Source organism: Streptomyces sp. M-16 (assembly GCF_052114405.1).
Classification (GTDB): Bacteria; Actinomycetota; Actinomycetes; order Streptomycetales; family Streptomycetaceae; genus Streptomyces.
On sequence record NZ_JBFRER010000061.1, the window covers coordinates 1 to 41,557 of the forward strand.

38 protein-coding genes are annotated in these 41,557 nt (G+C 73.9%); 19 read left to right on the plus strand and 19 right to left on the minus strand.

Annotation, left to right across the window (positions count from 1 at the left end; genetic code table 11):
- The coding region (locus AB4039_RS25320; RefSeq protein WP_442271899.1) for a DEAD/DEAH box helicase at positions 1-1,478 on the minus strand (1,478 nt) is incomplete at its 3' end.
- A 1-nt stretch (position 1,479) separates the two neighbouring features.
- Positions 1,480-2,328, minus strand: a complete 849-nt coding sequence (locus AB4039_RS25325) for a class I SAM-dependent methyltransferase (protein ID WP_266838443.1) — start codon at positions 2,326-2,328, stop codon at positions 1,480-1,482.
- 340 nt (positions 2,329-2,668) lie between these two features.
- Here AB4039_RS25325 and rpsA point away from each other — a divergent pair, with 340 nt between their 5' ends.
- The 4 genes from rpsA to AB4039_RS25345 all read left to right on the plus strand — a co-directional run bounded on the left by rpsA (position 2,669) and on the right by AB4039_RS25345 (position 6,523).
- Positions 2,669-4,189: a 30S ribosomal protein S1 gene (rpsA, locus tag AB4039_RS25330; RefSeq protein WP_266838442.1), complete on the plus strand. Its 1,521-nt coding sequence runs from the start codon at positions 2,669-2,671 to the stop codon at positions 4,187-4,189.
- Positions 4,190-4,368: 179 nt separating this feature from the next.
- Positions 4,369-5,307, plus strand: coding sequence for a PAC2 family protein (locus AB4039_RS25335; RefSeq protein WP_266838441.1), 939 nt, complete (start codon positions 4,369-4,371; stop codon positions 5,305-5,307).
- An 81-nt stretch (positions 5,308-5,388) separates the two neighbouring features.
- Positions 5,389-6,018: a dephospho-CoA kinase gene (coaE, locus tag AB4039_RS25340; protein WP_266838440.1), complete on the plus strand. Its 630-nt coding sequence runs from the start codon at positions 5,389-5,391 to the stop codon at positions 6,016-6,018.
- Between the two features lie 172 nt (positions 6,019-6,190).
- On the plus strand, positions 6,191-6,523 hold the full coding sequence (locus AB4039_RS25345; protein WP_266841566.1) for a tetratricopeptide repeat protein: 333 nt from the start codon (positions 6,191-6,193) through the stop codon (positions 6,521-6,523).
- A 1-nt stretch (position 6,524) separates the two neighbouring features.
- On the opposite strand, the gene AB4039_RS25350 is transcribed toward AB4039_RS25345, so the two are convergent.
- Positions 6,525-6,788: a DUF6343 family protein gene (locus AB4039_RS25350; RefSeq protein WP_266841564.1), complete on the minus strand. Its 264-nt coding sequence runs from the start codon at positions 6,786-6,788 to the stop codon at positions 6,525-6,527.
- A 351-nt stretch (positions 6,789-7,139) separates the two neighbouring features.
- Here AB4039_RS25350 and AB4039_RS25355 point away from each other — a divergent pair, with 351 nt between their 5' ends.
- Positions 7,140-9,980, plus strand: a complete 2,841-nt coding sequence (locus AB4039_RS25355; protein WP_266841562.1) for a DEAD/DEAH box helicase — start codon at positions 7,140-7,142, stop codon at positions 9,978-9,980.
- Positions 9,977-11,185 carry an SWIM zinc finger family protein gene (locus AB4039_RS25360; RefSeq protein ID WP_442271900.1) on the plus strand — a complete coding sequence of 403 codons (1,209 nt, stop codon included), beginning with the start codon at positions 9,977-9,979 and terminating at the stop codon, positions 11,183-11,185. Before AB4039_RS25355 ends, AB4039_RS25360 begins: the two co-directional genes overlap by 4 nt.
- On the opposite strand, the gene AB4039_RS25365 is transcribed toward AB4039_RS25360, so the two are convergent.
- Positions 11,166-11,714 (minus strand): hypothetical protein, encoded by a 549-nt coding sequence (locus AB4039_RS25365; protein ID WP_266838438.1) that lies wholly within the window; start codon positions 11,712-11,714, stop codon positions 11,166-11,168. The genes AB4039_RS25360 and AB4039_RS25365 overlap by 20 nt on opposite strands.
- Before the next feature lie 126 nt (positions 11,715-11,840).
- On the opposite strand from AB4039_RS25365, the gene AB4039_RS25370 reads away from it, so the two are divergent.
- Positions 11,841-12,539 carry a chaplin gene (locus AB4039_RS25370; protein ID WP_266838437.1) on the plus strand — a complete coding sequence of 233 codons (699 nt, stop codon included), beginning with the start codon at positions 11,841-11,843 and terminating at the stop codon, positions 12,537-12,539.
- Between the two features lie 28 nt (positions 12,540-12,567).
- Here AB4039_RS25370 and AB4039_RS25375 read toward each other — a convergent pair whose 3' ends face one another.
- Positions 12,568-13,479 (minus strand): MBL fold metallo-hydrolase, encoded by a 912-nt coding sequence (locus tag AB4039_RS25375; RefSeq protein ID WP_442271901.1) that lies wholly within the window; start codon positions 13,477-13,479, stop codon positions 12,568-12,570.
- A 131-nt stretch (positions 13,480-13,610) separates the two neighbouring features.
- Between AB4039_RS25375 and AB4039_RS25380 the strand changes: the two genes are divergently transcribed.
- A complete protein-coding gene (locus AB4039_RS25380; RefSeq protein ID WP_266838435.1) occupies positions 13,611-14,039 on the plus strand; it encodes a MarR family transcriptional regulator in 429 nt (142 codons plus the stop codon).
- 7 nt (positions 14,040-14,046) lie between these two features.
- Here the strand turns inward: AB4039_RS25380 and AB4039_RS25385 are convergent, their stop codons facing one another.
- Both AB4039_RS25385 and AB4039_RS25390 read right to left on the minus strand, forming a co-directional pair.
- The gene (locus AB4039_RS25385) at positions 14,047-14,700 is read right to left on the minus strand and encodes a DUF2293 domain-containing protein (RefSeq protein WP_266838434.1); all 654 of its coding nucleotides are present in this window, start codon (positions 14,698-14,700) and stop codon (positions 14,047-14,049) included.
- Positions 14,701-14,877: 177 nt separating this feature from the next.
- Positions 14,878-16,323, minus strand: coding sequence for a WGR domain-containing protein (locus AB4039_RS25390; RefSeq protein ID WP_266838433.1), 1,446 nt, complete (start codon positions 16,321-16,323; stop codon positions 14,878-14,880).
- Positions 16,324-16,415: 92 nt separating this feature from the next.
- On the opposite strand from AB4039_RS25390, the gene AB4039_RS25395 reads away from it, so the two are divergent.
- Complete coding sequence (locus AB4039_RS25395; RefSeq protein ID WP_442271902.1) at positions 16,416-17,087, plus strand: uridine kinase; 672 nt, start codon at positions 16,416-16,418, stop codon at positions 17,085-17,087.
- Between the two features lie 199 nt (positions 17,088-17,286).
- Here the strand turns inward: AB4039_RS25395 and AB4039_RS25400 are convergent, their stop codons facing one another.
- Positions 17,287-18,189: a carbohydrate kinase family protein gene (locus AB4039_RS25400; protein WP_442271903.1), complete on the minus strand. Its 903-nt coding sequence runs from the start codon at positions 18,187-18,189 to the stop codon at positions 17,287-17,289.
- On the minus strand, positions 18,186-19,118 hold the full coding sequence (locus AB4039_RS25405; protein ID WP_442271904.1) for a pseudouridine-5'-phosphate glycosidase: 933 nt from the start codon (positions 19,116-19,118) through the stop codon (positions 18,186-18,188). Before AB4039_RS25405 ends, AB4039_RS25400 begins: the two co-directional genes overlap by 4 nt.
- A 269-nt stretch (positions 19,119-19,387) precedes the next feature.
- On the opposite strand from AB4039_RS25405, the gene AB4039_RS25410 reads away from it, so the two are divergent.
- A complete protein-coding gene (locus AB4039_RS25410) occupies positions 19,388-19,762 on the plus strand; it encodes a cupin domain-containing protein (protein ID WP_266838429.1) in 375 nt (124 codons plus the stop codon).
- Here AB4039_RS25410 and AB4039_RS25415 read toward each other — a convergent pair.
- The 3 genes from AB4039_RS25415 to AB4039_RS25425 all read right to left on the minus strand — a co-directional run bounded on the left by AB4039_RS25415 (position 19,752) and on the right by AB4039_RS25425 (position 22,887).
- The gene (locus AB4039_RS25415; protein ID WP_442271905.1) at positions 19,752-21,128 is read right to left on the minus strand and encodes an MFS transporter; all 1,377 of its coding nucleotides are present in this window, start codon (positions 21,126-21,128) and stop codon (positions 19,752-19,754) included. The genes AB4039_RS25410 and AB4039_RS25415 overlap by 11 nt on opposite strands.
- 230 nt (positions 21,129-21,358) lie before the next feature.
- The gene (locus tag AB4039_RS25420) at positions 21,359-21,922 is read right to left on the minus strand and encodes a methylated-DNA--[protein]-cysteine S-methyltransferase (RefSeq protein WP_442271906.1); all 564 of its coding nucleotides are present in this window, start codon (positions 21,920-21,922) and stop codon (positions 21,359-21,361) included.
- Positions 21,923-21,966: 44 nt separating this feature from the next.
- The gene (locus tag AB4039_RS25425; RefSeq protein WP_266838427.1) at positions 21,967-22,887 is read right to left on the minus strand and encodes a glycerophosphodiester phosphodiesterase family protein; all 921 of its coding nucleotides are present in this window, start codon (positions 22,885-22,887) and stop codon (positions 21,967-21,969) included.
- Between the two features lie 201 nt (positions 22,888-23,088).
- Between AB4039_RS25425 and uvrB the strand changes: the two genes are divergently transcribed.
- From uvrB to AB4039_RS25445, 4 genes are all read left to right on the plus strand, one after another.
- A complete protein-coding gene (uvrB, locus tag AB4039_RS25430) occupies positions 23,089-25,263 on the plus strand; it encodes an excinuclease ABC subunit UvrB (RefSeq protein ID WP_442271907.1) in 2,175 nt (724 codons plus the stop codon).
- A gap of 88 nt (positions 25,264-25,351) precedes the next feature.
- Positions 25,352-25,930 (plus strand): TerD family protein, encoded by a 579-nt coding sequence (locus AB4039_RS25435; protein WP_266838425.1) that lies wholly within the window; start codon positions 25,352-25,354, stop codon positions 25,928-25,930.
- Positions 25,931-25,987: 57 nt separating this feature from the next.
- Positions 25,988-28,039, plus strand: coding sequence for a TerD family protein (locus tag AB4039_RS25440; RefSeq protein WP_442271908.1), 2,052 nt, complete (start codon positions 25,988-25,990; stop codon positions 28,037-28,039).
- A 261-nt stretch (positions 28,040-28,300) separates the two neighbouring features.
- Complete coding sequence (locus AB4039_RS25445) at positions 28,301-29,290, plus strand: TerC family protein (RefSeq protein ID WP_442271909.1); 990 nt, start codon at positions 28,301-28,303, stop codon at positions 29,288-29,290.
- Positions 29,291-29,314: 24 nt separating this feature from the next.
- On the opposite strand, the gene AB4039_RS25450 is transcribed toward AB4039_RS25445, so the two are convergent.
- The 3 genes from AB4039_RS25450 to AB4039_RS25460 form a co-directional block, all read right to left on the minus strand.
- Positions 29,315-30,679, minus strand: a complete 1,365-nt coding sequence (locus AB4039_RS25450) for an MFS transporter (protein ID WP_442271910.1) — start codon at positions 30,677-30,679, stop codon at positions 29,315-29,317.
- Positions 30,680-30,807: 128 nt separating this feature from the next.
- Positions 30,808-31,464 (minus strand): MBL fold metallo-hydrolase, encoded by a 657-nt coding sequence (locus AB4039_RS25455; protein ID WP_442271911.1) that lies wholly within the window; start codon positions 31,462-31,464, stop codon positions 30,808-30,810.
- A 26-nt stretch (positions 31,465-31,490) separates the two neighbouring features.
- A complete protein-coding gene (locus tag AB4039_RS25460) occupies positions 31,491-32,183 on the minus strand; it encodes a maleylpyruvate isomerase family mycothiol-dependent enzyme (RefSeq protein WP_266838421.1) in 693 nt (230 codons plus the stop codon).
- 188 nt (positions 32,184-32,371) lie between these two features.
- Here AB4039_RS25460 and uvrA point away from each other — a divergent pair, with 188 nt between their 5' ends.
- A complete protein-coding gene (gene uvrA, locus AB4039_RS25465) occupies positions 32,372-35,410 on the plus strand; it encodes an excinuclease ABC subunit UvrA (protein WP_266838420.1) in 3,039 nt (1,012 codons plus the stop codon).
- 128 nt (positions 35,411-35,538) lie between these two features.
- On the opposite strand, the gene AB4039_RS25470 is transcribed toward uvrA, so the two are convergent.
- Positions 35,539-36,189: an NAD(P)-dependent oxidoreductase gene (locus AB4039_RS25470; RefSeq protein ID WP_442271912.1), complete on the minus strand. Its 651-nt coding sequence runs from the start codon at positions 36,187-36,189 to the stop codon at positions 35,539-35,541.
- 67 nt (positions 36,190-36,256) lie between these two features.
- Here AB4039_RS25470 and AB4039_RS25475 point away from each other — a divergent pair, with 67 nt between their 5' ends.
- Positions 36,257-36,862, plus strand: coding sequence for a TetR/AcrR family transcriptional regulator (locus tag AB4039_RS25475; RefSeq protein ID WP_266838418.1), 606 nt, complete (start codon positions 36,257-36,259; stop codon positions 36,860-36,862).
- Here AB4039_RS25475 and AB4039_RS25480 read toward each other — a convergent pair.
- Complete coding sequence (locus AB4039_RS25480) at positions 36,852-37,733, minus strand: carbohydrate kinase family protein (RefSeq protein ID WP_266838417.1); 882 nt, start codon at positions 37,731-37,733, stop codon at positions 36,852-36,854. The two genes, AB4039_RS25475 and AB4039_RS25480, sit on opposite strands and share 11 nt — an antisense overlap.
- Positions 37,734-37,816: 83 nt before the next feature.
- Between AB4039_RS25480 and AB4039_RS25485 the strand changes: the two genes are divergently transcribed.
- Positions 37,817-38,248, plus strand: a complete 432-nt coding sequence (locus tag AB4039_RS25485; protein WP_266838416.1) for a Rieske (2Fe-2S) protein — start codon at positions 37,817-37,819, stop codon at positions 38,246-38,248.
- A gap of 44 nt (positions 38,249-38,292) precedes the next feature.
- On the opposite strand, the gene AB4039_RS25490 is transcribed toward AB4039_RS25485, so the two are convergent.
- Both AB4039_RS25490 and AB4039_RS25495 read right to left on the minus strand, forming a co-directional pair.
- The gene (locus tag AB4039_RS25490) at positions 38,293-38,718 is read right to left on the minus strand and encodes a hypothetical protein (protein ID WP_266838415.1); all 426 of its coding nucleotides are present in this window, start codon (positions 38,716-38,718) and stop codon (positions 38,293-38,295) included.
- A 72-nt stretch (positions 38,719-38,790) separates the two neighbouring features.
- A complete protein-coding gene (locus AB4039_RS25495; RefSeq protein WP_266841558.1) occupies positions 38,791-39,708 on the minus strand; it encodes a hypothetical protein in 918 nt (305 codons plus the stop codon).
- A gap of 406 nt (positions 39,709-40,114) precedes the next feature.
- Between AB4039_RS25495 and AB4039_RS25500 the strand changes: the two genes are divergently transcribed.
- Together AB4039_RS25500 and AB4039_RS25505 are read left to right on the plus strand one after the other, a co-directional pair.
- Positions 40,115-40,753 (plus strand): papain-like cysteine protease family protein, encoded by a 639-nt coding sequence (locus tag AB4039_RS25500; protein WP_266838414.1) that lies wholly within the window; start codon positions 40,115-40,117, stop codon positions 40,751-40,753.
- Between the two features lie 5 nt (positions 40,754-40,758).
- Complete coding sequence (locus tag AB4039_RS25505; protein WP_442271913.1) at positions 40,759-41,547, plus strand: hypothetical protein; 789 nt, start codon at positions 40,759-40,761, stop codon at positions 41,545-41,547.
- The last annotated feature ends 10 nt before the right edge of the window (positions 41,548-41,557 follow it).

The following is a 41,557-nucleotide window of genomic DNA, read 5'->3' on the forward strand; positions in this document are numbered from 1 at the left end:
CGCCAGCGCCCCGCGTAGGCGTCGCCGCCGCGCCGGGCCGACCGCCAGGCGGCGGCCAGGTCGTCCCCGTACTCCCGCGGCGGTTCCTCGCTCAGCAGCGCCACCAGCTCCGCGGCCCGCCGCGCGCCCAGTGCCTCCGTACCGTCCAGCAGCGCCCGCGCCAGCCGCGGATGCAGCCCCAGCCGGGCCATCCGCAGTCCGCGCGGGGCCGGCCGGCCCGTGGGGTCGACCGCGCCGACGACCGACAGGACCTCCCTTGCGGCGGCCATGGCCCCGGCCGGCGGCGGGTCCAGCAGGGCCAGACCGGAGGCGTCCGGATCGCCCCAGCAGGCGGCCTGGAGCGCGAACGCCGCCAGGTCCGCGGTGCGGATCTCGGGGGAGGGGAAGGAGGGCAGCCGCGCGTCCTCCGCCTCCGCCCAGCAGCGGTAGACCGTTCCCGGCGCCTCACGCCCGGCCCGCCCGGCCCGCTGCCGGCCCGCGGCGCGGGACGCCCGTACGGTGGCCAGCGAGCCCAGGCCCCGCGCGTGGTCCACGCGGGGTTCGCGGGCGAGCCCGGAGTCCACGACCACCCGTACGCCGGGCACGGTCAGGCTCGACTCCGCGACGGCGGTCGCCAGGATCACCCGGCGGTGCGCCGCCGGCGTCAGCGCCGCGTCCTGGACGGCGGCGGCCGCCCGGCCGTGCACCTGGAGCACCTCCGCCCCCACCGCGCCCAGCTGCCCGGCGACCCGGGTCAGCTCACCCACACCGGGCAGGAAGCACAGCACGTCGCCGGAACGTTCCGCCAAGGCCCGCCGGACCACCGACGCCACGTGCGTCAGCTGTGCCGGGTCCACGCGCATCCCGTGCGGGGGCCGCACCGGCCGGGCCGGCGGTGCCCACACGGTCTCCACCGGGTACGAGACACCCGCGGCCTCGACCACCGGGGCGGGGTCCCCGTCCGCGCCGCCGAGCAGCCGGGCCCAGCCCGCCGCGTCGGTGGTCGCGGAGGCCGCCACCAGCCGCAGCTCCGGACGCAGGGCCTCGCGCACGTCGAGGAGGAAGGCGGCGGCGGTGTCGGCGTCCAGGTGCCGCTCGTGGCACTCGTCCAGGACCACCACGTCCACGCCGGGCAGCTCCTGGTCCCGCTGGAGCCGCTGGAGCAGGACACCGGTGGTGACCACCTCCACGCGGGTCGAGGGGCCCACGACCCGCTCCCCGCGCACGGTGAAGCCCACCGAGGCGCCCGGCTGCTCGCCCAGCAGCCACGCCATCCGCCGCGCGGCGGCCCGGGCGGCGATCCGCCGCGGCTCGGCCACCAGCACCCGGCGCTCCGGGCCGCCCCCCACCAGCCCCGCGAGCACCAGGGGCACCAGCGTGGTCTTACCGGTACCCGGCGGGGCGCACAGCACCGCCGCGCCCCGGTCCTCCAGGGCGGAGACGAGCGCGGGCAGGGCCTCCCGTACGGGCAGGGCGTCGAGGGCGGCGCTGCGGATCATGTCAGTCGCGCTCGCAGACGAAGATCGCGGTTCCCGGGATCAGGTTGCCGCGCAGCGGGGACCAGCCGCCCCACTCCTGGGTGTTCCACGCGGGCCACTCCGGCTCCACCAGGTCGAGCAGGCGGAACCCGCCCCCGACCACGTCCCGGACCCGGTCGCCGAGGGTGCGGTGGTGCTCGACGTAGACGGCGCGCCCCTGCTCGTCCTGCTCGACGTACGGGGTCCGGTCGAAGTAGGAGGCGGCGACGGAGAGGCCCTCCGGGCCGGGCTCGTCGGGGAAGGCCCAGCGCAGCGGGTGGGTGACGGAGAAGACCCAGCGGCCGCCGGGGCGCAGTACCCGGTGGACCTCGCGCATCACGTTCACCGGGTCGGCGACGAAGGGGACGGCCCCGTAGGCCGAGCAGGCCAGGTCGAAGGATCCGTCGCGGAAGGGCAGCCGGCCGGCGTCGGCCTCGACGAGCGGGACGTCGCCGCCGATGCGCAGGGCGTGCTGGAGCTGGCGGTGGGAAAGGTCCAGGGCCACGGGCCGGGCGCCGCGGGCGGCGAGCCAGCGCGAGCACTGGGCGGCCCCGGCGCCGATCTCCAGGACGTCCTTGTCCTTGAGGGAGGCGGCGGGCCCCAGCAGGGCGGCCTGCTCCTCGTCGAGGCCCTCCGGACCCCAGACGAAGCGGTCGTCGCCGAGGAAGGCGCCGTGTTCGCTCTGGTAGTCGTCGGCGTTGCGGTCCCACCAGCCGCGGCTCGCCCGGCTGCTCTCCGCTTCCCCGGCGTCACGCCGGGTGGCCTCGGCGTCGTCCCCGTCGGCGCCTTCGGCGTCGTACGCGTCTTCGGGGGCGTAGTCCTCTTGGTTCATGGGGCCCGTCGTCGTAGTCTGCGGATGGGTTCTGGATTGCTCATCGGGGCGTCCCCGCCCACGAATTGTGCCGGTTGTGCGGCGATCTGCCCGCAGTGTGCGCCTTCGCGCATTGACCCTGTCCGGCTGCCCCCGTATGCTACAAGTTGCGCTGCGAGCCTGTGCTCCTCAGACCTAGCAGGCTGCGCTTGCTTCTGTTGATGTCCCCTCGGTTTTCGAGGCCCTGCCGCTTTGGCGGAACTGGGGCTTCCTTGGCTGTCCGGCTTCGGCAGTTGCCGATTAGGGCTCCCGGCGTAGCAGTACCTACGACTTTCTGTCCGTAACCGGAGCCCTTTCCCACATGACGAGCAGCACCGAGACCACCGCCACCACCCCTCCGCAGGTAGCGGTCAACGACATCGGCGACGCGGACGCGTTCCTCGCGGCCATCGACGAGACGATCAAGTACTTCAACGACGGCGACATCGTCGACGGCGTCATCGTCAAGGTGGACCGGGACGAGGTTCTCCTCGACATCGGTTACAAGACGGAGGGCGTGATCCCGAGCCGCGAGCTCTCGATCAAGCACGACGTCGACCCGAACGAGGTCGTCAAGGTCGGCGACGAGATCGAGGCCCTGGTTCTCCAGAAGGAGGACAAGGAAGGCCGCCTGATCCTGTCCAAGAAGCGCGCTCAGTACGAGCGTGCCTGGGGCACGATCGAGAAGATCAAGGAAGAAGACGGCATCGTCACCGGTACCGTCATCGAGGTCGTCAAGGGTGGTCTCATCCTCGACATCGGCCTCCGCGGCTTCCTGCCGGCCTCTCTCGTCGAGATGCGTCGCGTCCGCGACCTCCAGCCCTACGTGGGCAAGGAGCTCGAGGCGAAGATCATCGAGCTGGACAAGAACCGCAACAACGTGGTCCTGTCCCGCCGTGCCTGGCTCGAGCAGACCCAGTCCGAGGTTCGCCAGACGTTCCTCACCACCCTGCAGAAGGGTCAGGTCCGCTCCGGCGTCGTTTCCTCGATCGTCAACTTCGGTGCCTTCGTGGACCTGGGCGGCGTCGACGGTCTCGTGCACGTCTCCGAGCTGTCCTGGAAGCACATCGACCACCCGTCCGAGGTTGTCGAGGTCGGCCAGGAAGTCACCGTCGAGGTCCTCGACGTCGACATGGACCGCGAGCGTGTCTCCCTGTCGCTGAAGGCGACGCAGGAAGACCCGTGGCAGCAGTTCGCCCGGACCCACCAGATCGGTCAGGTCGTCCCGGGTAAGGTCACCAAGCTGGTTCCGTTCGGTGCGTTCGTCCGCGTGGACGAGGGCATCGAGGGTCTGGTCCACATCTCCGAGCTGGCCGAGCGCCACGTGGAGATCCCGGAGCAGGTCGTCCAGGTCAACGACGAGATCTTCGTCAAGGTCATCGACATCGACCTTGAGCGTCGCCGGATCTCGCTGTCGCTGAAGCAGGCCAACGAGTCCTTCGGTGCCGACCCGGCGTCGGTCGAGTTCGACCCGACCCTGTACGGCATGGCCGCGTCCTACGACGACCAGGGCAACTACATCTACCCCGAGGGCTTCGACCCCGAGACCAACGACTGGCTCGAGGGCTACGAGACCCAGCGCGAGACCTGGGAGCGCCAGTACGCCGAGGCGCAGGTCCGCTTCGAGCAGCACCAGGCGCAGGTCATCAAGAGCCGCGAGGCCGACGAGGCCGCTGCTGCCGAGGGCGCTGCCGCCCCGGCCGCCGGTGGCAGCACCGGTGGCGGCGCCAGCATCTCCGGCGGTTCGTACTCCTCCGAGGGTGCGGACGAGACCTCCGGCGCCCTGGCGTCGGACGAGGCCCTGGCCGCGCTCCGCGAGAAGCTGGCCGGCGGCCAGAGCTGATCGCAGCGCAGCACAGGCGTCGCGCCACGGCGTGAGCTGAGCTGAAAGACGAGGCCCGTCCCCTCCGGGGGGCGGGCCTCGTCGCGTTGTTCTTCCTGTGAAAGCCGCCAACTGGGGAATGGCCGGGCGTCCTTGGACGTTGGCACCGGAGAACACGGCGCGAGGGAGGAGTGGTGAGGGTGCTTGATCCACAGGGTCTGTACGAATGGGACGCCAAGGGCCTGGCGGTGGCCGACCTGGCGCTCGCCCAGGACTCGGCCGGGCTGGTCATGCTCTACCACTTCGAGGGGTACATCGACGCGGGCGAGGCCGGCGAGCAGATCGTCGAGCGGCTCCTGGAGACCCTGCCGCACCAAGTGGTGGCCCGCTTCGACGCGGACCGGCTGGTGGACTACCGGGCCCGGCGCCCGCTGCTGACCTTCAAGCGCGACCACTGGACGGATTTCGAGGAACCCCGGCTGGACGTCCGCCTCGTCCAGGACGCCACCGGCGCGCCCTTCCTGCTGCTCTCCGGCCCCGAGCCGGACGTGGAGTGGGAGCGCTTCGCCGTCGCCGTCCGCCAGATCGTCGAGCGGCTCGGAGTCCGGCTCTCGGTCAACTTCCACGGCATCCCCATGGGCGTCCCGCACACCCGTCCCGTCGGCATCACCCCGCACGGCAACCGGACCGACCTGATGCCCGGCCACCGCAGCCCCTTCGACGAGGCGCAGGTACCCGGCAGCGCCGAGTCGCTGGTGGAGTTCCGCCTCGGCCAGTCCGGGCACGACGTGCTGGGCGTCGCCGCCCACGTACCGCACTACGTCGCCCGCTCCGCGTACCCGGACGCCGCGCTCACCGCGCTGGAGGCGATCACCGCCGCGACCGGGCTGGTCCTGCCGGCCGTCGCGCACGCCCTGCGCACCGAGGCGCACCGCACGCAGACCGAGATCGACCGGCAGATCCGCGAGGGCGACGAGGAGCTGGTCAGCCTGGTCCAGGGCCTGGAGCACCAGTACGACGCCGCGGCCGGGGCCGAAACCCGGGGGAACATGATCGCCGAGCCCGCCGAGATCCCGTCGGCGGACGAGATCGGCCGCGAGTTCGAGCGCTTCCTCGCCGAGCGCGAGGGTGAGGCGTAGGCGGCCGGGTACGGCGTGGGTGGGGCGGGTGGTCCTGGGGGGCCTGGTCTTCGCGGGCCGGCGGGGCCTAGGGTGCAGAACATGCTGAAAGTGGGCCTGACAGGCGGAATCGGTGCCGGCAAGAGCGAGGTCTCGCGGCTGCTGGCGGGGTACGGGGCGGTCGTCGTGGACGCCGACCGGATCGCACGGGAGGTCGTGGAGCCCGGTACCCCCGGGCTCGCGGCCGTGGTGCGGGCCTTCGGGGACGGCGTGCTGGCCGCCGACGGGGCGCTCGACCGGCCCAGGCTGGGAGCGGTCGTCTTCGCTGACCAGGAGCGGCTCCGGACGCTGAACGCGATCGTCCACCCGCTGGTCGGGGCCCGGTCCGCCGAGCTGGAACGGGCCGCGGGGCCCGACGCGATCGTGGTGCACGACGTACCGCTGCTCGCGGAGAACGGCCTCGCCCCCCTGTACGACCTCGTCGTGGTCGTGGACGCCGCCCCCGCCACCCAGCTGGCCCGGCTCACCGCGTTGCGCGGCATGACCGAGGAGGAGGCGCGGGCCAGGATGGCGGCGCAGGCCACGCGGGAACAGCGGCTGGCGGTGGCCACGCTGGTCATCGACAACGACGGGCCGCTGGAGGCGCTGGAGCCGCAGGTGCGCGCGGTGTGGAAGGAACTCGTGGCGCGGGCGGCGGGGTCCGTGGCTCCGCAGGTCCCGGCCGGCGACTGAGGCCGCCCGGTCGGCCGGCGGTGTGGAACAGGCGCAGCGGCGGGGGGCGTTGAACGCGCCCCCGGAGGGAAGGAAAGACATCGTGTCCGATACCCCGCCCCCGCCGCCCCAGCAGCCGCCCGCCCCGGGCGCGGGCTCGGGCCCGCAGGAGACCAGCCCCGAGACCCACGTCATCGACTACCGGGCCGCCGAGCGGCTGCTCGCCGCCCGCGACCCGCGCGGCGCGCTCCGGCTCCTCGACTCCGTGATAGCCGCCCACCCCGAGAACACCGCGGCCCGGCTGCTGCGCGCCCGGGCCTTCTTCGCGTCGGCGCAGCTGCGGTCGGCGGAGCGGGAGTTCACGCTGGTGCTGGAGCGCGAGCCGGACAACGCCTTCGCCCACTTCGCGCTCGCCCGGACCCACGAGCGGTCCGGGCGGCACGAGCAGGCGCGGCGCCACTTCCGGCTCGCCGCCGCCCTCGACCCGCAGCCCGAGTACCTGGCCGCGGCCCGTTTCGAGAAGTGACTCAGAGGCGGCGGCGGGGAGGCTCGTACGGGGGCACGTCCGGGCCCGGCTGGTAGTGCGGCCCCTGGTGGATGTGCCGCACGACGACGGCCATGTCCACCGCCGCGACCAGCACGAGGACCGCGCACGCCGCCGCCCACCCGGGAAGGCCGGCCATCGAGAAGACGGCCGTCCCGGCGGCTCCCCACAGGAGCCCCCACAGACTCAGCCAGAGCCGCAGGCGCAGCGGGCTGCGGGCGGTCACCGGCTCGTTTCCGGTACGCATGGTCATCGCCTCCCGTCCATGGTCCCACCGCAGGGGGCCAGGGGGCCAGGGGGCCAGGGGGCAGGGATCAGGGGTGATGCCGTACGGGTGCACGCCCGGCCCGAAGGAACGGTGCCGGCCGCCGGCTGCCGGACGGACTCCTTCCAGTCAGACCTTTCCGGCGCCGGCGGCTGCGGATCCGGCGCCGGCCGCTCCATCCGCCCCGGCCGCTCGGGCCGCCGTCACCGGAGGGTGTCCRTGCAGGTCAGCGGCGGTTGTCAGCGGGCCCGCCTAGACTCGGCGGCAGTGGATCCGCCATGACCGGGCGGGGCCGGAGACCTGGGAGGGGGCGCCGTGAGCACGCCGCAGACCATGCCGCAGCAGTACCGGCAGGGGCCGCCGCCCGTGCCCCCGTCGCCGCTGCTCCGCCGGGCCGTCGTGTTCCTTCCCGCTGCCGTCCCCCGTGAGGGCCGGGTGGCCTTCTGGTGCCCCGAAGGGGATCCGCTGCCCGAGACCGGCACCCCCGGCCCGCTCCAGGTGGTCCGGCCGCACGGCGCGGGGGTGCGTACCCGTACCGTGCCCGCCGTGACCCTGTCCGTGGCCGAGGCCCTGCCCGTGCTCGTCGGGGCGCCCCACAGCCCCACCGCCCATCCCGCCTCCCGTGCCTGGGGCACCGCCGCCCGGCTCGCGCTGTCCCTCACCGCGCGCGGCCGCCTGCTGCCGGGGCTCACCCCCGACGGGGTCGACGCCTGGCGGGCCGGGCCCCTCGACGCCGAGGACGTCGCGTACCTGCGCGCCCTCGCGGCCGCCCTCCCCCACGAGGCGTACGCCACCCCGCTCCCCGGCCGCCGCCCGCTGACGCTGCCCGAACCGGAGGCCCTGGTCCGGGCGTTCCTCGACGCCGTGGCCGACACCCTGCCCCGTACGCCGGCCGCGCCGTTCGCCGCCGGGCGGCCGTTCGCCGCGCGGGAGCCGCAGCGGGTGCCGGGGATACGGGAGTGGGCCACGCAGGTCGCGGCCGGCGCCGATGCGGGGGTGGGCATCTCGCTGCGGCTCGACCTGTCCTCCTTCCGCCTGTTCGACGAGGCCGAGCCGGAGGACGTACGCCGTGCCGGAGCCGCCGTCGTCCAGGTGCACAGCCTCGCCGACCCGACCCTGGTGACCGATGCCGGGCTGCTGTGGGCCGGGGCGGCCGCCGCCGGATTCGGCCCCCGCGCCCGGATCGACGCCGTGCTCGCGCTGCGCCGGGCCGCCCGGGTCTGGCCGCCGCTGCTGCGCCTGCTCGACCAGCCCGTGCCCGACGCCCTGGCCCTGTCCGACCCGGAGCTCGAAGACCTGCTGGGCGCCGCCGCGCCCCGCCTCGCGGCGGCCGGAGTAACGGTCCACTGGCCGCGCGAGCTGGCCCGTACGCTCTCGGCGACCGCCGTCGTACGGTCCACCGCGCCCGGTTCCGCCACCGACGGCACCGCGTTCTTCGACGCGGCGGCGCTGTTCGCCTTCTCCTGGGAGCTGGCCCTGGGCGGGGACCGGCTCACCCCGGGCGAGATGGACGCCCTCGCGCAGGCGCACCGGCCCGTGGTCCGGCTGCGCGACCGGTGGGTGCGCGTCGATCCGGAGCTGGTGCGCAAGGCGCGCAAGCGGGAGCTGGGGCTGCTGGACCCGGTGGACGCGCTGGCCGTCGTGCTGAGCGGGTCCGCCGAGGTCGACGGGGAGAGCGTGCCGGCCGTCCCGGTCGGGGCGCTCGCCGCGCTGCGCGAGCGGCTGACCGGGGAGCCGGCGCCGGTCGCGGTGCCCGCGGGGCTGAGGGCGACGTTGCGGGACTATCAGCTGCGGGGTCTGGCCTGGCTGGACCTGATGACCTCGCTCGGGCTGGGCGGCTGTCTCGCCGATGACATGGGTCTGGGCAAGACCGTCACGCTGATCGCCCTGCACCTGCACCGTGCCCGGCCCGAGCCGACCCTGGTGGTCTGCCCGGCGTCCCTGCTGGGCAACTGGCAGCGGGAGATCGAGAAGTTCGCGCCGGGGACGCCGGTGCGCCGCTTCCACGGAGCGGGCCGCAGTCTGGACGGGCCGGGCGGCGGTTTCGTGCTCACCACCTACGGCACCATGCGCGCCGCGGCCGCCCAGCTGGCCGGGCAGAGCTGGGGCATGGTCGTCGCCGACGAGGCCCAGCACGTCAAGAACCCGCACTCGGCGACCGCGAAGGCGCTGCGGACCATCCCGGCCCCGGCCCGCGTGGCCCTGACGGGCACCCCGGTCGAGAACAACCTCTCGGAGCTGTGGGCCCTGCTCGACTGGACCACCCCGGGTCTGCTGGGTCCCCTGACCACCTTCCGGGCCCGCCACGCCCGTCCGGTGGAACACCAGCAGGAGGAGGACGGGGGCAACGAGGCGGCGGTCGCCCGGCTGGCGGCGCTGGTGCGGCCGTTCCTGCTGCGCCGCAAGAAGTCCGATCCGGGGATCGCCCCCGAGCTGCCGCCCAAGACCGAGACGGACCACCCGGTGTCCCTGACCCGGGAGCAGGCCTCGCTCTACCAGGCGGCGGTGGAGGAGGCGATGGCGGTGATCGAGTCGAGCGAGGGCATGGAACGGCGCGGCATGATCATGAAGCTGCTGGCCTCGCTCAAGCAGATCTGCAACCACCCCGCCCAGTACCTGAAGGAGGATCCGCCCCGCATCCCGCACCGCTCGGGGAAGCTCGCCCTGCTCGACGAGCTCCTCGACACGATCCTGGCCGAGGACGGCTCGGTCCTGGTCTTCACCCAGTACGTGACCATGGCCCGGATCCTGGAGAAGCACCTCACCGACCGCGGCATCCCCTGCCGGCTCCTGCACGGCGGCACCCCCGTCGCCCGCCGCGAGGAACTGGTCGACCTCTTCCAGTCCGGCGAGGTCCCCGTCTTCCTGCTCTCCCTCAAAGCCGCCGGCACCGGCCTGAACCTCACCCGCGCCGGGCACGTCGTCCACTACGACCGCTGGTGGAACCCCGCCGTCGAGGAACAGGCCACCGACCGCGCCTACCGCATCGGCCAGACCCAGCCCGTCCAGGTCCACCGGATCATCGCCGAGGGCACCGTCGAGGACCGCATCGCGGAGATGCTGGAGGCCAAGCGCGCCCTGGCCGACGCCGTGCTGGGCTCCGGCGAGTCGGCGCTGACCGAGCTGACCGACCGGGAGCTGGCCGATCTCGTCTCCCTGCGGAGGCCGGCGTGATCACCGCGCGCGACGACCGCCGCCGCACCTTCGAGACGGTGCCCGCGGGCGTGGAGGCGATCACCTGGTGGGGGCGTGCCTGGGTGGCCGCCCTGGAGGAGCGCGCACACGACGCCGCCCGGCTCGCGCGGGGCCGTGCGTACGCCGCCGAGGGCCACGTCGACGCGGTCACGGTCACCCCGGGCCGGATCGTGGCGTACGTGCGGGGCAGCCGGGCCCGCCCGTACCGGACCGAGCTGTCGCTGGACGCCTTCACCGACACCGAGTGGGCCGAGGTCCTGGAGGAGGTGGCGGCGGACCCGACAGCCCTGGGAGCCCTGCTGGAACGGGAGGTCCCGCAGTCCCTCGCGGGGACGGTCCTGCCCGGCGCGGGCGAGCTCGTCGTGCGCTGCTCCTGCCCGGACGTGGGGCGGCCGCCCTGCAAGCACGCCGCGGCCCTCTGCTACCGGGCGGCCCGGCTGCTGGACGCGGACCCCTTCGTCCTGCTGCTCCTGCGCGGCCGCGGGGAGCGCGAGCTCCTGGAGGAGCTGGCCCGGCGCAACGCGGCCCATGCCGCCCGCGAACAGCCCGACGCCGCACCGGACTTCCCCGGCGTCCCCGCCCGCGCGGCGGTGGCCCGTACCGTCCTGCCCCCGCTGCCCGCCCCGCTCGCCGCGCCCGCCGCCGTCGGCCTGCCGCCCGCCTACCCGGCGGATCCGGCCGCCCCGGACCCGCTGGCCCTGGACCAGCTCGCCACCGACGCGGCCGCCCGTGCCCTCGTCCTGCTCGGCACCGGAGCCGACCCGACCGGCGGGCTCACGCCGTGGCAGGACGCCGTCCGGCTGGCCTCCGCGCATCCCACGGCCGGCCTCACCGGCGCAGCCCGCACCCTGTACCGGGACCTGGCCCGGGCCACCGGCCGCACCAGCACCGACCTGGCCCGCGCCGCCGCGGCCTGGCGCCAGGGCGGCCTGTCCGCGCTGACCGTCCTCGACGAGCCCTGGGATCCGCCGGCCGGTCCCTTCGACCGGGCCCGGCCCGCCCTCCTCGCCGCCGGGCAGGGCTCCTTCCGCCCCGAGCGCAACCGGCTCACCTCCGGCACCCGCCAGCTCCGCCTGAGCCGCGAGGGCCTCTGGTACGGCTACGAATCCCGTCCCCACAGCGACGACTGGTGGCCCGCCCCCGCCCCCGCCTCCACGGACCCCCTCACGGCCCTGCCCCGGTGACGGCTGCGGCCCACGTCGACAGGGCCGTGAAGTCGCGGTCACGGAGGCCGTGGCGGGGGTGGACGCGCAGCAGCAGGGCCGGGGACGGATGGTGGGCGGCCACCCACGCCCGGTCCTCCGGGGTGATCATGTCGTCGACCCAGGCGAAGGGGCGGCCGGCCGCCCAGTCCAGGAGGGGCCGGGTCTTCCAGAAGAGCCCGTCGGGGTCGCGGGCGAAGAGTTCCGGCCACTCGATGACCGGAAGATCGTCGGGAAGGCCTATGCGCGGGGCGATCAGGGTGTTGGCCTGGTGCGTCCAGGCCGTGGCCCAGGCGAGGTCGAAGGGCAGGGCCAGCAGCCGGGCCCCGTGGGTGGGGTGGAGACGCACCCGCAGGCCGCGCCGGGCGCGGCGGGACTCCGGGTCGCGGTAGGAGAGCCAGACGTCGGGGCGCATGCGGTGGCTCGCGTACCCGCGCAGGGCGGCGAAGGGGTCGCGGAAGGGGTTGAGGGGGCCGTCCACGTCCAGGAGCAGCAGCGGTCGTTCCGTCATGAAGTAGGCACTACCCAGTACACGATGGAGTGAAATACCTACCGGCTCTATAACCCGAATGGGTTCACGGCGTTGTTTCCGGTGCGGGCGAGATGCCCCGAACCCCTCCGGAAAGCAGGAAATCTGATGCGTCACAGTCGTCGGAATGGCTTGATCGCGGCGATGGTCGCGGGCGGTGGACTGGCGGTCGCGGGGGTGGGTGCCCTCGCCCACGCCGACGCGGACGCGGGCGGGCGTGCCGAACGCTCGCCGGGCCTCCTCTCGGGGAACCTGGTGCAGTTGCCCGTGCACGTCCCCGTGAACGCGTGCGGGAACACGGTGAGCGTCGTCGGGGTGCTCAATTCCGCGAGCGGCAACCGCTGTGCCAACGGGTCCGGGGGCGAGGCGAATCCGCGGCCGCGGCCCGCCGGTTCGGCCTCCTCCGCGCAGGGGGCGGCATCCGCGTCCGGCAACGCGGGAGGAGCGGTCGCCGACGGGCGCGGAAAGGATTCCCCGGGACTGCTCTCCGGCAACGGCCTCCAGCTCCCGGTCGACCTGCCGCTCAACGTCAGCGGCAACTCGGTGAGCGTGGTCGGGGTCGGCAACGCCTCCCAGGGGAACACCTCCGCCAACGGGCAGCAGCCCCCGACCGGCGGCAAGCCGGCCCAGCCGCCCGTCGCCGTGCGGCCCGTCACCCCGCCGGCCGCGCCCGCCCCGGCCGTACCCCCGCGCCACACCTCGGCCCTGGCCCACACGGGCTCCGAGGGCCTCGGCTACCTGCTGTCCGGCGGCGGCGTCCTGCTGCTCGGCGGGGTCGTGCTCTACCGCCGGTTCCGCCTGAACTAGGACCAGGCCCCGTCGACCCGATGGGGGGTCAGGCGTCCACGGGCTGCCAGGCCGGGCCGTCCCCGTCCTGGCGGACGTGTCCGAAGACCACGTCGGCGAAGTGGACGCCGAAGCCGATCGTGTCGGGCTGCGCCAGCTCGGCGACGAGACGGCGGCGGTGACCGGCGGTCAGGGCGGGGTCGTGGTCGAAGGCCGAGGACCACTCCGGGTGGTCGATCTGGATCGGGGAGTGCACCGCGTCGCCGAAGGCGATCAGGCGACGTCCGCCCCCGGTGATGACGTACTCGGCGTGCCCGACGGTGTGGCCGGGGGTGATCCGGACGTGGACGCCGGGGAAGATCTCCTGCCCGTCCGTGATCGTGCGGACCTGCGGCGCCATGGCCGCGACCTGCTCGCCCGTGCCCTGGGCCTCCAGCAGGTCGCGCCGCTCCCACTCCGGCCCGGAGACCAGGAGGTCGGCGTGGGCGAACAGGAACCCGTCGCCGCCGGGGGCGGGAAGGGACGCCCAGCCGAGGTGGTCGACGTGCAGGTGGGTGAAGGCCACCGCCTCGACGTCCTGCGGGCGGCGGCCGAGTTCGGCCAGGTGGTGCGGGAGGGCGCCCCCGTGGACCGTGGCGAGGGGGCCGTCCGGGGCCTCGTACGTCCGCGGGCCGAAGCCCGCGTCGATCAGGAGCGCGCGGTCGCCGTGCTCCACCAGCAGGCTGCCGATGCTCCCCACGAGGTGGYCGTCGGCGTCCAGGTACTCCGGGTGCGCGGCCCACGTCTCCTCGGTGGTGTCCTGGAGCAGTGGTAGCGGCCGGAGCCGCACATCGCCGTCCGGAACGTACGTCACCTTCGTGTCGCCGAGCCGTATCGAGCGGATTCCCGCCGGCCGGCTCCGTCGTCCGTCCCGGGCGTCCCGAGTCACCTGGTCCACCTGAGTCACCGTCACATCGGCCATGGGGCATCTCCCTTGATTTCGCGTCAGTCCGCCGCGGTCCGTCCCGCGGCGACGGCGCCCACCATAAACATCAAGCTCGAATCATTCAAGCTGTAAATATTTAAGCTTGACGGGTTTGATAGGCTGGCGGCATGACGACGTCACCCGATCCACAGCCCATCGCCGAGCGACAGCTGTGCGGTCTGGTGAACGGACTGGCCCAGCGGATCACCGACCACGTACGGGTGCGCGCCGCAACCCTGGGCCTCACCGCGGCCCAGGCGACCGCACTGCGCGAGATGAGCGGGCCGATGACCATGCGGGAGCTGGCCGAACGCATGACCTGCGAGCCCTCCAACACCACCTTCGTCGTCGACAAGCTGGAGAAGCAGGGCCTGGTCGAGCGCCATCCGCACCCCACCGACCGCCGGGCCAAGCACCTCGTCCTCACGGCCGAGGGCGCCGCGCTGCGGACGCGCCTGCTCGAACTCCTCGTCGTGGACTCCCCCCTGTCCGGGCTCACCGAGCAGGAGAAGCGGGTCCTGCACCAACTGCTGGAGCAGGCCGTCACCTTGCCGTGAACCGGTGTCAGGCGGCCGTGCGCCAGCCGTCCAGCACCGCGTCGATCCGGGGCGCCAGACGGGCGCGGGCTGCGAACCGGGGGACACCGGACATCAGCAACGCGTCGTACTCGGTGTCGGTGTGCCGCACGGCGGCCCGTACCGCCACCGACACCGCCTGCTCGTCCAGGGCCCGGCCCGCGGCGGTGCGGCCGACCCGGCCGCTGCCGCGCACGGAGGCGTGGGCGGCGATCGCCCGCGCCCGCTCCGGAGGACATCCGGGGAACAGCCGCAGGATCTCGGCGGCGAACGCCGCCGTGAACCGGACGTCCTCGGCCGCGCGCCGCGCCCGGTCGCGCTCCCGGCGGCGGGCCCGGGCCTCGGCGTCCGCGAGGCAGGCGCGTTCGGCGCGGGCCAGGGCCGCGTCCTCGACCAGCAGGCCCTGGCGTTCGTAACGACGTCGGCGCCGGTGCCGGCGCACGACGACGGCGGAGAGCGAACTGGCCTCCCGGGCGCGGCGGGTGAGCGCGGCATCGCCCCGCGGCAGGTACACCAGGTGCCCCAGATCGGCACAGTCCAGGCAGCGGGGCACACCGGCCTCGCGCACCAGACGGCGCAGCGGACCCCGACGGCATTCGGCGCAGTGGATCTGCTTCAGTGACTCGAAAACGACGAGACTCATGCCGTTGTGATACCGCCGGGCGGTGCGCATATCACCTTGTCCGGAAAGGCAATCGGCCCTTCGTGACATCGGCCCGGACCTCGTGAGGTCCTCCTGGCGCGCACGCCCGCGGGGCCGTGCCGTGGTGACCCCCGTCCGCCACGGCACGGCCCCGCGGGCCCGCCCCCGCCGTGGTCCTCAGACCAGGCGGCGTATCTCGCCGCGCACCCGGTAGAAGCCCCCGGACGCCGGGTGCAGTCCGTCCACCACGTACCGGGCTCCGGCCTCCCGGATCCCGCGCGGGAACTGGACGTTCCAGGAGGGCTCGAAGCCCTCGGACACCACCTGCACGCGCATCCGGCCGCCCTGCTGCACGCACTCGACGACCACCGTGCCCGTCGGGACCGCGGCCACCGAGACCGTGGCCACCGCCGCGGCCGAAGCCGCCGGGGTGAACACCGGCAGGGCCGCGGCCGACTTGACGTCCACAGGCGCCGGGACGGAACCCTGCTGGGCCGCCGCGATCGCCGCCTCGCTCGCGTCCACGCACACCAGGGACCCGTCCGTGGTGACCAGGTAGAGCCGCCCGTCCAGGTACTGCATGGACAGGGCCGAACCGCTGCCCGTGCCCAGCTTCCAGAGCCTGTTCCCCTCGGCGTCGAAGCAGTACACCGACGAGGCGAGGTCACCGGCGAACACGTGCCGTCCGTCCGGGGAGGTCGCGCAGGAGTACACGGCCGCGTCGCACCGGTACGAGGCCTCCACCGCGCCCGTCGCCTTCGACAGCCGCTGCACGCTGTTGCGGCCCGTCCCCGCGTACACCGCGTCCCGCTCCTGCCAGCCGAACAGCACCGAGCCGCTGGTGTTCGTGTGCCACAGCTGGCCACCGCCGTCGGGGGCGTAGGCCGTCACCCCCTGGCTGTGTCCGTGGTAGACGGCCCGGTCGTCGGCCCGGACCATCCAGGCGTTGGACCCCGAGGACCTGCGCGACCACTGGAACTCGTCCTCGTGGTCGATGACCGTCAGACCGCCGTTGCGGTCCGCGACGTTCAGCACGCCCTCGCGGATGTCGAGCCAGAAGATGTCCACGTCCGCCGCGATGTCGTACGCCCCGAACGGCACCTTGGAGGACAGGTCGTACACCGTGCCGTCGTCGCAGCCCGCGTATATCCAGAACTCGTCCGCGACCAGGCACTTCACTCCGTCCGGTAGCGAGTAGCGGGCCARCACCTCACCGCCGTGGCTCACCGTGTAGACGTCGCCCGCCTGGTTGCCGACCCAGCAGCGGTCCTCGTCCACGTGGATGCCGAAGGCCGCGGAACCGGTGCGGAAGCGCCACAGCACCGGCGCCACGGCGCGCGCCGTGGACGGCGCCGAGGTGACCTGCCGACGGGTCACCGCCCGGGCCGCCCGGGCCCCCCGCACCGCCGGCGCGTACCCCTTGCGGACCTTCTCGCCGATCTTCTTGGCGGCCGCGGCGCGGGCCTTGTCCGGCGTCGGGAACGAGGAGCCCTGCAACTGGCCGGTCGCGCCGATGCGCCCGTAACGCACCGATACCTCGGTGCCGTCGACGGTCACCTCGTAGAACTTGTGCGCCGCGCCGTCCTCCTGGGACAGCTCCAGGTACGTCGTCTCCCGAGCCATGACAGACCCCTCCCCACGAGCCGGGCCAACGGCTCCTTCTCACCGGTGATCCCTCGTGAAAAAAGCTAAGGGCCACCACTGACAATGGGTTCGTGAAGCTCGAAGCGATCACCTGGCAGCGGATGGCGGAGCGGCTCGCCGGCCACCTCGACGACGCCCGTGCGGGCTCTGACGGCGGCGCCGGGACCGGGGTCTGGCAGCGCGTCGGCATCGACGGCGCGCCCGCCGCCGACACCGGGCTGCTCGCGGGCCGGCTCGCCGACGCGCTGCGGCTGCGCGGCCGTTCGGTGCTCGTGGTCGCGGCCGGGGGGTTCCTGCGGCCGGCCTCGCTCCGCTTCGAGTTCGGGCGGGAGGACGTGGACGCGTACCTCGGCGGCTGGTACGACACCGGCGCGCTGTGGCGCGAGGTCTTCGGCCCGACCGATCCCGGCGGCACCGGACGGGTGTTGCCCGACCTCTGGGACCCGGTGACCGACCGTGCCACCCGCAGCCCCTACGTCGAACTGCCCGCCGACGGCGTCCTGATCGTGCACGGCTCCCTCCTGCTGGGCCACTGGTTCCCCTTCGACCTCAGCGTGCACATCAGCCTCTCGCCGGGGGCTCTGRCCCGCCGTACGGAGGAGGGCGCGCGCTGGACCCTGCCCGCCTTCGCCCGCTACGCCCGCGAGACGGAGCCGGCCTCGGCCGCCGACGTGCTGGTACGGGCGGACGACGCGCGGCACCCGGCGTGGACCGGGTGCYCCGGCCGGGCGGAGACCGGGTGACCGGTGCCCCGTGGGGCGTTGCCCGGACGGGCGGGGTCGGCCGGGGCAGGGTCGCACGGGGGCAGGGTCGACCACGGCCGGGTCGCGCGGCACCGGGTCGCACGGGGCAGGCCGCGCGGGGCAGGCCCGCGCGGGGCCGGGCCGAGCAGGGCCAGGCCGGCCGATGCCGGGGCGGCCGAGGTCGGGGCCGGTCCGGGTGTCAGGGGCGGCCGCCGATGCGGGTGACCGCCTCGGCCGCCGCGCGGCAGCCCGCCCGGGCCGCTTCCGCCGGGTCGGAGCCCGCGAGCCGGGCCGCGAGGAAGCCACCGGTGAAGGCGTCGCCGGCACCGGTGGTGTCCACCGCCTCGGCGGGCTCCGCCGCGACCTCCGCGGTGATCCGGCCCGCCTCGGCGACGAGCGCCCCGCCCGTGCCCCGGGTCACCACCACGAGCGGCACCCGCCGGCTCAGCTCCTCCGCCGCGCGAGCCACCCCGGCCGGCTCCGGCAGCCCCGCCAGCAGCCGGGCCTCGTCCTCGTTCGGCAGGAGCGCGCCGACCCCCGCCACGGCGGCCATGAACCGTTCGGGACCCAGCGCCGCCAGGAACCCCGCCGAAGCGGGGTCCACGCTGACCGGGACGCCCCGCGTCCGGGCCGCCCGCAGCGCGACCAGGGCCAGTTCCCGGCTGCTGTCCGCGAAGAAGAGGTAGCCCGACAGGTGCAGGTGCGCGGCGCCGTCCAGCAGTGCGGGCGCCCAGTCGGCGGGGGACAGCCGCAGCGAGGCCCCGCTGTCGGTCAGGAAGGTCCGCTCCGCGTCCTTGCCGACCAGGGCCACCACCGTGCCGGTCGGTTCCGTCGGGTCCACCACCAGCCGCGGCCGCACCCCCGCGTCGACCAGGGCCCGCTCGTGCCAGCGCGCCGATTCGGCGCCCACCCGCGCGAGGAGGCGTACCTCGGCCGTCCCCGTGCGGGCCGCCCAGCAGGCCGCGTTGGCGCCCGCGCCGCCCGGCAGGGTGCGGATCCTGGCGGCGGTGTCGGTGGCCGGAGCCAGAGGCTCCGGATGTATCGCCACCACGTCCGTGACCACGTCGCCGACGACCACCAGCGCCCCCGGTGCCGCCGTCATGCGCGGGCCGCCCAGGCCCCGGCGATCCTCGCCCCGAGCCGCACGTTGCCCCGTACGGCGGCCAGGTTGGCCTCCAGCGAGGCCCCGCCGGTCGCCCGTACCAGGAAGTCCAGCAGGAACGGGGTCACCGCCTGCCCCGCGATCCCGCGCTCGCGGCACTCGGCGAGTGCCTCCGCCAGGACCCGGTCGTGCAGCCGCGGATCCAACTGCTCGGCCTCCGCCACCGGGTTGGCCACCAGCAGCGCCGAATCCGGGCCGCCGACGGCGTCCTGGGCGGCCATCACCGCCGCCACCTCCTCGGGCCCCTCCACCGTCCAGTCGACCGGCTCGCCGGAGTCGGCCAGGTAGAACCCGGGGAAGCGGTGCGTCCGGTAGCCGAGGATCCCCACGCCCAGGGTCTCCAGCCGCTGGAGGGTGGCCGGCACGTCCAGGATCGACTTCACCCCCGCGCACACCACCGTGATCCGGGTCCGCGCGAGCAGCGCGAGATCGGCCGACTCGTCCTGGGAGCGCGTCCACTCGCGGTGTACGCCGCCCAGCCCGCCGGTGGCGAACACCCGCAGCCCCGCCCGCGCGGCCAGCAGGGCCGTCGCGGACACCGTCGTCGCGCCGGTCGCCCCGGTCGCGAGGGCCGGGGCCAGATCCCGGTGGCCGAGCTTGCGTACGCCCTCACCCGCGGCGATCCGCTCCAGACGGGCCTTGTCCAGGCCCGCGTGGGCCACCCCGTCCACGACCGCGACCGTCGCCGGAACCGCGCCCTCCGCCCGGACCAGGGCCTCCAGTTCCAGGCCCACCTCCAGATTGCGGGGGCGCGGCAGCCCGTGCGCGATGATCGTCGATTCCAGTGCGACGACGGGCCTGCGCGCGGCGAGCGCCTCGCGCACCTCTTCCGACAGGACCGGGACCTCGGATGCTCTGTGCAGTGGCATGTCCCCATCCATGGCACGGGATTCGCGCCCCCAAACGCGCCGTCCGAGCTCCGGCGCGAACCCGTCCCGCGGAGCGGCCCCGCGGGCGACGGCGCGGTCGCCGCCCCGCAGTGCCCCCGCGTACCCGCCCGGCCGCGGGAGGGCGCTACCGCTCTGGCCGAAAAGGGGCGGGTGCCACATCCGCTCGACGGAGTGACGCGTCCGCCGCGTCGACGCTGGACGCTCTGGTCACCCCCCGCCCCGGGAGGGCCGGATTAGGCTGGCGCGCCATGAGCACCAGTGATCACACCGCCCCCGCCTCCTTCGCCGTGTCCGTCGCGGACGTCCCCGACTCCGCACTGGAGGTCGAGGACCTCGACCCGGCACAGATCGTCTCCGGCACCCCCGTGGTGACGGGCAAGGTCCTGTGGGAGGCCGAGGACGGCTCGCAGATCCGCGGGATCTGGCAGATCACCCCGGGCGTGGTCACCGACACGGAGGCCAACGAGCTGTTCGTCGTGGTCGGCGGCCGGGCCACGATCGAGGTGGAGGGCGGAGCGACCCTGGAGGTCGGTCCGGGTTCCGCGTGCGTGCTCCGGGAGGGCGACAGGACCACCTGGACCGTGCACGAGACGCTCCGCAAGGCCTACCACATCAGCTACTGACGCCCTGCGCGGGCGCCGGACGCACGGGGTGGCGCCGGGCGGTGAACAGGGCGAGCGCCGCCATCGGCAGCAGCAGCGCGGCGCCGATCGCGTTGAGCCAGCCGTAGCCCGCCTGGGACATGACCAGCCCGGCCGCCGCTCCGCCGATCCCGGCGGAAGCGTTCATGGTCAGGTCGCTCAGCCCCTGGACGGCGGCCCGTGCGGGCTGCGGCACCGAGTCGGTCAGCAGCGCCGATCCGGAGACCATCCCGGCGGACCACCCGAGGCCCAGCAGGAAGAGGCCGGCCGCGCTCTGGGCGTGGTTGCCTCCGGCGGTGCCGGCGAGCAGCGCGGCGAGCGAGAGCAGTCCGGCGGCCAGTCCGATCACGGAGAGCCGGCCGAGCCGGTCGGCGAGCCACCCCATGACGGGCGAGAAGGCGAACATGCCGGCGATGTGCCCGCTGATGACCAGGCCGACCAGCTTGAGGCCGGCGCCGTGGTGACCGAGATCGACGGGGGTCATCACCATGATCGAGACCATGGTGGTGTGGGCCACGGCGACGGTGAGCAGCGCGAGGCGGGCGCGCGGGGAGGCCCGGACGGCGCTGAACCCGGCGCGCAGCGAGCGGCTCTGACGGGACTGCTCATCGGGGCCGGCCAGCGCCCGTGCCGTCAGCAGCGGGTCCGGCCGCAGGAACACGGCGATCAGCGTGCCGGTGAGGACGAAGACGGCGCCGGCCCAGACGAAGGGACCCGCCGTCTGGGGTATGGAGGTTCCGGCGAAGCTGTCGCTGGCGGGGGCGGAGAGGTTGGGGCCGAGCACCGCGCCGACGGTGGAGGCCCAGACGACCACGGAGATGGCGCGGGCCCGCCGGTCGGGCGGTGCGAGGTCGGCGGCGGCGAAGCGGGCCTGGAGGTTGGCGGAGGACGCGGCGCCGAAGGCGGCCATGCCGAGCATGAGCAGCGGGAAGCTCTTGACGGAGGCGGCCAGGACGACGAGGGCCGCCCCGAGGGTGCCGATCGCGTAGGCGACCACCAGCCCGGGGCGGCGTCCGCGCGCGGTCATCAGGGCGGCGAGCGGGAGCGAGACCAGCGCGGTGCCGATCACCGCGGCGGTGGAGGCGAAGCCGGACATGGCCTCGGTGCCGCTGATCTCGGTGGCCAGCACGGGGGCCAGGGCGATGCTGATGGGCACGCCCAGGCCACCCAGCATCTGGGCGGCGATCAGTACCCCGGAGATCCGGCGCTGCAGCCGGGGCAGGTCGGCGGCGTCGACCGGCCCGCCGTGCCCCGGCCCGGCGGCGCGGGACACGGGGGAGGCGCCGGGGGTCGCGGGGGAGGCGTCCGGTGCTCCGCGCCCGGGGGTCGTCCCGGGGGAGGTGGTCACGCCCGACACCCCCCTCGCGGGTACGCGGTGGGCGGCACCGGGGCGGGCACGTGCGCGAAGGGGCCGGTTGCGGCGGCAGGAGGGGTCACCGCCGCAGTGTCCCACCCGCCACCCCCCGGGGGAACCGGGTATGCGGGCGCGGGGCCCGGCGGAACGCGCAGGTCAGAACGGGAGCGGAAGAGTGGGTCGGGGAGGGGGCGGGACAGGGGCCCGGGCTCCCGGGAGGGGTGTCAGAACAGGGGCTGGGGGAGGACCCCCTCCAGGGCGAGCAGGATCCGCTTGGTCTCCACGCCGCCGCCGAAGCCCCCGATGCCCCCGTCGTTCTCCACGACCCGGTGGCAGGGCACGACCACGGGCAGCGGGTTCGACCCCATGGCGTTGCCCACGGCCTGGGCCGCCCCCGGCTGCCCGACCCGGGCGGCCAGCTCCCCGTACCCGACCACCGATCCGTAGGGCACGGAGCGGTCGAGCTCCAGCAGCACCTGGCGGTTGAAGCCGGAGCTGAGCCGCCAGTCCAGCGGCAGCTCGAAGCGCCGCAGGGTGCCGGCGAAGTACGCGCCGAGCTGGCGCACCGGCTCGGCCAGCAGCTCCTCCTCGCCCGGCGCCGGCCGCCGGGCGTCGGCGCCGAGCCGGGAGACGAGCTGGCCGATCATCCGGTCGACCCGCTCCGGYGCGGCGTGGAACTCGACCCGGACCAGACCCTCGGGGGTCGCGGCCAGGAGGAGGGGGCCGATGTCGCTGGGGACGACGGTCCATTCGAGGTGCGGTCCGCGGGGCCGCTCGCTGGTGTCCACGCCCCCACGGTACGGCGCCCCGCCGACCGTCCCGCCGCTGCCGGTCAGAATCCGCCGACCGCCTCCCGTACGACGTCGGGCGCGTTCGTGATGACCCCGTCCACCCCCATCTCCCGCACCTTGCGGGCCGTGGCCGCGTCGTTGACGATCCAGGTGTCCACCTCCATGGGATGGCCGTGGGCGCCCCGCAGCCCGTGCACGGCCTTCACCCAGTCCGCGGAGATCGTGGTGTGCAGCGGGTTGATCCGGTCGGTGAACTCGGCGTACTTCGGCAGGTCGGCCACGCTCGGAGTGCCCAGGAGGGCCGTGATCAGATCGGGCCGCAGCCGGTGCACGGTCCGTACGGAGTCGGCGCTGAAGCTCTGCACCACCAGGCGCTCGGCGACGTGCCGCTCGTCGAGCCAGCCCAGCTCGTCGAGGAGCTCCAGCGTCTGCTCCTCGATCCCCGGGTACAGCTCCGGCTTCTTGATCTCCAGGAGCAGCCGCTGCTGGTTGTCCTGGACCCGGTCCATGTACTCCCGCAGGGTCGGTACCCGGGCGCCCGCGAACTGCGGGCCGAACCAGCTGCCCGCGTCCAGCCGGGCGATCTCCGCCGCCGTGAAGTCCTTGACCGCCCACGGCTCGCGGCCGGGGAACACCTGCTCGACGTCGGTCGTGCGGGCCAGCGTGTCGTCGTGGATCACCACGAGCTCGCCGTCCCGGGTCCGCTGGACGTCGTTCTCGACCCAGGCGAAGCCCATCCACATGGCCCGGTCGATCGAGGCGACGGTGTTCTCCGGGGCGTACGCCGAAGCCCCCCGGTGGGCGTACACGACGGGGCCCAGGAACCGGTTCTGCGCGGTGGGCGGGGCGACGGGCGTGCCGGGGGCGCCGGAGGCGGCGGACGACGCCGTCCCGCCCAGCAGGCCGAGGGCGAGGCCCAGGAAGGCGGCGGCCGCCGCGGCGGCGGGTCGGACGACGTGCATGTGCGATCTCCTCGGGTCGTGAGGCCTGCTCTCGCCTCAAACGGGCGCGGCGCCCAAGACGTTGCGGGCCGGCGCCCGCCGTGCACGGACGGAGGGCCGTGCCACGGCGATCATGGGGTCGGCGATCACGGCCCCGCCACCGAACTACGACAAACGGACCAGACCGCGCTGACTGTCGGTGGGGGGCCGTACGGTTGACCCATGCGGCCCGTATCGAAGATCGAACGCACGGTGGCGCCTTTCGAGGTCGTCAGCCCCTACCAGCCCAGCGGCGACCAGCCGGCGGCCATCGCCGAGCTGGAGAAGCGCATCCGTGCAGGTGAGAAGGATGTCGTCCTGCTGGGTGCGACCGGCACGGGCAAGTCGGCCACCACGGCCTGGATGATCGAGAAGCTCCAGCGCCCCACCCTGGTGATGGCCCCGAACAAGACCCTGGCCGCCCAGCTGGCGAACGAGTTCCGCGAGCTCCTGCCGAACAACGCCGTCGAGTACTTCGTCTCGTACTACGACTACTACCAGCCCGAGGCGTACGTACCGCAGTCGGACACCTACATCGAGAAGGACTCCTCGATCAACGAGGAGGTGGAGCGGCTGCGCCACTCCGCGACCAACTCGCTGCTGACCCGGCGCGACGTGATCGTCGTCGCCTCCGTGTCCTGCATCTACGGCCTCGGTACCCCGCAGGAGTACGTCGACCGGATGGTCCCCCTCAAGGTCGGCGAGGAGATGGACCGGGACCAGCTGCTGCGCCGCTTCGTCGACATCCAGTACACGCGCAACGACGTGGCCTTCACCCGCGGCACCTTCCGGGTGCGCGGCGACACCATCGAGATCTTCCCGGTCTACGAGGAACTCGCCGTCCGCATCGAGATGTTCGGCGACGAGATCGAGGCCCTGTCCACCCTGCACCCGCTGACCGGCGAGGTCATCAGCGAGGACCGGGAGCTCTACGTCTTCCCCGCCAGCCACTACGTCGCCGGACCCGAGCGCATGGAGAAGGCGATCACCGGCATCGAGGCGGAGCTCGCCGAGCGCCTCGCCGAGCTGGAGAAGCAGGGCAAGATGCTGGAGGCTCAGCGGCTGCGCATGCGCACCACCTACGACCTGGAGATGATGCGCCAGATCGGGTCCTGCTCCGGCATCGAGAACTACTCGCTGCACATGGACGACCGCGAGCGCGGCTCCGCGCCGAACACCCTCATCGACTACTTCCCCGAGGACTTCCTCCTCGTCATCGACGAGTCGCACGTCACCGTGCCCCAGATCGGCGCCATGTACGAGGGCGACGCCTCGCGCAAGCGGACCCTGGTCGACCACGGCTTCCGGCTGCCGTCCGCGCTCGACAACCGGCCGCTGAAGTGGGAGGAGTTCCAGGAGCGGATCGGCCAGACGGTCTACCTGTCCGCCACCCCGGGCAAGTACGAGCTCTCCCGCGGCGACGGGTTCGTCGAGCAGATCATCCGCCCCACCGGTCTGGTGGACCCCGAGGTCGTGGTCAAGCCCACCGAGGGGCAGATCGACGATCTGGTCCACGAGATCCGCCGGCGCGTGGAGAAGGACGAACGCGTCCTGGTCACCACCCTCACCAAGAAGATGGCCGAGGACCTCACCGACTACTTCCTGGAGCTCGGCATCCAGGTCCGCTACCTGCACAGCGACGTCGACACCCTGCGCCGCATCGAGCTGCTGCGCGAGCTGCGGGCCGGCGAGTACGACGTCCTGGTCGGCATCAACCTGCTGCGCGAGGGCCTCGACCTGCCCGAGGTCTCGCTCGTGGCGATCCTCGACGCCGACAAGGAGGGGTTCCTGCGCTCGGGGACCTCCCTCATCCAGACCATCGGCCGCGCCGCGCGCAACGTCTCGGGCCAGGTCCACATGTACGCGGACAAGATGACCCCGGCGATGGAGAAGGCCATCGACGAGACGAACCGGCGCCGCGAGAAGCAGATCGCCTACAACACGGCGAACGGCATCGACCCGCAGCCGCTGCGCAAGAAGATCAATGACATCGTCGCCACCATCGCCCGCGAGGAGCTGGACACCGAGGAACTGCTCGGCACCGGCTACCGGCAGGCCAAGGACGGCAAGGGCGCCAAGGCGCCGGTGCCGGTGCTCGGCGCCAGGGCGGCCGCGGCCGTCACCGGGGGCAAGGCGGGCAAGGCGGGCAAGGGCGCCAAGGGGGCGAAGGGCGCGCAGGCGGCCGAGGTGCTCACGGACCGGCCCGCCGCCGAACTGGCCGCGCTGATCGAGCAGATGACCGAGCGGATGCGCGGCGCCGCGGCCGAGCTCCAGTTCGAGGTCGCGGCCCGGATCCGGGACGAGGTGGGCGAGCTCAAGAAGGAGCTCCGGCAGATGAAGGAAGCGGGTCTCGCCTGACCCCGGGGCGGTCAGTAGGGTTGGGAGACAGCCGCAGTTACACGCTGCGCGCCCGTCGGTCGGGCGGGCTATGGAGAGGGGACAGCGCGTGACGGTCAACATGACCAAGGGTCAGGCCATCAGTCTGCAGAAGACGGACGGCGGCACGCTGACCGCGGTCCGGATGGGCCTCGGCTGGCAGGCGGCCAAGCGTCGGGGCCTGTTCGGCTCGCGGACCCGGGAGATCGACCTGGACGCCTCGGCGGTGCTCTTCGCCGACAAGCAGCCCGTGGACGTGGTGTTCTTCCGGCACCTGCAGAGCGACGACGGCTCGGTGCGCCACACCGGCGACAACCTCGTCGGCGGTGCCGGCCAGGGCGGGGACGACGAGGCCATCCTCGTCGACCTCCAGCGCGTGCCCGTGCACATCGACCAGATCGTCTTCACGGTGAACTCCTTCACCGGCCAGACCTTCCAGGAAGTGCAGAACGCCTTCTGCCGCATCGTCGACGAGACCAACGGCCAGGAGCTGGCCCGCTACACCCTCGACGGCGGCGGCCAGTACACGGCGCAGATCATGGCGAAGGTGTCCCGCGAGGGCTCCGGCTGGAAGATGACGGCCCTCGGCAACCCGGCCAACGGCCGGACCTTCCAGGACCTGATGCCGGCGATCCTGCCGCACCTGTAGCGGTACCGGGCAAGAGCACCACGGACAAGAGAAGAAGGCACGGGGGAGGGCTGCACGATGACGGCCGAACTGGTCCGGGGGCAGAACCACCCCCTGTCCCGCAATCGGGTGGAGATCCGGGTCTCGGCCGGCACGGCCGTGCTGGCCCTGGCCGTCACCGGCGACGAGGCGGGCCGGCCGGCCGGCCCCGGGGCCCTGGCGCATCCCGGGGCCCGGGTCCTGCCGGGCCTGGAGGTCCCGGACCGGGTCGGCGACCGCCACCGGTTCACCGTCGACCTCGACGCGGTCGGGGCGGCCGTCCACCGGGTCCGGGTGCTGCTGGTGCTGCCGCCCGGCGGGCCGGCGCGCTTCGGCGCGGTCGCCGCCCCGCACGCGGCCGTGGCCGAGCCGGAGGGCGCCGAGCTCGCGGCGTACACCGTCACCGGCCTCGACTCCGAGAGCGCCGTCGTGGCCCTGGAGCTGTACCGGCGCCAGGGCGCCTGGAAGGTCCGGGCCGTGGGCCAGGGCTACGCCGGAGGCCTCGGCGCGCTCCTGGCCGACGCCGGCCTGACCGGCCCGGCCGCCGACGAGCTGACGGCCGCCGCCCTGGGCCTGACGGCCTCCGGGGACATCACCCTGGCCACCCTGCCGACCGGGGCCGCGCCGACCGTCCCGCACGGGCTGCGCACCCCGCAGGACGCGGCGCCGGGCGCCCCCGGGGGCCCCGCCGCACCGGCCCCGGAGCCGCCGGACCCGCTCCCGGTCTCCGGCACCCCCTACGCGGGCACGCCCGGTCCGCTCGCGCCCGGTCCGGTCCCGTCTTCCGGACCGTCCGGCGCGGACACCGCCGGCGGCCCGACCGGGGCGAGCGCCGGAGCCGCGGCCGCCGGGGGCCCGCCGACCATCGACTACGCCCACCCGCGCCGTCGCCGCACCAGCGCCGAAGCCCCCGAGCCGGCCCCCCGCCCCGAACCCGCCGCCTCCCCGGGGCAGCCCCCGCGTCCCGTCGCCGGGGACGCCGGCGGCTGGTCCATGGACGAGCGCCTCTACAACCAGGTCTGGGGCATGTTCGAGGACCTGGCCCGCACCGTGGCCGCCTACCGCGGCGCCGTCGACTTCGCCGACTCCCGCCTCGACCGGGAGCTCGACGAGGCACTGTCCGACCCCCGGGGCCGGCTCGACGGCTCCGGGAACGCCGCCCGCGACACCGCCCGGGCCCGCCGCGACGACCTCGTGGCCCGGGCCCGCGCCGTCCTCGACCGCGACCTGGCCCAGCTCACCGCCGAGGCCGAGGTGGTGGAGCCCGCGCTGCCGCCCGCCTACGCCCGCTGGTCCGCTCCCGTCTGGCACGGCCGGAGCACGCCCGCCGAGGCCCCGCTGGCGCTGCGCCTGGGCGACCTGAGCCTGCCCGAGCGGCCGGAGCTGCGGATCCCCATGCTGATGCGGGTCCCGCTGGAACGCGGCCTGTGGATCGACAACGGCCGCACCGGCTCCGAGGCGGCCATGACCATGGACACCGACCGGCTGCGCCGCGCCGCCATGGACATGGCCGTCGCGCACGCCGTGCGGCTGCTCGCGGTCCACCCCGCCCACGCCCTCTCAGTCCACGTCGTCGACGCGGCCGGGGCGGGCGCCGCCTCCCTGGCGCCGCTGGTGCGCGCCGGGGTGCTGGCGGCGCCGCCGGCCGCGGGGGCCGAGGGGGTCACCCGGACCCTGGAGCGGCTGACCCGCCGGGTGGACCTCGTACAGATGGCGCTGCGCGCGGGGGCTCCGGAGGACCTGCCGCCGGACGTGGACGGGGCCGAGCAGCTGCTGGTCGTGCACGACTTCCCGCACGGCTTCGACGACCGCGCCGTCACCCGGCTGCGCTACCTGGCCGACGAGGGCCCGGCGGTCGGCGTGCACCTACTGATGGTCGCGGACCGCGACGAGGCCTCCGCCTACGGGCCGCTGCTGGATCCGCTGTGGCGCTCGCTGATGCGGCTCTCGCCGGTGCCGGACCACCACCTCGCCGACCCCTGGGTGCAGCACGCCTGGACCTTCGAGCCGGACCTGCCGCCGCGGGGCAGCCGGGTCCTGGAGCAGACGCTGGAGCGGATCGCGCAGGACCGGAGGTCCGCCCGGCGGTGAGCGGCCATGACCGGCGGCTGACCACTCCTTGGCCTTCCCTTTACCTTTGACCCCTTCCGCGGGTACCCTGGCATCTGCGGAGGGGAGTATTCCTGCTATTTCCTGCGCGGCGTACCCGTCAATACGGACCACTGCGGTCGTGTGAACGCAGTCGGTCCCGGGGCGCCGGCCCCGCGGCCACCGGGCCGCCCGGGTGGAAGAGACCTCCGGCAGCGATGACGCTGACCCTGTGCTGAGCCATCCGCCGGAGGCGTGAATACCGTGGACGTTTCGTTGACCCTATGGGTGCTGACCATCGTCGGTCTGGGCATCCTGATCGGCGCCGATTTCTTCATCGGCCGCAAACCGCACGACGTTTCCGTCAAGGAGGCGGGCATCTGGACGGTCGTCTGGATCGTCCTGGCGGCCCTCTTCGGCCTGGGGCTGTTCCTCTTCGGCAACGGCCAGGCCTCCCAGGAGTTCTTCGCCGGCTTCATCACCGAGAAGTCCCTGAGCGTGGACAACCTCTTCGTCTTCGTCCTGATCATGGCGAAGTTCTCGGTGCCCTCCCACCTCCAGCAGCGCGTCCTGCTCGTCGGCGTACTGATCGCCCTGGTCCTGCGCGCGGTGTTCATCGCCGCCGGCGCCGCGATCATCACCAGCTTCGCGTGGGTCTTCTACATCTTCGGCGCGTTCCTCATCTACACCGCCTGGAAGCTGATCCAGGAGGCCCGCAAGGACGAGGAGGAAGAGGAGTTCGAGGAGAACCGCCTCCTCAAGTCGATCGAGGGCAGGTTCGGCGTCGCCGACCGCTACCACGGCACCAAGCTCTTCATCCGTGAGAACGGCAAGCGGATCCTGACCCCGCTGATGGTCGTCATGCTCGCCATCGGCACCACCGACGTCCTCTTCGCCCTGGACTCGATCCCCGCGATCTTCGGCCTCACCCAGGACCCGTACATCGTCTTCACCGCCAACGCCTTCGCCCTGATGGGTCTGCGCCAGCTGTACTTCCTGATCGGCGGCCTGCTCAAGAAGCTGGTCCACCTCAGCTACGGCCTGTCCGTCATCCTCGGCTTCATCGGTGTCAAGCTGGTGCTGCACGCCCTGCACGAGTCCGGGGTGCACGTCCCGCAGATCTCCGTCCCGGTCTCCCTCGGCGTCATCTGCGGTGTCCTGGTGATCACCACCATCACCAGCCTGGTGGCCTCGAAGAAGCAGGCGGCGGCCGAAGCCGCCGCCGACCCGCAGACCCGGAGCGTCGACGCCTAGCGCCGGCGCCCCGACAGGGACCACCTAGACGGGGGCGGCCGCTTCGGCCGCCCCCGTTCCCGTGTCCGCGCCCAGGCCCGGACCCGCGCCGGTCCGGACCACCGCGGGGTTCGTCTCCGGGAGCAGTGCGAAGCAGGCCAGGCTCGCCAGGCAGACCAGCGTCAGGTACACCGCGACGCCCCAGGGCGGCCCCGAGCCCTGCGCCAGGGCCGTCGCCGCGACGGGCGTCAGCGCCCCGCCCAGCACCCCGCCCAGGTTGTAGCCGACGGCCGCGCCGGTGCAGCGGATCCGCGGGGCGTACAGCTCGGGCAGGTACGCGCCCACCACCGAGAAGGCCATGATCATCCCGGACAGCGCCACCACGCAGCCCAGCGTGATCAGCAGCGGGTCCCCGGAGCGCAGCAGGGCCGTGAACGGGAACATCCACACCGCGCAGACCGCGCTGCCGGCCAGACACAGCGGACGCCGCCCCCAGCGGTCGCCGAGCACCGCGAGCAGCGGGGTGGCCAGGCCCTGGACCAGGACGGCCGCCATCACGCAGGCCAGCATCACGGTGCGGTCCACGCGCAGGTGCCCGGTCGCGTACGAGAGGGACCAGGTGGTGACCGCGTAGAAGACGGCGTACCCGAACGCCATCGCCCCGCCGGTCAGCAGCAGCAGCCGCCAGTGGCCGCGCACGACCTCGGTCAGCGGGGCCTCGGCCCGCCGGCCCGTCTCGGTGAGCGCCCGGAACTCCGGGGTCTCCTCGACGGACCGCCGCAGCCACAGCCCCGCCAGGGCCAGCAGCCCCGCGCCCCAGAACGGCACCCGCCAGCCCCAGGCGCTGAACTGCGCGTCGGTCAGGGCCGCCGACAGCGCCAGCATCAGGCCGTTGGCCAGCAGGAAGCCGACCGGCGGCCCCGTCTGGGGGAAGCTCGACCACAAGCCGCGCCGCCGCTCCGGGGCGTGTTCGGCGGTCAGCAGGACCGCCCCGCCCCACTCGCCGCCGAGTCCGAGTCCCTGCAGGAAGCGCAGCAGGAGCAGCAGCGCGGGTGCGGCGATGCCGATGGAGGCGTACGGGGGCACGCAGCCGACGGCAACCGTGGCGACGCCGGTGAGCAGCAGCGAGCCGAGCAGCACCGGCCGGCGCCCGTAGCGGTCGCCGATGTGGCCGAAGACGACGGAGCCGAGGGGGCGGGCGAGGAAGCCGATGCCGAAGGTGCCGAAGGCGGCGAGGGTGGCGGCCAGCGGGGAGAAGGCGGGGAAGAACAGCGGGCCGAGGACCAGGGCGGCGGCCGTGCCGTAGGCGAAGAAGTCGTAGAACTCGATGGCGGTGCCGGCGAGCGAGGCCGAGGCGATCCGCACCATCGAGGGGGAGGAGCCGGGGGAGGGGGCGGGGTGTTGTTGCATGGTGCAGCAACTACCCCGCCCCGCCCCCTCGGGACAGGCGTTCGGTGATCATCGACCGGAAGGAGTGCACGTCCGGCCGGTGTTGACCCCGCTGTTGACCCCGGTGTCGAGCCCGGTGTCGAGCCGGATCACCAGCCGCGTTCGCGCCACTCCGCCAGGTGCGGGCGCTCGGTGCCGAGGGTGGTGTCGTTGCCGTGCCCCGGGTAGACCCAGGTCTCGTCCGGCAGCTGCTCGAAGAGCTTGTGCTCGACGTCGTCGAGGAGGCTGGTGAAGGCCTTCGGGTCGTCGTGGGTGTTGCCGACGCCGCCCGGGAAGAGGCAGTCGCCGGTGAACACGTGCGGGTGGCCGTGCGGGTCGTCGTAGATCAGCGCGATCGAGCCGGGGGTGTGGCCGACCAGGTGGCGCGCGGTCAGCTCGACCCGGCCGACCGTGATCTTGTCGCCGTCCCGGACCGGGACGTCCGTGGCGACGGGGATGCCCTCCGCGTCGAAGGCGCCCGCGTACGTCCGCGCTCCGGTGGCCTCCACGACCTCCGCGAGGGCGCCCCAGTGGTCGCCGTGCCGGTGGGTGGTGACGACGGACGCGATGCCGYCGTCGCCGATCAGGTTGATCAGCGTGTCCGCCTCGGCGGCCGCGTCGATCAGCAGCTGCTCGCCGGTGGCCCGGCAGCGCAGCAGGTACGCGTTGTTGTTCATGGGGCCCACGGCGACCTTGGAGATCATCAGGTCCGCGAGTTCGTGCACGTCGGCAGGGCCGCCGACCTTCACCGCTCCGCTGTACGTCATGTCGTTGATCCTAAGGGTGTGCGGTCCTAGAGCGGGGGGAGCTCGGGCAGGCCGTCGCCGGCCTCGACGGAGAGGTGGGCGCCGCGCAGGCCGCGGCCGGCGAGCCAGCCGAGCAGCTCGTCCGTGGGGCCGGAGAGGGTCACCGGGGTGCCCTCCGTGCCGCCGGTGTGCCAGACCGCGCCGGGCGCGGCCTCCAGGGTCACCGGCGGGACCTCCGGGCGGCCGGACCAGCGGTCCGCGAGGAAGGCGATCTCCCGTTCGGTGAACTCGTCGGAGAGGTCGTGCAGCTCGTAGCCGATGTTCAGGTCGACGTGGTGCAGCTCGACCTCCACGAGGCGGCGGAACGGCACGTTGGAGGCGAGGTCGGTGACGCCGTTGCGCAGCTCGACCGTGCGCGACCAGTCCTGGGCGGGCTCGGTCGTGGCCAGGAAGCGGGCGCCGGAATCACGGAGGTCCGTGAGGTGTTCTTCCAGGGGCCTGCCGGCGTCGCGCTCGATGTCCGCGTCGCGGGCGGTGCCGCTCTCGTACATGGGGCGGCCCTCGAAGACGTTCACGAGGGCGTCCGCGTTGCGTGCGAGGTGGGCCAGGATGTGGCCACGGGTCCAGCCGGGGAGGTGTGACTCCTCGGCGAGGGCGGCGTTGTCCAGTTTCGCGACCGCGTTCAGCAGCCGGTCCGTGGCTTCACGTACAGATCGCAGGTCGTGCACATGATCAGTCATGCGACCGAGCCTAGTGGCCCGGGGGCCCGCGCCACACGATCGGGTGAAGGGGTCTCGGGAGTGCCGTAAATCGAATGTGCGTGCTATACGCTCGGAAGTCCAGACCCACTCCGTCGCAGAGGCGCCCCCCATACCCTGGATAGCCGGGGCCCGTGCCCCCGCTTCTCTCAAGAAAGGTGCGGACCGGCGTGACCGACCGTCTCATCGTTCGTGGCGCTCGCGAGCACAACCTGAAGAACGTCTCGCTCGACCTGCCCCGCGATTCCCTCATCGTCTTCACCGGACTCTCCGGCTCGGGCAAGTCCTCCCTGGCCTTCGACACGATCTTCGCCGAGGGCCAGCGCCGCTACGTCGAGTCGCTGTCCTCCTACGCCCGCCAGTTCCTGGGGCAGATGGACAAGCCCGACGTCGACTTCATCGAGGGCCTCTCCCCGGCCGTCTCGATCGACCAGAAGTCGACCTCGCGCAACCCCCGCTCCACCGTCGGCACCATCACCGAGGTCTACGACTACCTCCGCCTGCTCTTCGCGCGCATCGGCAAGCCGCACTGTCCCGAGTGCCGTCGTCCGATCTCCCGGCAGTCGCCGCAGGCGATCGTCGACAAGGTCCTCGCCCTGCCCGAGGGCAGCCGGTTCCAGGTGCTGTCGCCGCTGGTGCGCGAACGCAAGGGCGAGTTCGTCGACCTCTTCGCGGACCTCCAGACCAAGGGCTACAGCCGGGCCCGGGTGGACGGCCAGACCATCCAGCTCTCCGAGCCCCCCACGCTGAAGAAGCAGGAGAAGCACACCATCGAGGTGGTCATCGACCGCCTCACCGTCAAGGACAGCGCCAAGCGCCGGCTCACCGACTCCGTCGAGACCGCGCTGGGCCTCTCCGGCGGCATGGTCATCCTGGACTTCGTCGACCTCGCCGAGGACGACCCCGAGCGTGAGCGGATGTACTCCGAGCACCTCTACTGCCCCTACGACGACCTCTCCTTCGAGGAGCTGGAGCCCCGCTCCTTCTCCTTCAACTCCCCCTTCGGCGCCTGCCCCGAGTGCACCGGCATCGGCACGCGCATGGAGGTGGACCCGGAGCTGATCGTCCCGGACGAGGACAAGTCCCTGGACGAGGGTGCCGTCTCGCCCTGGTCGCTCGGTCACACCAGGGACTACTTCCAGCGGCTCGTCGGCGCGCTCGCGCAGGAGCTGGGCTTCCGTACGGACATCGCGTGGGCCGGGCTGCCGCTGCGCGCCAGGAAGGCCCTGCTGTACGGGCACAAGACGCAGATCGAGGTCCGCTACCGCAACCGCTACGGGCGCGAGCGCGCGTACACCACCGCCTTCGAGGGGGCCGTTCCCTTCGTCAAGCGCCGGCACGCGGAGTCCGAGAGCGACGCCAGCCGCGAGCGCTTCGAGGGCTACATGCGCGAGGTGCCCTGCCCGACCTGCGACGGGACCAGGCTCAAGCCGATCGTCCTCGCGGTGACGGTGATGGAGCGGTCCATCGCCGAGGTCGCCGCCATGTCGATCAGCGAATGCGCGGACTTCCTGGGGCGGCTGACCCTCGACGCCCGCGACCGGAAGATCGCCGAGCGGGTCCTCAAGGAGGTCAACGAGCGGCTCCGCTTCCTCGTCGACGTCGGCCTGGACTACCTGTCGCTGAACCGCGCCGCCGGCACCCTCTCGGGTGGTGAGGCCCAGCGCATCCGCCTGGCGACGCAGATCGGATCCGGCCTCGTCGGCGTGCTCTACGTACTCGACGAGCCGTCCATCGGCCTGCACCAGCGGGACAACCACCGGCTGATCGAGACGCTGGTGCGGCTGCGGGACATGGGCAACACCCTGATCGTCGTCGAGCACGACGAGGACACCATCAAGGTGGCCGACTGGGTCGTCGACATCGGCCCCGGCGCCGGCGAGCACGGCGGCAAGGTGGTCCACAGCGGTTCGCTCAAGGAGCTGCTGAAGAACTCCGAGTCGATGACCGGGCAGTACCTGTCGGGCAAGCGGTCCATCCCGGTCCCGGACATCCGCCGTCCCGTCAACGGGGAGCGCAGGCTCACCGTGCACGGCGCCAAGGAGAACAACCTGCGGGACATCGACGTGTCCTTCCCGCTGGGCGTGCTCACCGCGGTGACGGGCGTATCGGGCTCCGGCAAGTCGACGCTGGTCAACGACATCCTGTACACGCACCTGGCCCGCGAGCTCAACGGCGCCCGGTCGGTCCCCGGCCGGCACACGCGGGTGGACGGCGACGACCTCGTCGACAAGGTCGTGCACGTGGACCAGTCGCCGATCGGCCGCACCCCGCGGTCCAACCCGGCGACGTACACGGGCGTCTTCGACCACGTGCGCAAGCTCTTCGCGGAGACGATGGAGGCGAAGGTGCGCGGCTACCTGCCGGGCCGCTTCTCCTTCAACGTCAAGGGCGGCCGGTGCGAGAACTGCTCCGGTGACGGCACGATCAAGATCGAGATGAACTTCCTGCCGGACGTCTACGTCCCCTGCGAGGTCTGCCACGGCGACCGCTACAACCGGGAGACGCTGGAGGTCCACTACAAGGGCAAATCCATCGCGGAAGTCCTGAACATGCCGATCGAGGAGGCGCTGGACTTCTTCGAGGCCGTGCCGACGATCGCGCGGCACCTGCGCACGCTGAACGAGGTGGGTCTGGGCTACGTCCGGCTCGGCCAGTCCGCGCCGACCCTGTCGGGCGGCGAGGCGCAGCGCGTGAAGCTGGCGTCGGAGCTGCAGAAGCGGTCGACGGGCCGGACGGTGTACGTCCTGGACGAGCCGACGACCGGTCTGCACTTCGAGGACATCAGCAAGCTCATCAAGGTGCTGTCGGGACTGGTGGACAAGGGCAACTCGGTGATCGTCATCGAGCACAACCTGGACGTCATCAAGACCGCGGACTGGGTCGTCGACATGGGCCCGGAGGGTGGCTACGGCGGCGGGCTCGTCGTCGCCGAGGGCACCCCGGAGCAGGTGGCGTCCGTGGGCGCGAGCCACACGGGCAAGTTCCTGCGGGACATCCTCGGAGCGGACCGGGTCTCGGACGCGGCCGAGCCGCCGGCGCGGACGGCGAAGAAGGCGGCGCCCGCGAAGAAGGCCGTCGCCGCGAAGAAGACGGCCGCCGCCGGGACGAAGACGGCCGCCGCGAAGAAGACGGCCGCCGGGACGAAGACGGCCGCTGCCAAGAAGGCGGCCCCGGCGAAGAAGGCGACGCGCGCCCGCAAGGCGTAGCCGCCGTACCGGGCAACGGCGGAAGGCCGCCCTGTGGGGGCACCCCCCCGCACGGCGGCCGGGGCCGACCCCTCCCCCGAGCGGGTCGGCCCCGGCGGCGCTGCCGGATGCCGGGCCGGCCCGCCGGGTCAGGCGGCGACGCCCACGGCGTGGCACTCCGTCGACGGGTCGGTCAGGGTGCTCAGCAGAGCGTCCGCCACGTCCGCGCGGGCGATGACCTTGCCGCCGGGCACATTGGCGTCGAGGGCGCGGCGGTAGCGGCCCGTGTGGGGCCGGTCCAGCAGGCGGGGCGGCCGGACCACGGTCCACCGGAGCCCGCTCGCGCGCAGGGTGTCCTCCATGACCGCGAGGTCCGCGTACAGGTCGCGCAGGGCCCGGCGCAGCACCGGGTAGAGCACCGCGCGCAGGAACAGGCCGTCCCCCGGGGAGTCGGGCCCGAGCGGGGCGGCGCTGACCGCCGACAGCCGGGTCACGCCCGCCCGGTCCATCGCGGAGACGACCGCGCGCAGGGCCGGCCCGGTGACCGGGCGGAGCCGTGCCTGCTTGTTGCCCGCGGCGCCCAGCGCCGAGACCACCGCGTCCCGCCCGGCCAGGACCGGGACCAGCGCGTCCTCGTCCGTCAGGTCGGCCACCACCGCCACCCGGAGCCGCTCGTGCGGCGGGACGTCCAGCCGGGCCGGGTCGCGGACGACCGCCGTCACCCCGTGGCCCGCCGCGAGGGCCTGACGGACGACCTCGCGGCCGACGCCGCCCGTGGCTCCGAACACCGTGAGTTCCATCGTGACCCCCTGGCCGAACCGTGGTGGGTGAGTATTTACTCACCCCTGTCTCCATTAGAGTGAGTGAATGCTCACCCCGAAGTCAAGCCGGCCCACCCCCGAGCGTCTCCTGGACGCGGGTGAAACCCTCATGCGCACCATCGGCCTCGCCAACACCACCACCAAGGCGATCGCCCGCGAGGCGGGCTGCTCGGAGGCCGCGCTCTACAAGCACTACGCCAACAAGGAAGAGCTGTTCGTCCGTGTCCTGATGGAGCGCACCCCCAACGCCGGACCGCTCATGACCGCGCTCACCGCCGGGCCGGGGGAGGGGTCCGTGGAGGAGGCGCTCACCGGCATCGCCCGGCACGCCGCGCTCTTTTACGCCGACGCCATGCCCCTGGCGGCCTCGCTCTTCGCCGAACCCGTCCTGCTCAGCCGCCACCGCGAGGGCGTCCGGGAGATCGGCGCGGGCCCCCACGTGGTGCTGGAAGCCCTGGAGGGGCGGCTGGTCAGGGAACGGGACGCGGGCCGGCTCCGGGACGGCGCGGACCCGCGCGCCGCCGCGTCCCTGCTGCTCGGCGCCTGCTTCCAGCGGGCCTTCTTCCTGCACTTCTCCGGAGCCGAAGCGGTCCAGCCGGTCGAGGAGTTCGCCCCCGCGGTCGCCCGCACCCTGTGGGCCGCTATCGGCTGAGCCCCAGCTCCGCCGCGTACGGGGGCTCGGCGCCCGCCCGGGTGCAGGTCAGCGCGGCGGCCCGCGCCGCGAAGTCCAGGACGGCCGGCCAGTCCACCGGGCCGGTGAGCCCCGCGAGCCGGTGCAGCAGGGCCGCGTTGACGGTGTCCCCGGCTCCGATGGTGTCGGCGACGGTGACGGGACGGGCCGCGGCGGCGTACTCCTGCCCCTCTGCCGTCCACACCGTCAGCCCCGCCGCGCCCCGGGTCAGCACCACCGCCGAGGGCCCGGCCGCCAGCCAGTCGCCGATCCGGCCGCCCAGCCAGGCGGCGTCCTCCTCCGACAGCTTGAGCACCGACACGTACGGCAGCCAGCCCAGGAACCGCTCCCGGTAGGCCGCCGGGTCGGCGATCAGCGCCGGGCGGATGTTGGGGTCGAGCAGGGTCAGCAGCCCGCGCCGCGACTCCCGCAGCAGCAGGGCCTCGTAGGCGCTCGCACCCGGCTCCAGCACCAGCGAGCACGTCCCGAGCGCGAGGGCCCGTACGCCCGGCGGCAGGGACGGCGGCAGGGCGAAGAGCCGGTCGGCGGTCCCCTCGGTGTAGAAGCGGTACGCGGCCGAGCCGTCCGGGGCCAGCGAGGGCACGGCCAGCGTGGTCGGCTCGGGGCCGCGCTGCACGAGCGAGAGGTCCACCCCGGCGGCCCGCAGTCCGGCGAGGAGGCCCTCGCCGAAGCCGTCCGACGACACCCGGGAGCAGAAGGCCACCCCGGCGCCGAGCCGGCCCAGGGCCAGCGCCGTGTTGTACGGCCCGCCACCGGGCCGGGGCAGCAGCGCACCCGGCGACTCCGCGACGGGCACCAGGTCGATCAGGGCTTCTCCACCGACGACGATCACGCGGGGGAAGGTATCCCATCGGGCGCCGGTATCGTCGGGTGGGCCCGGCCCCGGGCACCGCACCCTCGCGCCAGGAGAACCGCATGTCCGCGTCGCAGTCCGCCGCCCGCCGTACCGTCCTCAAGGGCGCCGCAGCGCTCGCCGGGGCCGTGGGCGCGGGGGCGACGCTCTCCGCCTGCTCCACCGCGACCGACAGCGGCGCGGGCAGCCCGGCCGTGCCCAAGGAGCCGGTCGAGCTGGGCCCCGTGGCCGACGTCCCCGTGGGCGGCTCGAAGCTGTTCCGGGAGCGCAAGGTCGTCGTCAGCTGCCCGGCGGAGGGCCAGTACAAGGCCTTCAGCGCCCAGTGCACGCACGCCGGCTGCGTCCTGGACAAGATCGTCGAGGGTGAGGGCAACTGCCCCTGCCACGGCAGCCGTTTCGACGTGACCACCGGCAAGGTGCTGCGCGGCCCGGCGAACGACCCGCTCCCGGCCGTCCCGGTCAAGGCGGAGAACGGCAAGCTCATCGCCGGCTGAACAGGGCCCGCGCCCCGCGGGCCGCGCCGGGCCCGGGAGCGGCGCTAGGCCGTGTCGAGCCGGCCGGCCCACCAGGGCGTGCCGGGCGGGGAGAAGGGGTCGGCCAGGGTGCGGGCGAGGAAACGGGCGTCCAGCGGGGCGAGTACGGCGCGCAGCTCGCGGGCGGCGCGGGGCGGGAGCGCCCGGCACGCGGCCTCCAGCACGGCCCGCACCCGTGCTCCCGCGAAGGGATCGCAGCACGGACAGACCTCGTCCACGGCGTACATGACCCACGGCCCGGGTGCGTGGGCGAGGGCGTGCCAGCGCCGCCAGGCCTCGAAGACGGGCCCGGGCCAGGAGGGCCGGCGTTCGAGCCGGGCGATCTCGGCGAGGGTCCGGCCGGACAGACCGGGGACCGCCTGCCGCCCGTCCGCCGGGCGGCCGTGTGGGGGCGCGTTCCTGCGGACCCGCGCCGGATTCCTACGCGGCATGTGCCTTTCGGGTGTCGTCCATGCCGACATGATGCCCCGGAACCGGCCGCGGGGCCTCCCGTTTTCCACGGCCTAGTCCCAGTCCCAGGCGATGCCCAGGATCCCGCGCCGGACGGTCTGTTCCACCAGGTGTACGGCCCGGTGCCGCCCGCTCGGGGTGAGGTCCGCCAGGCCCGTGCGCGGGGCCTGCGGGCCGGTGCGGGCGAAGCGGCGGCAGCGCACCGGCAGGGCCGCCTCGTCGAAGCGGACCTGGAGCATGTACTGGCCGCCCGCGTAGCTGAAGCCCCGCACGTACTCGGTGCTGCGCGCCCCCGTGCCGTCCTCGATCCCGTAGCCGAAGACGTACGTGTCCCCGCACCGCAGCCGGGTGTCGAAGAGCAGCTCGGCGACCACCACCCCGGCCTCCGGGTGGTGGCGCACCCGGCCCGTGCGGCAGTTCTCGTACGCCGTCACGCCCATCCGGGACGAGTCGCAGCCGGGGTCGCCGTGGTGGACGGCCAGGTAGCGGTCGACGCCGTCGCGGTGGGCCCGGACGATCTGCTGCGACTCCCGCTCGCACAGCTCGCCGGCCGGGCCGATGCGGACCCGCTCGTGGTGGCCGACCGAGTGCAGCCCGCCGTCCGCCGGGAGCTCCATCGAGTCCAGCAGCTGCTCCACCGCCGCGCCGACGCTCACCAGGGCCCGGTACGAACGGGCCACCGGGCGGCCGCCGGGTCCGGCGGCGCGGCCGGTGCCGGTGAGCAGGCGCAGGAGGGCGCCGTCGGGCAGTTCCAGGATCTGCTCCAGGGCGGCGACGGCCCGCAGCGACTCGGGGTGGCGCGGGCGGCGGGCGCCCTGCTGCCAGTAACTGAGGCTGGTGACGCCGACCTTGATGCCGCGCGACGCGAGCCGGTGCTGCACCCGGTGCAGGGGCAGGCCGCGGACGGCGAGGGCGGCGCGCAGGGCGAGGTGGAAGGGGCCCTCGCGCAGCAGGCGGCGGAGTTCGGCCATGACGGCCGAGTCCGCCGCGCGTCCCGTCGTGCGCCCCGCAGCGCCGCCCGCCGTGCGCCCCGCCGTGTGCCCCCTCGTGCCGCCCGCCGCGGCCGGTGGGTCCGCCGCGCCCGCGCTGCCCGTCGCCCCTGCCAGGTCGCCGGTCGGTCGCATGGCGACTCCTTCGTGAACGTTCACACGCGCCGGCGTGGGGACCGGGCGGGGCCGGGCCGGTGGTTCCGGGGGAGCTGGTGGAACGACAGCAACCGTTCACACCACAGCCCCACCGTTCACACTGCGATGTCACCGCGTATTGAAGCGTGTTGACCTGGTCACGACAACTCCCCGATGCTCCTCCACAGCGTCCGGACGCGCTCCTCCATCCCCCCCACTTCCCACCTCGGGTCCCCACCTCGGGAGGAACGCGATGCGCACCGACAGAACCAGGCGGCTGTCCCCGGCCGCCCTGCTCGCCACCCTGCTCCTCGTCCTGTTACCCCTCGGCGCCGGTACCGCCACCGCCGCCACGGGTACGGGCGCCGCAGCCACCACCGCCACCGCCCCGGACACCCCCGGCGCGGCCCTCGCGTACAAGCGCCTGAACATCACCATGCAGGCCCAGCAGAAGAGCAACTGGTGCTGGGCGGCGAGCGGGAACACCGTGGCCACCTGGTTCGGCCGCACCTACAGCCAGAACCAGTTCTGCAACGCCGCCTTCAACCGCCAGCAGAACACCGAGTGCCCCGACAACCAGGCCACCCTCGGCAACGTCCAGACCGCCCTGCGCTGGGCCGGGATCAACTCCGGCAGCTACGTGACCGGCTGGCTCCAGTACTCCACCGTCCAGACCGAGATCAACAACGACCGGCCGGTCGAGACCCGCATCCAGTGGTCGAACGGCGGCGGCCACATGCACGTCCTCTACGGCTACGACACCGCCGGCAGCTGGGTCTACTGGGGCGACCCCTGGCCCTCCAGCGACCGCTACAACTGGGCCTCGCACGCCTGGTACGTGGACAACAGCACCTTCTCCTGGACCCACTCCCTCTACCGGATCGGGGCGTGACCGCCATGACCGTGCGCTCCGCCGCCGCGGCCGCCCTCGCCGCCGCCCTCGCCGTCGTCGCCCTGGCGGCCACCGCCGGACCGGCCGCCGCGGCCCCCGTACCCCAGCCGCAGACGGCCACCCCCGAGAACCGGGCGGCCGCCCACGAGGCCGCCGCCGCCCCCGCCACCCTGGCCACCCTCTCCCGGTTCTTCGCCCGCGAGGGCAAGGTGTCGCTCGCCGCCGCGCAGCCCCGGATCGAGGGCGGGGCGATCCCCGTCAGCTACCTCTCCCCGGACTTCGTCGCGGGCAAGGCCGGCGCCCCGGTCGCCCGGCTGGAGTTCCTCGCCAGCCAGGCGGTCTCCTCGGACGGCCAGAGGGCCGCGCTGTGGACGGCGAAGACCGGGGACGGCTGGCAGGTGGTGAACATCGCCACCGGCGACGACGAATTCGGCTACGCGCGGCTCGGCGCCGCGAAACTCCCCGGCGGCACCGTCTTCCGCGAGCCGCAGATCGACGCCTGGTACGTGGCCGGCGGCGAGCGGGTGCTCCCGCTGGACGAGGACGCCGTACGGGCCGTGGGCGACCGGGGCACGACGCTCGCCGCCTACCGGGCCCGGGTGACCAAGGCCTACGGGGACGAGCTCCCCGGCTCGGCCTACGCGAAGGCCGGCGAGGCGGGCGGCTTCGCGGAGCCCGCACCGGACCCGGCCGGGCCGCCACCGGCGGCGCTGGCGGGCGGCGCCGGGGCACTCGCGCTGGGCACGGCGGGCTCGCTCCTGCTGCTGCGCCGCCGCCGCACCCCCCGGGCCTGACCCCCTGCCC

Bases quoted from the DNA above. Each gene is read 5' to 3' on its own strand.
- coaE (WP_266838440.1), top strand. From the start codon at position 5,389: ATGCTGAAAGTGGGCCTGACAGGCGGAATCGGTGCCGGCAAGAGCGAG.
- AB4039_RS25355 (WP_266841562.1), top strand. From the start codon at position 7,140: ATGCCGCAGCAGTACCGGCAGGGGCCGCCGCCCGTGCCCCCGTCGCCG.
- AB4039_RS25460 (WP_266838421.1), bottom strand. From the start codon at position 32,183: ATGACTGATCATGTGCACGACCTGCGATCTGTACGTGAAGCCACGGAC.
- AB4039_RS25425 (WP_266838427.1), bottom strand. From the start codon at position 22,887: ATGCACGTCGTCCGACCCGCCGCCGCGGCGGCCGCCGCCTTCCTGGGC.
- rpsA (WP_266838442.1), top strand. From the start codon at position 2,669: ATGACGAGCAGCACCGAGACCACCGCCACCACCCCTCCGCAGGTAGCG.
- AB4039_RS25405 (WP_442271904.1), bottom strand. From the start codon at position 19,118: ATGCCACTGCACAGAGCATCCGAGGTCCCGGTCCTGTCGGAAGAGGTG.
- AB4039_RS25370 (WP_266838437.1), top strand. From the start codon at position 11,841: ATGCGTCACAGTCGTCGGAATGGCTTGATCGCGGCGATGGTCGCGGGC.
- AB4039_RS25385 (WP_266838434.1), bottom strand. From the start codon at position 14,700: ATGAGTCTCGTCGTTTTCGAGTCACTGAAGCAGATCCACTGCGCCGAA.
- AB4039_RS25380 (WP_266838435.1), top strand. From the start codon at position 13,611: ATGACGACGTCACCCGATCCACAGCCCATCGCCGAGCGACAGCTGTGC.
- AB4039_RS25410 (WP_266838429.1), top strand. From the start codon at position 19,388: ATGAGCACCAGTGATCACACCGCCCCCGCCTCCTTCGCCGTGTCCGTC.
- AB4039_RS25495 (WP_266841558.1), bottom strand. From the start codon at position 39,708: ATGGCCGAACTCCGCCGCCTGCTGCGCGAGGGCCCCTTCCACCTCGCC.
- AB4039_RS25450 (WP_442271910.1), bottom strand. From the start codon at position 30,679: ATGCAACAACACCCCGCCCCCTCCCCCGGCTCCTCCCCCTCGATGGTG.
- AB4039_RS25440 (WP_442271908.1), top strand. From the start codon at position 25,988: ATGACGGCCGAACTGGTCCGGGGGCAGAACCACCCCCTGTCCCGCAAT.
- AB4039_RS25475 (WP_266838418.1), top strand. From the start codon at position 36,257: ATGCTCACCCCGAAGTCAAGCCGGCCCACCCCCGAGCGTCTCCTGGAC.
- AB4039_RS25505 (WP_442271913.1), top strand. From the start codon at position 40,759: ATGACCGTGCGCTCCGCCGCCGCGGCCGCCCTCGCCGCCGCCCTCGCC.
- AB4039_RS25400 (WP_442271903.1), bottom strand. From the start codon at position 18,189: ATGACGGCGGCACCGGGGGCGCTGGTGGTCGTCGGCGACGTGGTCACG.
- AB4039_RS25470 (WP_442271912.1), bottom strand. From the start codon at position 36,189: ATGGAACTCACGGTGTTCGGAGCCACGGGCGGCGTCGGCCGCGAGGTC.
- AB4039_RS25500 (WP_266838414.1), top strand. From the start codon at position 40,115: ATGCGCACCGACAGAACCAGGCGGCTGTCCCCGGCCGCCCTGCTCGCC.
- AB4039_RS25490 (WP_266838415.1), bottom strand. From the start codon at position 38,718: ATGCCGCGTAGGAATCCGGCGCGGGTCCGCAGGAACGCGCCCCCACAC.
- AB4039_RS25485 (WP_266838416.1), top strand. From the start codon at position 37,817: ATGTCCGCGTCGCAGTCCGCCGCCCGCCGTACCGTCCTCAAGGGCGCC.
- uvrB (WP_442271907.1), top strand. From the start codon at position 23,089: ATGCGGCCCGTATCGAAGATCGAACGCACGGTGGCGCCTTTCGAGGTC.
- AB4039_RS25365 (WP_266838438.1), bottom strand. From the start codon at position 11,714: ATGACGGAACGACCGCTGCTGCTCCTGGACGTGGACGGCCCCCTCAAC.
- AB4039_RS25325 (WP_266838443.1), bottom strand. From the start codon at position 2,328: ATGAACCAAGAGGACTACGCCCCCGAAGACGCGTACGACGCCGAAGGC.
- AB4039_RS25350 (WP_266841564.1), bottom strand. From the start codon at position 6,788: ATGCGTACCGGAAACGAGCCGGTGACCGCCCGCAGCCCGCTGCGCCTG.